Source organism: Kordiimonas laminariae (assembly GCF_023008165.1).
Taxonomy (GTDB): domain Bacteria; phylum Pseudomonadota; class Alphaproteobacteria; order Sphingomonadales; family Kordiimonadaceae; genus Kordiimonas; species Kordiimonas laminariae.
Genome location: NZ_JAKQZA010000001.1, coordinates 286813 through 344483, shown reverse-complemented (window position 1 = coordinate 344483; position 57671 = coordinate 286813). Strand labels below are relative to the sequence as shown.

Below are 57671 nucleotides of genomic sequence, written 5' to 3'. Positions count from 1 at the left end.
GGCTGGGTATTCACAGCTTCCTGCACACGGTTAAAATAATCATCTGTCCGGGCTGGCATTTTTACCGTTTGGTTCATGCCTTCTGCGCTCGCGATAATCACACGGTCAATATGTTCATCAAATTCCTTGATAGTAGCCATAGCCAGATGGCTGCCGTAAGAAATACCCCACAGTACCATTTTATCTGCGCCGAAGTGCTTTCTGAGATCATCCAGATCGCGGGAATTTTCTGTGGTGGTGTAACCTTCAACATCAATGCCTTCGGCCTTCCAGCGGGCAAGACATTCCATAAAGCCGCGGCGATAATAGCCGAGATATTCCTCATCGCTTGTTTTCTTTGCGGCAGGCACTATCTGGTTTGAGCGGCACTGATCATAAATTCTGGAGGCACCTGTACCACGCTGATCAACGGCGATAACATCACCGTATTCCCTAAGCGCCATAAACATGGCTGTGCGGCGGTGTTTTGCAGTTTGGATGCCTGAGCCACCAGGGCCTCCAGAAAGATAGAAGATAGGTGGGCCTTTTTTCTCACCCGTTGCCGGGAAGCGCACATAGCGCACCGGGATCATTTTACTGTTTTTGTTAGCCCTGTTTTCAGGAACTTTTATTTCACCTTCAAAGGCTGCGTAACTTTCGCCGCCACGGGTTTCGAAGGTGATTGCTTTTTCACTGTCATATTGTGCCAACGCGGTGCTCGTGAGGAGCATGGTGGATAGGCTTAGTATTATTGATTTATATGGACGCATGGTTTTCCTCGCTAGTTGTCGTGTCTCTATAGAGATTGCGTAATATGCTTGTTATTTCACGCTGTTATCTGCGAGCGGTTGGGTATCTTCTGCGAATGGTAATGGTTTTTTTTGGGGCTTGGTGCTAGCGTATTTCTTATGAATATTCGCGTATTTACATATATTATTCTGTTGCTTGCTTGTGCGTGTGTGCCGCTGAAGGCGCAGTCCTTTTACAGTATCGACAGATCATCGGTTATTGTTTGCCAGACCGCCGAACGGCCAGATTTCAGTAGCTCTGACTGTGAACGGATAGATGTCTGGGATGTTGACCCGCAAGGCACGCATTTCTGGATGCAGGCCGATATTGATATACCGCTTTCTCTTTTATCATCAGACCAGCCATTGGGGCTTTATTTTGCTGGTAAAGCCAGCGCTGTTTTTTATATGAACGGCGTGCGTGTGGGTGCAAGCGGAAAGCCCGGGCATTCACTTCGGGAAGAAGAAACAGGCCCAATGGATACGGTTTTTTACCTGCCGCGCAGTATCCTGAGAGAAGGTAAAAACACGCTGGTGATAGAGATGTCTGGCTATCACGGCTATATCAAGCTGGTACAGCCAATTCACCGTATCGGCGTGGCTGAATATGTGCAGCCAACGGATATTATTCTCCGTAGTTATTCGGGATCTATCATCCCGTTTGGAGTGTTGGTGATTGGTGTATTTTATTTTGGCCTCTTGGCGCTACGCTCTGAAACCCCGAAAACCCAGATATGGGTGCCTTTGATGGCATTTTTCGCACTTGGGCAGCTTTCCAGTGAGATCAGCAGGGGGCTTTTTCCGTACAGCTGGCCGTTTCATGATATTCGCCTGATGGCTATCCTGTTTTTTGGCATTGCGGCTTCCGCCAGCCTTCTTATGCATGTCGTGCAGCGGTTCTTGGTTAAGTGGCAAGCCCGGTCGATGCTGGTTTATTTGCTGGGGCTTTGTATTCCCGCATTTGTTGCTCCGGGGTTTGATGCAAAATCTGTTGCTGTATTCCTGACGGCGGCTATCATCGGTGCGGTGGTGAGCTTCAGCGCATACAGGCGTGGTGATCAGGCTGGGCTGAAATATGGTGTGGCTTTCCTGATTTTTACTATCAGCGTGCATTTGGTGCCATCAGGTTTTCTCGATCGTTATTACTATTATTTTGTTGCAGCTCTTCTCATATTTCTGTTTGCACAGCAGATTAAGCAGCTTGAAGCTGAACGTGCGCAGCAGGCTGAAGACCAAGCCCGTGCTAACCGCTTGCAGCAAATGCTGGATGAAGCAAATGAACGGGTTAATCCGCGCCGGATAAAGGTATCCCATGAAGGTAAAGTGGAACTGGTAAGTGCCAGCGATATTGCATACTGCAAAGGGGCTCGGGACTACGTAGAGCTTCAGTGCAATAACGGGAAAACCATTCTTTGCAGCCATACTCTTGCTGAACTTGAAAATGAATTATCTGGTAGCTTCTTGAAGGTACACCGATCTTATCTCGTGAACGGAGATTATGCCGAAACCCTTGAACGAGAAGCAAACGGGGCAGGGAAACTGCTTTTAAAAACCGGGGAATATATACCCGTCAGCAGGCGCATTATGCCGAAGGTGAGGAAAGCCTTGGCATAATGCTTACGGGCGCTGGTCGGGTGGGAAAATCAGGTCAGAATCTTCTGGCGGTTCTGAGGCGATAGTGCGGTTTCTGAATATTGGACGTCTTTCAGCGGAGGTAAGCTGGGTAGGCGGTTCAAGTAGATCTCCAACAATATCAGCGAACAGGAATTCTTCATCCTTGAAGGATGGGCGTACCATAAAGCTTACGAGTGACTTGGTAGGCGCGTTCCTAACCTTATTTCCATCCTTGTCTTTTGCTCCTACGAGAGAGGACGTGATCAGGTATTTATGGCTGTCTTCGCCTTCCCAGGATTTATCCAGTGAAACAGTTACCGTTTTCATTTCCCGCGGCAAAATAAGCAGCAAACGCTTATTCATTTTAATCGCAACAGGTTCGCGTGGGCTGTTTATTTTGCGTTGGGTTAGCTCCCTGATCCTGAGTTTAACAACAATAGGCGACGTGTGATTATTGCGGATATCAAAGGTGTAGCTTTTCTCTCCGTTCATCACTTTGGGTTCAAGGGGGGAAGAAACAGAATAATCGGCCTTCACGCCCGCAAGCACTGGCATTGCGAGGAGAGCCAGTGAAGCGGTTAATAACGTGAAGGCCTTGCGAGGGATCATTGTAATTCTCCAAAATCTCATGGAGAAGACATTGCATAAGGCTTGCCAAAGTTAATTTTTGTTAACCATATGATTTACAAGGATAAAAAAATACAGGTAGAAAAACACTCTTAGCGAAACGCTAAAATGTTGTTTTATTTTGCAAAAATAGATCGTTGCTTTATGCGATTCTGGTGCTCTAACGAGGGTAGGTTAAGGCACCGTGCCAAGTTTATTTCTTGTTTTGTAGGGTGAGAATAACCTCTGCCGCAAACCGGTAGACATTCCCCGTATATGTTGGCGTGTTTGAAAAGGCGGCTATTGTATAAGGTGTGCCAATCGCATGAATGAAAGCGATTTTTGTTGCCCCGTTAGAGCCATTTTGCGGCGAAAAACGTTCCGCAATTTTGGTGAAAAGCGGTTTTTCTGTCTGATACTGATTATCCATTTCACTTCCAGAATAAGCTCCGCCGCCATAGGCATAGTGCTTCTCAGGGCTATAGACGGTACTAAATTCTTTAAGCGTAGAGGGCGACAGAAGTTTACCGTTATAAAGTGCATCCATTAATTTGACGCTGTCTGCCGCAGCCATATAGCTACCGTGCCCCACAAAGGAAGGGAAAGGGTAATCCCCATCGTGCCGTTTGCCGCGAGGGTTATAACCAATAGCGATATCAACGGTTTTTGGTATCGCGCCGTTCAGATCAATTTCAAAGGTACCGCTATTTTCCATCCCAGCGGGGCCGTAAACATACTCTTGTAACACTTCACCGTAGCTTTTGCCGCTGACGGTGCGCAGGATATTCTGTAAGAGAATCCAGTTGGTGTTTGAATAATCGAAGCGTTCACCCGGTGTGAATTTTAAATCACCGCTGCCGTAGGCTTTTACACCTTCTTCCGGGCTCATATCCATGAAGCCGAGTGATTGCATCGTAGCGTCTGGGTTGGCCTTCAGGGCTGCTGGAATTTTCCCTACAGGCGGCATATAGTCATTGGGCAAACCAGAACGGTTTATAAGCATATGATGAAGAGTAACCTTATCGCCTGTGTCTGATCTGTAATCCGGCAAATAGCGAGTGATAGACGCATGAATATCAAGCAGGCCTTTATCCTGCATAGCGAGTATAGCTATAGCCGTAAGGTATTTGTCCACGGAACCAGTTTGAAAAACAGTGTCTTGTGTGAAAGGGCGTTTTGTCGAAAAATCTGCTACGCCTCGTGTAACAGTAATCGCTGGCTCTCCTTCAATGCCCACCACAAATACACCATTAAACTTTTGCTCTTCAGCCCAGTTGATGATTGTTGTTTTTAGCTGATCGTGTTTGACGCTTGAGTAAGAAGGCAGGGACATATTTGTCCCCACTAAAACGGTTAAGGCAACGAGCCAGAATTTTTTCATATTGTGATCCCTGTTTTATTGAGTTGCTGTCGTAACAGGGAAATTGAAACAAGGTTGAGGCGCACTCAAGCTCCCTTCTGCCAGCGGTAGTTTGCTGGCTGCGGATGGGGCGCCAAGAGGCTATATGTGTTTTTCAAGATCCTCAGCTGTCATAAGTTTGTAGGCAAGGGTCAGGAGAGTAAGGAAGAATACCGTTGGGGCGGTTATTTGGAGAAGTTCAGGAAAAGAACCATCCAGTATATATCCAGTTAATCGTGCAACAATAACGGCGATCAGACTAAAGAAACCAACATGGATATAGCGGCGATCGGCTTTGATGGCGCCTAATAACACGCTTGACCAGATAGCTATTGTCATGCCGCCGACAAAGGCTCTGGCACTTGAAATTTCACTTACTGATTTTAAAGAACCAAGCAGCATATGATCAAGTACGAGGCTTGGAACAAACATAACCATTAACCCGTTGCCAAGAAAGAAAAGAGCGATAAGCGTTAAAATACCGCGGCCAATATTTGTTTTCGTCATATCATATCCAATTAGATGAGTTTACATTAGGAGGCAGATGTTTATAGACTGTCAGTTCATCACAGCTTTTTGTATCTGTAGCCTCTCTGCTACATTGGTTTATGAACTATAGGTGCTGACAAAAAATGTCAGTAGTTATGATATGCGTTACAAAAGCTTGATGAAGATCAGGTTCGTAAATATTAGGCGAAGCGGGCACGGCGCAGAAGCTGGCTGTTTTTCTTCAAGAAATCGATGAATACACGTAATTTCTGGCTCTGCTGTGCACGGCGTGGAAAATAGATGCACGGGCCTTCTTCTGGTACTTTGAAGTCATTCATAACAGAAACAAGCTTGCCGCTTTCCAGATAGGGAGTGGCAAGAAAATCAAAATAGTAACAGAGCCCAAGCCCCTTACTGGCAGCATCTAGGGCGATGGCAGCATCTGCAACGATCAAGTTACCTGCGGTATCGATTTGAACTTCTTCACCTTCCACCGTCATATGCCAGCGGTATATCGGGCCATTTGGCCCGTGGCGAAACTGGATGCAATTGTGTTTTTGCAAATCCTCAATAGTTTTGGGCATGCCGCGTTTACGCAGATAATCTGGTGCGCCAAGAATAACAGAATTAATGGTGCCGTATAATGATACGGAAACCATATCTGGTTCAACGCTCTCCCCCAATCTGATGCCTGCATCATATCCTTCGGCAATAATATCTACGTTGCGGTTTTCCACACCGATATCCAATGCCACATCGGGATAGGTTTGAAGAAAGGGAACCACAACAGGTTCGATAATATTTCTAACCGCCATTGTTGGGATATTTAGCCTGAGCGTGCCTCTGGGAGCTTCTGAAAAAGCACGTACTTCATCAAAAGCCTGTTCTATCTCAGTGTTTGCGGGTGCAAGCCTTCTATGTAGAGCTTGCCCTGCTTCTGTAAGAGCTACGCTTCGTGTTGTACGGTAAAACAATGGCAGGCCTAATCTATCCTCCATTTGGCGGATTGCCTGACTGATGGCGGAAGTGCTCATTTCAAGCTCAATACCTGCTTTACTGAAGCTTTCATGCTTAGCGACTGCAAGAAAGATAGGTACGCTTGAAAGCCATTGTTTTTGCATAAGGCTGATTTCCGATTTATTATTAAGTACAGCTAAACAGTGTTTCTATATATTTAATATTAATAAAACAATGGTCAATACCCATACTCTAGTCCTCAGGTCCAACCCCTCGGCTAGGTGAATGTCATGGCATCAATAAAACTTAACGGGCAGCGCGTTTCAGTAGACGCTGCGCCGGATACCCCGCTTCTTTGGGTTATCCGTGATCATCTGAATTTAACAGGGACAAAATTTGGGTGCGGTGTTGCTTCCTGTGGAGCCTGTACAATCCTTGTGGACGGTGAGCCAATGCGGTCGTGCCAATTCCGTCTCGAGGATGCAGAAGGTGTTGAGATCAGCACCATTGAAGGGCAGGAAGATAGTGCCTTTAAAAATGTTCAGGCCGCATGGCGTGAACTTGATGTGGTTCAGTGCGGTTATTGCCAGTCCGGTCAGGTAATGGCGGCGGCGGCACTTATTCGTTCGAACCCCAAACCAACCGACGAAGATATTGATGAAGCGCTGAACGGCAATCTCTGTCGCTGCGGCACATACCAGCGTATTCGTGCGGCCGTTCATTTAGCAGCAGAAAAGATGGAGGCATAAATCATGAAAAATCTATTTGCTCCTAAAAATAGTGCGCAGCCGCAGCCAACCCGAAGGCAGTTTATACTTTCAGCCGCCGCAGGCGTATTAACGGTTAGCCTTGCACCAAGCATAGTATCAGGTGCGGCAAAAGCAGCGAGCCCTTATGCAGCAGATTTCCTTGAAGTGGCCGCCGACGGTACAATTACGGTTATCGCCAAACATTTTGAAATGGGGCAGGGCACGACCACCGGCCTTGCTACGATTGTTGCTGAAGAACTGGGCGCTGACTGGAATAATGTAATGGTGCGCTGGGCACCTGCTGATGTGAAACGTTACCAGAATATATTCTGGGGCGCGCAAGGCACAGGCGGCAGTTCCGCTATGGCAAACTCATACATGCAGTTGCGGCAAGCGGGTGCGGCAGCCCGCTATGCCTTCCTTGAAGCTGCTTCTAAACGGCTGGGTGCTTCGTCTGCTGAGCTTGTCGCGGAAGACAGTATGGTGAAGCATAAGCCTTCTGGAAAAAGTATCAGCTTTGGTGATCTCACGACAGACGCTGCGGGTGTAAAAGTTCCAGAGCAACTACCATTGAAAGACAGCAAAAGTTTCAAACTGTTCGGCAAGCATATCGCTCGCCAAGATAGTGATGCAAAAACTGATGGTTCTGCCATTTTTGCGCAAGATGTGAAGCTGCCGGGTATGCTGAAAGCAGTGATTGCCCGCAGCCCGTATTTTGGTGGTACGCTCAAGAGTTTTGATGCAACAGAAGCCCTGAAAGTGCAGGGTGTGGTGAAGGTGATTGAAACCTCTCGCGGTGTTGCGGTTCTCGCCAAGGATACATGGGCCGCCATGCAGGGCCGTGAGATGCTGGATATCCAGTGGAATACATCTGGCGCTGAATTGCGCTCGTCCCCTGAGATCATGGATGCATACTTGAAAGTTGCTGAAACAAAAGGCACGAAGGTAAGGCAGGAAGGTAATGCAGCCACAAAGCTTGCAGAAGCAAATGATCGTATCGAAGCAACATATCAGTTCCCGTTTCTTGCTCACGCACCGATGGAAGCACTGAATGCAGTTGCTCATATTCATGATGGCATGTGTGAAATTTGGGCAGGCTCCCAGTTCCCTACAATTGAGCAGGCAACTGCCGCCGCTATCACCGGTTTGCCGCTTGAGAAAGTGGAAATCCATACGGTTTATGCTGGGGGTAGTTTTGGTCGCCGCGCTACACCAAACGCTGATTATATCGCCGAAGCGGTAGAGATAGCACACCGCCTTGGAGATAGCACACCAGTACATCTGGTATGGTCTCGTGAAGACGATATTCGTGGTGGTCGTTACCGGCCTGTTGCTGTGCATAAAGTATCAGCATCTGTGGGTGCTGACGGTATGCCAGAAGCGTGGGAGCATACGATTGTTACCCAATCGATATTGAAGGGTACACCGTTTGAGCCAGTGCTTGTGAAAGATGGTATTGATTCCACATCAGTAGAAGGTGTGGGTGATACGCCGTATCCAATACCAAATCTTGATGTGAGCCTGCATTCGATTGAATCCAAAGTGCCAGGTCTGTGGTGGCGTTCTGTAGGGCATACGCATACAGGGTATGTGATGGAAACCATGATTGATGCCTGCGCAAAGAAGGCGGGTGTTGATGCGCTTGATTATCGTATCAAGCTGCTGAAAGGCCATAAGCGCCATAGTGATGTATTGGCGGAACTCAAGGCAAAATCTCGCTGGGGTAAACCGCTTGGGAAAAATAAAGCACGCGGTGTTGCTGTGCACGAAAGCTTCGGTACTGTCGTTGGTCATGTGGTTGAAATCAGCCGAGATAGTGATGGTTACATCAGTATTGATCATGTCACCAGTGCCGTGGATTGTGGCCTCGCCGTGAATCCGGATGTGATTGAAGCACAGGTGCAGAGCAGTGTTGTTTATGGTCTAAGTGCCGTAATGCAGTTGCAGATTACGCTTGATGAAGGGCTTGTGGAGCAGGACAACTTCCCAAGTTATGAACCAATGCGTATTTCCCAGATGCCAGAGGTTGAGGTGCATATTGTGAAAAGCAGTGTGCCAACACCGACGGGTATTGGTGAACCGGGTGTGCCGCCAATTGGCCCAGCATTTGTAAACGCACTTACTAATCTCACAGGGGAAACCTATACCAAGCTTCCGCTTGCGGAGCATGGTGTGGATTTCGCCTAAACTCTCTCATGTAAGTGGGATATCAAACGCGGCTTTCGGGCCGCGTTTTTTTATATGATGGGGTCATCCCAGCTTTTGGGGTTGCTGCTAAAGGACATTTCATGCACAGATTTTGTGCGAAGTGCTGTGAGGAATTCAACCTGAAATGCCGTTGACCAACCAAATACAAGGAAACCGTTGGCTGCGGTAAGGCCAGAAAGCAGGCGCCAGTTATCGGGCAGGATGATATCCCCGAAGCCGAGGGTGGTGTATGACACCAGTGCAAAATAAACGGCAGTTTCGAAGGTATCGAATATATCAAGTCCGATATAGACAAAACTCCAGAGAACCACTTCAATCAAATGCGCTGCCATTACCCAGATAACAGAAACGGCAAGTGCAATAGTCGTCGACCAGAAATGAGGGTTGTTTTGCGCCCAGTCTGTCAGCTTTTTATTGCGTTTAAGCGTGATGGATAGAACGCCGGCATGGATGAAGGCAGTTGCCACAATAACCGCAAGGCCGATTAATATCTGTATCAGCATATCTTTTCCCCTCAGGCCTGTTTAGCAGCTTTCCTCGCACGGATTTCAGCAAGAATACGCTCTGAGCGCTCTGTGGCACTGTCGATAATTTCCTGCTTTTCAGCATTACTTGCCCGTGACCAGCGGCCAATATCATCGCGTGTTCGGAAACATCCCATGCAGAATTCCCGGTTTTTGTCCAGCTGACATACGCCCATGCACGGACTTTTGATTTCTTCAACCGGGGTACTCAAGGCATACTTCCTCTGGGTAATTTTCTATTAATCGTTGTTTAGCAGGATTGGCACAGAAAATCAGCTAGTAACATGAGCGTCAATTTTTTGTGTGAGATTTTCATCAAATTTTAAGTTTAAGGATTTGATAATAAACGAGATATAGAACATGTGTTGGGGCCGGATTGCATCGTGTGGCTTGGCAGCAGTCACGATTGGCAATTTGTATGTTGAGGAAAAAAAGATGTCCGAATTTCTCGGCTTCTCTCTGGCGTTGGATCTGCTTTTCAATGGTCAGAATATGGATTATTGCGAAAGGCCGCTTAGCCTTTCCGCGATGGATAAATTCAATATCATTGATGATCTGCCCGAGGGTGGCCATGTTGCGGTGATTGCGCCTGGTGGTGGCCGTTTGGTACGGAACCTTGTTGAGCGCGGTTTTCGTGTGGATGCCTTTGAAGGGCGGGAGGAATGCCTTAGCCACCTGAAGGACCGTTTCGCAAACTTTCCTCGTATTGAATTAAGTAACATGACCCGGCTCGAAGATCCGTTTAAGCGGGAAAAGATGCATTATGATGCAATCTTCTGCATGGATGATCTGCGTTCTTTTCGGGAACGTGCTGGCTGGACAGAGCATGTGCACCGCATCATGAAGCCTGAAGGGCATTTCATTTATTCGCAGGTTTCAAACAAGCTTCCTGCAAAGAAAAATACCTTGGGTAAATATTTTAACCTGGTTGGTAGCCATAATGTAACGGAAGATACCTCTAAAGAGATCAGAGATAGTTACTTGAATCTGGATTACTGGCGACCTACGGAGAAAGATATCAAGATGGCGAAAAGCACACTTGATATGGTTAAATCTGCTTCAGGCCTGCGCAGAAATATCATGAGTGGTGTGGAAGTGCGTTATGTTGTGTGGCAGAAAAAAAGCCTGACTGAAAGTATTTCATGAACCTTTCCCTTTAATTGTTGCTTCATCAAGGGTTAAGTTAGCTGGTATATTATTGGGACCAACAATAGACAGCGGACGGAGTTGGTTAAATGATGAAAGCACTTGGAACAGCACTGGTTTCCTGCGCGTTGGTGGCCACTGCTGCAGCAGCTTCCGACAAAGGTAGAAATCCAGAAAAAGTAACCAAAGAACTCGCCAAATATGAGCGAACGGGCAAAACCAAGACATGTATTAATGTTTCAAGAATTAGAAACACAAAAGTTCTTGATGATTACACCATCATCTTTAATGGTCGGAACAAGACCTCTTATCTAGTTAATCTGGATAACAGGTGCCACGGTCTGGGTTTTGAAGAATCTATAGCTTATACGGTTCGGGCAGGTAGTTTGTGTAGAAGTGATATCTTTAGTGTCATCAACAGAGGTGGCGGTTTTATTCGTTCCACCTGTGGGCTCGCTTCTTTTGAAGAGATGAAGAAACTACCAAAAGATCAGCAGAAAAAGCAGCAGGCCCAATCAGAATAGATCTGAGCAGATACCCATAAAAAAAGCCGGAGCAGCGACATGCTTCCGGCTTTTTTAGTGAATACTTACAGAAACTTTAGAAAGCCAGACCGAAGTTGAAGCTCACTGAATGTGCGCGCTGTTGATCAAGCTTTTCGTAAGCATAGTGAATGCGTGCGGTCGAATCGATACCGAAGATATTGAAGGCACCGCCGATTTGTTCCACTGATTTTGCTGTCCGGTCTACTTCCGCTAGGAAGCTGGTGTCGCCGCCAACAAAAATTGCTTCGAGTGGCTCTGCATCAGCGCCTGACAGGTTTTGAGTGTAGGAATAGAAAATCTCAGGCCGTACAATGCGTGTTTCATTTCTTGTTTTCCAATTGAAGTCGTAGCCGAGAGCCGCGCCAACTGTACCGTCTACCCGTGTGAAAGATGTACTTTCCACTGTTAGATTTGCGCTATCACCGCCTTCTTCAGTATAGCCGCCTTCTGAATAGTTCTGCGCAGCGATACGGCCAAACGGCTTGATGTTTAATTTGCCAACAGAAAGATTGTATCCCGCTTCAGCAGTGGCAACAAAGTTCCATCCATTTGTACGGCTTGTTACAAGGCGATCAACGGTACCAAATTCGATATTCCGTTCACGGCGAATAGCAACATATTGCGCTGTTGCCTGACCACCAAGATAGAAACCACCGGCACGTGTAAGAGCGTAAATAGATGTAAATGGCGCGAAGGTTGATAGTTCGCTATCAATCGTATCATCTTTGCCGGACAGACCGTTCAGAGTGAAGCCTGCGTTTACACCAACCACCAGATTTTTATTCACTGGGGCATCATAACCAAAAGTCAGGCCAACTGTTAAAAGGTTGGCATCAAAAGCACTGATCTGGCTGGTGCGATCACCGATTGAAGTTACCTCACGTGCCCATCCGCCGCTTGCGAAGGATTTGCCTTCAACATAGTCCCCAAGACGGTTTGACAAGTGATTTGCCAACTGACGTCTTGAAGCTTGCGCAAGGTAGGTAGAACCGCCTGTGATATCAGGTAACAGAGCATTTAAAGCCGCTTCTGTTGTTTCCTGAGTTGTTAAGCTGGACAGGCTGGCTTCAAGAACATTATCCAGATCAAGACCACTGGTTACGATGTTGTCGTATAACCCTGTGGCTGCTGAATTGATGTTAAGTTCAGATGCATCTTTCGGGCGTACATTCAGCGTAATTGTGCTGCCATCCGCGCTATCATTTTGCGCAAGTGAAACATCAAATAAATATGGTGTGTTCGAAAGCGCAAGAGAAGACCCAGCATCTGCCAGCGTAATATTGCTCGCTGTAATCAGGTCAAAAGACTGCTGAGAGTTCGTAATACGGGTGATAACCGGTACAATATCCACACCAGATGATGCGGTGAGTGTATCGGTAATAACCAGTTGGCCGTTTTGACCTGCTTCTGGGTTCACAATAAAGCGTAGTTCCGCATCACCAGAGAAATCAGCATTTGTGAAGTTCAATTGGCTAATGGAAGCAATTTCAATGTCTGCATCGTTTACTGAAAGATCAAGCGTGCCTTCAAAGCTTGAAGAACCACTGAATACAGCTTCGTTTCTGATGTTCAGTGTGTTGTTACCAAGGCCAAAGGAAAGGTCACCTTCCAGGGTTCCTCCGTCTAGTGTAACAGTATCATCACCATCGCCCATCAGGACATCACCAACAAATGTACCTGAGTTAGTCAGGTTAAAGCCGCTGGTGTTTGCCCGCACATCAAGAGCAATTGCATCACCGCCGCCATTGCTGTCTGTAGCGATCAGGAAATTGCCAGTGTTCGTGAAACTTGTCAGTGAGCCTGATAGATCCCGAATACCGTAAGCATTCTGGTTTTCACCAAGTGAGTTGATCTGGAACGCGCTGCCATTTGTGAATGAAGAAAGAGAACCGCCTTCTTCAATCAGAATACCGGTTGCCACACCACCTACGCCCCGTGTTTGTGTGCCGTCACTATTGTTGGTGATAAGCGCATTGGTACCAATATTGATAATACCTTCGCTAAGGAAGTTTGGTACGGTTACATTATCGCCAATGATCAAACCAGTTGAATTATTATCCTGTGCGATAAGGGCGATGGAACCTGTATCAAACCAAATTCCCCCTTCAAGGGTAACAGGTGCGTCTGCAGTGCCTCTGAATTCAACACCAGTTGCTTCAAGGCCGTTGGAGCCACCCAGTGTTTCAATACGGCCCTTGTGAACCCAGCTGAAACCTGTGTCACCGACTTCACCAATAACGATATCGTTGCCGCTTTCTGTTGAATCCACAAGAAGCGCTGGTGCACCGCCAGTTGATGTAATCGTGGAATCTGTTGCAACATCCGGGTTGCCATCATCGTCTACATCATTGTTTTGGCCAACACCCTCAAACAAAACACCGCCTGTGATGCTGTCTTCAATTAAAATAACAGCTTTAGCTGGTTCGGCTTGATTGTCAGCTGTCTGTATATCACCAGCTGTTGTGTTACCTGCGATAACAAATGAACCGTCAATACGGTCACCGACACGAACTGCAACAGCACCTTCATCATCAGTGTTCACGCTGCCATCAATGGTTACATTGCCTGTTACCGGGCCATTAATATCAATACCAATGGTATTAACGCCGATAACGTTGATATCACCATCGTAATTAATGTTGCCTTCAAAAGCGGTATCAATCGCAAAACCTCGGCCACCGCTGCCGTGTACATCGAACACGGCAGTATCTTCTATAGTAATATCACCTGCGTACCCTTGGTCGCCGTCAATAAGCAGGCCTACAACAGTTGTATTGTTGGATTCGTTAAAATCACCAGCAGCCTGTACAGCTACAGAAACAGAACCAGCAAGAGTTAGGTCAGCCTGAATACGTTGATTGGAGGTATCAACAAGAAGGCCGCGCCCTGCCGCAATATCATTTGATGTAATGGTGCTGGAACTTTGGAGCGCAATATTATGGTTACCGTCCACGATAATCGCTGTCCCGTTTCCAACAGTCACCGATCCATCGGCGGTTACAGTAAGCGTGCCGTTATTGCCAATATTGAAACCACTTGTTCTTAGTGTTGTGGTGCGGGCTTCCCCCAATGTCGCATCCTGTGCGAAAGCTGGTGCTGATGCCAGAACGGCAAAAAGAGCAAGGGCTGAAACCTGTTGGCGGCGTGCAATACTACGAACCACGTGTGCGTCCTTTATAATTCTTTGTCTGCTGTCTGATACGTGCCAGACCGCAGTTTCCTCCGAGTGCTGTATAGTGCTTTTGCAAGCTGAATGTTTGCTGAACAACCCCACCAAATACAGCCAGCCTATAATTCAGTTGAAAAATAGGGCAGATATAAGGCGTTGGTAACAGAAAAACCGCTTAGGGCAAAGCGCTATTCAGTGCCAGCGCAGATGTTTTCTGCCACTAGCATAAATAAGCCACACCCATGCTTAAGTTTATTCCCTGATTAGAGAAAATTTTAGGCTTTGGTTCTACAGTTCCCGAACCAGTTTTACGGCGCGGGATGTGAACTCGCGGCGGGTCAGTACAAACACCACAGCAAGCGTTGCGCTCATGAAAACAAGGGGGCCAACAAACCATGTAAGCCCCGCAAGCGCGAAGAAATAGGCCCTGATGCCCCGGTTGAAATGGTGCCCGGATGCAGAAGAAAGTTTGGCAGCTACTGAGGCACGTTTCATACGCGCGGCTTTATCTTCATCATAGCGGCTATCGCTCATGCCGCCGATCACAATGGCACAGTAATTGGCAATGCGGAATGCCCATGCAAACTTGAAGAAAGCATAAATGAAAATCCCTACCAGCAGGCCAACCCGCACCACGAATCCATCTGCGGTTAAGGGTTTCGCGAGCGGGATGTGGGCAAAAGCCACCGCCAGTTGTTCGCTATACCCCATCGCCGCAATAAGCCCACCCAGCACAAGGATGGTGGAAGAAGCAAAAAAGCTGATACCGGTAACAAGAATTTTAAGAACGCCCGTATCAATCATCCGCATCTCGCGGTTCGCGGCTTCTGTTAACCACCGAAGTCGCTGCCCATCCATAAGGTGGGAAATTGCTCGGGTTTTATATTTGCTATGGTCTGCAAGGAATGTGTAAAGCGCCCAGAGAAGCAGGAAAAACAACAGCGCCATCATATCCATATCGCTGAAGTTCAGGCTTTCAGTGAATGTGGTGAATGTCATACTGATCTTCCCCTCTCGGCTTGGTTCCCTCTAGCTCAATACCCATAAAACATGCTGTTGGCCGTTTCTGCAACGTATTGTTTTTATGCGTGAAAACCACTGGTCTATTTTTGCACTGGGCCTTTGCAATAATCGTCACTTCCAGTCTGAAGATCCATCCCCATCTCTTGAACGTAGAGATATGAATTCTTCGGGAAATAAGCCCCCCAGCATTCCCAACCTGTGCCTCCCCCTACACAAAGCGCAGGTTTCCTCGCCTCAGCTATCATTCCCGTAAGCTGATGGTCTAAGCCCGCAACAGTCCCCTGATTTACTGTTGCGGGCTTTTTTTTATTAAGAGGTTCACTTTTGGGGTGTGTCTCCCATATAGTGAAATAAGAATGGTTCGCAAAAGGAAGATAGCTTGTGCGCTATATTTGGATGGCATGTGGGTGGATAGCGTTTGTGCTGGGGGTGATTGGCGCTTTCCTGCCACTTTTGCCAACGGTACCGTTTCTTTTGCTGGCAGCTTTTTGTTTCTCACGCGGTTCGGATAAACTTCATAACTGGCTGCTGAACCATGAAAAATTTGGCCCGCCTATCGCCGAGTGGCGCAAGCACGGCGCAATTGCCACCCGCGTGAAATTTATGGCTATGGGCTTTATTCTTTTCTCAATCGGATTGAGTTTTCTTTATGATGTACCCACACGCGGTTTCATCATCCAGATCGTGGTACTGTCCTGCGTTTCCCTCTTCATCCTAACCCGCCCTGCGCCGCCCAAAGAGGCCACTGAAGAGGGCGAGTGATGAACGAAATTGTTTTCGATTATTCTGATGTATATGATGAGATCGAACCGAATGATGATCTCACCAAGGTACTGGGCGGCTGAGTGCATGAATATGTGATGCAAGGCACGCTTGTGTGGAAGTTTGGTAATAGGGAATTACACCGCAAACACGAGCAGCTCTTAGGTTCTACTGAACGTGCTATTGATTGCTTGAATGAAGTTATTTACACGGGCAGCAGCGTCATTCGTACCTCTGTGATGACAGGTGGATGGAACATTAAATTCAGTCCTTGTGAGGATGGAAAACTCCAAATCGAAGCCAACGATTGGGCGCGGGATACTTATGCGAAAGTAGAGTTGATGGAATTCAGTAAAGTTCTTGGTGCTTTTCACCGAAAAGTACTCAAAGAAACTTTTGAGCGGCACCCAGAACTTTGTTTGAATAACTCATTCATCACCACAACACCATTCGGTTTTAAGTTGGCGCGTGAAGCAATGAATAATTCAATTGAATTCATGAGAGATAGAGTCTTCAACCAAACAGTGACAGATATTAATCCAATAGACGCAGAGCTTCAGTTGAAAGATTCAGCACAAATCATTCGTTTATCAAAATAGTGATTAATATTCGATTTCGTGGTGATCGAGATATTTGCGGTATGAGGAGAACTGAGGTTTGGTTTCCAGATACACAGCATAGGCGTTACATAGTGTTTGCCAATGTGTGATGATTGGCTCCCAGTAATCGAAGATACTGTAATTTTTCGCGGCTATTAACATATTCTCTAGTTTTGCAGATGTTTGAGATGTGTCGCTAAATAATCCCATAGGTACAGAGTGAAACTCATTTCTCATTCCAATATCGTAGTAATGTAATAGTAGCAGGTGCAGGTAACTGTTCTTAGGCTGTTGGTTGGTTGCTTTTTCTAAGATGCCTAAGGGGCTAAACCCATCTAATTCAAGATCGTTTGTATACTTTTGTAAAGACCCAGAAAGTCGTTCTGTCGTGTGGTGATGTTGAGAACAACGAGCTAACCAGCCAGCCGCATAGGGGTGGCTGTTTTTAAATAGCTTTACTAGAGTAGGGAGTAGTAAATCTTTGTAGAGAAGAAGATGCACTAAAGTATTTTGGGGAAGCGTAAATCTATCTTTGATAGGGTCACAGTCTGTACCGTATTCTCTGGTGCAGAGGTCTTCAACGAAGGCCTGTTGAACCGTTGCATCTTCCGCAATCGCATATTTAACAAATACAGAGACAGCGGCATTTACTTTTTTTTTAAGTCCAATGCGTACGAATTTACTATATGTCTCCCAAGCTTGTTGGCTTTCTTTAGACATTTTAGAAAGTGAAGGTAGGTCAAGGGTTTCCACTGTGAGTTATCCCAAAAACGTCTCAAGTCGTGTCGCGATATTTTCACGCAAGTTCATATAGAAGAGCGCCATATCAAGGTTATGGTAATTGCCGCCGAAAATGCCTGCATTGAGGGGTGCCTGCTCGGGTTTTGAGATTTTCAGGAAACCATGCTCATCAAGCTGGGCATCTGTGCCCGGCAGCATTGGGCCGATAAGGCCGTTGCATTTTAGGCCAAGCGGGGTATCTGCACCCGCCGCATACAGCTTTGGCAGCAAGCTCATATCGTTTGGCACTGGTGTGCAGATGCCTTTGTGAAGGCTTTTATCTGCGCGGGTACCGTCTGCTTTCCAGTTAAGAGGATTAATGGCTTTTACGGGCATCGCCGCACGGCGGAACCAGCCAGACTTAGCCCAGTGTTCAGCGGCATCGGGCTGATGAAGGGCATCTGTGCCTTCAAGGAATGTATCATACGCCACAAATACGCCTGTATCATCCGCCGCTGTTGCAGGCGCGGCGACATGGGCCATATCTTTCACGTTCTCACCGGTCACCTTAAAGCCGATCAGATAAGCGGCGATAAAGCGTTCCTTAAGCGCGGGATCATCAAATTCTTCTGCAAGCAGCCGCATCGCCATTGCGCATCCCTGGCTGTGGCCCGCAATGAAAAACGGCCTGCCGCCATTTTCAACGTCAATGAAATGTTTGAACGCGCGGCGCACATCGCGGAATGCGAGATCAAGGGCTGCGCGCCCACTTTCGCTTGGATTAAAGAAAACCGAAAGAGTTGCCTGCCTGTAGCGCGGCGCGAAAATGCGGCAACTGCCGTTAAAGATGCTGGCTTGCCCTGGCATGATTACATGGTCAACCACTTCATCAGCGCGGTTGCCGCCAATGGCTGCGTTCCATGTGCGGGTGCCTACATAGGTGGTGGGATGAATATAAAATACATCCGCCAGTGTATCTTCCGCATTAGTGCGCTCAATACCTTCTGGTGTTAAGGCGGCGTTGCCCAGCTTGCCGGGTTTTGCAGCCCACATATCATCATCGGTATAGTCTGGTTCAAGCGGCGGTGTTTTTTCATCAAACGTATGGTTCGGGTGGATGGCTTCCAGCCATAATTGCAAGCTGGATTTACCGGATGCCTGAGTAGAAGATTTATGAGTAGAAGATTTACCAGAGGAAGTAACAGAAAGATCGTCCACAAGAATACCCCAACCGAAAACGAATAAATGAATATTTGTCCATATAGGATGGAAAGCTTAAGATTCCACCCTCACAATGGTTTAAATTTTAATGGCCTGCATGATAATGCGCCGATCGGTCTCGCCTACGCTACGGAACGGGTAACAGCTGACCAGCAGGATTTGCTCCACGCTCTCTTGCGGCACCGAAAGCGCATCTTTATGTGCCACCCACGCGCGGGTGAGACGAAAGCTTTCCTCAGCACCATCAAGGGTTTTAAAGGTGAGGATATCGCCGTCCTCAATGTGCTCTAGGAACGCGAAATGGGTATCTCGGTGCCCAAACACGATGGGGGTGCCGCTCACTTCAGCCATTACGGGGCCAAACGCGAGCGCACGCATATTATCCCCCGCCAGCACATAGTGGGTGATGCCTTTATCCGGCAGGCTGAGTTTCGCCACCGGGTGTGTATCAGCCCATGACCACGGCTTTAGGGGCTTGCCCGTTTTCAGGCTTTCTTCCCACGCGGATTTTACCAGCACAGGGGCGAGGGCGGCCTTGGCAGCGATGATCGCACCGCCGCCAAGTTGCCACAGGCCAAGCGCCGTGAGGAGGGCAGCGCCAGCCATGATGGTTTTACGTTTACTACGCTTCACGGCGTGCCTCCCGGCGCAGCCACAAGATAAGCGCAGTGGCGAACAGCAGCAGGATAAAACCAGTGATTAGTTTCAGGTCTTTCATCGTGGCTGTTTGCGGGCCTGAGAAGTTTGACTGCGCCATCATTTGCGGTGCGCTAACACGGCGAAGTTTCATACCTTTCGGTAGGTTTTCAGGAACGATACTGTCTTGTGCCGGAGTGGTTTGTGGGCGGCTGCTTTTTTCCTCTACCGCTACAAAGCTTGTATATTTGCTGACAATCTGGTGGGTGAGCGCTGTTTTCAGGATTTGCACTTTTGCTTCTTCCTGCGGTAAGCCCCTGAGTGCGGCATCAGAAATGGCTTCCACTTTCTTGCGTGCCCACAGTTTGCTGATGCCTTTGCCGTTTTCCATGCGCTTTAGGCGCTCGCTGATCTTCCAGCGTTTGCCGTTCACGCTTTCGCCTTCAAGCCGGATTTTGCTGTCATCGGTTTTCACCACAAATACCGCTGGGCGGTTGCCGTATAAATCAGGAAGGCGTGTGGGATAAGCTTCAAACATACCGTTTCCTGAAAGCGCGAGTTTTTGAACGCTTGGGGCCGCCATGTTGCTGAATAGTTCTTCCAGTGTTTTCTCTGCTTCCAGTGGATTATCAATTTGCGTGTGGATACCGCGGCCAAATTCTGCTGCCTTGCGCATAAACCAACCGTTTGGCGCATTGCCGACACCAACAGTGAACAGGCGTGTGGTACCGAGCTTTTCTTCTACCAGCTTGAACATTGCTTCTTCGTAGCCAATAGCACCGTCTGTCAGGAACATGATCTGCGATAGGCTTTTTTTATCAGCGGGAGCTGATTGGTTCAAATCCAGTGCGTTCACAAGAGCGGGCATCATTTCGGTCCCACCATCTGCTTCCAAACCCAAAATATAATTTCTGGCTCGATTTACGTTTTCGGCGGTTGCTTGTTGTGTAGCACCAAATAAGCGACTGTAATCATTATTGAATTTGATGATATCGAACCTGTCTTCCGTGCGCAGGCGGTCCACTGCTTCAAGAAGGGCACGTTTGGCCTGAACAATAGAGTGCCCATGCATAGAGCCTGATACATCAATGATAAATTGAATATCTCTCGGTGGTGATTTCTCTAGGCTTTCTTCCTTCTTTGGTGGGATCACCATGCCGAGAACATAAGTGCCGCTTTCAGTTTCTTCCTTTATAAACAGCGGTTTGGGTTTGCCCGCAGGCTTATACTCCCAGCGCAGGATAAAATCCCGGTCAGCTGGTTCAGTATCAGCTCGGAGCGTAATGTGATAGCGGCTTTCTTGCTCGGCAATCCGAATATCATGGCTGGGGCTGGTGAGTTTCTGGATAGTTGCACCCGGCGTCAGAGCAATATCAAAAACCGCCAAATTCCCAGCGTTTTGAGGGTGGCGGTAAATGCCGTGCTTTTGGTGATGCGTAGTGAGCGCGCTTTTGGGTTCAGGTGTGGGTACCATATCTTCAAGTCGGTGGTACCGAGGTGTAATCGCTTGCGGTAACTTCCAACTAAAAGTAAGGCCATTTTGTTCCGTATGTGTAATGAAGGAAATCTCTACCGTAATCACGGCGCCTGGTGCCACATTCCCTACCTTTGAGCTGAACATGTTTGGCCTGATCTGGCTGAGGAGGGCAGCTTTCTTGCCTTCTTTCACAGCCTGGTCGTAAATGCGTTTTGCTTCCTGCTTCTCTTTGATTTTTCCTTTGATACGTTTTTCACCTACCAGCATTTCAAATGCATCAATGGCCGCAGTATCCGGAAGCGGAAAACGGTATGTGCCGTTAATCCACTGATCTGTCGTGTTTCTGAAGGATTGTTTGACGGTGGTGTAGGCAATGAAGCCGTTGATCTCTGTTTTCACCTCGCTTGAAAGCTGAAGGGCATCAAGCCATAACTGCGGCATGCCTTCATGCGGGATAGATTTTATTTCAAACCCACCTTCCTGCCAGCTTCTAAGCTGTTTCTGGTCAGAGCTTGCAGTTGGCGGTGATGTCTCATCCGCAAGTGCAGGCTGGGTGTTTAGAACAAGGCCGAAGGCGAGTGCGGCGGCTGTATAGGCATAGAGGAGTGGCTGTGAAAAGCGTAGCATGATGATATCCCGTTCTGATCTGTTGGGATAACTCTGCCTATAGAATGGGGTGGTTGCCTGCCGAGATAGTGGCAGGCTTAAGAAACATTAAGGCGAACTCATGCCGAAGAAGCGCAGGTCGCCCTGTTTGCCTTATTTATGAATACGGCGATTTGCTTTCACACGAACAAGCGCAGGGCGCTGTTGGCGGAAGTATGCAAGACCAAACATAAGCGGAAGTAGAAGCAGGATTGCTGATGGCTCAGGCACCGCGGTTGGATTTACTGTAAGAGTAGTGGAGCCCACGCCCGCATCCCTGATGCCGTTTACCTGAGGCTGGTTTACCGCAAACGGGTCGCACCCCGGAAGGGAGTATGTAACGCCTTCATGTACAATGCCGCAATCGCCGCCACCAAGGCCTACCGCCCCGGAAGGTAGGGTTACAAAAGCAGAGCTATCCAAGATCAGAACCAGATTAATCAAATAATTGCCTGGTGCAGTAAATAGGGAACCAACGCCTGTTGAAAATGTCGGGTTCAAACCAGCTGCAGCGTTAGCGCCTTCAAAAGTACCTAGTGTTTCTGTAACACCGTTCTGAGAAACCTGCCATGTAAGTGTAAAAGCACTTACGTCTGCGAGTGTACAAAGCCCAAAGCTTGGGCCTCCTGTGGTGTTACGGTGCACGGTTGAGCCGCAAGCATCCAGTGTGAGATCCTCACCCAGCGTAATAGGGTCGTATGTTCCGGCATCGGAAAATACATCAATATGGTAATTGAATGTTGCGTGAGCTTCTGGTGTGAACATAAGAGCAGCTGCAGAAATAATAGCTGCTTTAACGCTTGAGTTAAACATACAGTCCTCAATACCAATACAATACGCCCCCAAGCGAATCTGAATAATATTATATATATTAGTAGAAATAGGGAGTCGAAAAATGCACCCTAGCGTAAACGTGAGGTTATAGAGGGTATTACTAAACGGGTTTAAGCTATAGTTATGAAAGAGGTTTCCCTGCGATTTTCAGTTTGCCGCACTTTGAAAACATTTTACCGCAATTTCCACCTTTCACCGGAAAAGTATGGCATCAGCATCTCAGGGAAAGTGCAATAGTATAACCTGAACGGCATTATGCTTAAGTTTACAGAAGGGGTGAACTTAGGTTTTGTCCAAAGATAATATACAGGCCATCGCAAATCCGCTGTTTGAGTAAGGGCAAACAGCAAACTGTAATGATGCGAGAGCGAGGAAATAATGAACCTACTTTTAGGTGGGGAGCGTAAGAACGCTTTAACTGTGCTGAAATCGGCGACAGCGATTTTGGCGATAACGACATGCACCACTATGTCGTATGCGGTGGATAACGCCGCAGTTGATGATGATGGAGATGTGCCTGTAGCCAATGCGGCAAACACATACCCAGCATCTTTCTTTGATCAATATAACCCGCAAAATGCGTTTGAAATGATCCAGCGTTTGCCTGGCTTTTCATTTGATGGCGGTTCAAATGCACGTGGTTTTGGTGGTAACGCTGGTAACGTGTTGATTGATGGTGCACGACCTTCTTCAAAATCAGCAAGCTTGCGTGAGGTTCTTATTCGTATTCCTGTAGCGCAGGTTGAACGGATTGAGATCGTGCGCGGTGGTACAAGTGCAGGTGATACCGCAGGCCAATCCGTTGTTGCGAACGTTATTAAAAAAGCAGGCGGCACCAGTGGTACCTGGGTTGCTAAATTGCGCCGTCCACCTGATGGGCGTGTGCTACCAAATGTTGAAGGCTCGCTTGCAACGAAAATTGGTGGGTGGGATACCACAAGCCGGTTTGATGTTGGTTGGAATGGTGGCAATCGGGATGCGCTTCTTCGCGATGTAGATGCCGAAGGAAACTTGATCGAAAGTGAGGATGAAACTTTCGAAAACCAGTTTAACTTCCAGGTGTTCTCTGTTGAGGCAATCCGCGATGCGTTTGGTGGTAAGCTAACGGTAAACGGCCAATTTTTCCGCGATAGATTTAAAGGCGACTTCTTCCGTGAAGGCTTTAATAGCCGCTTGCCTGATGGCGGTACGCCAGATTTTACATGGCAGAATAATGAACGTGGCGGCGGTGAAGAATACGAACTGAGCGTTGACTGGAAAAAAACGTTCAGCAATCAGTGGAAACTTCATTCCATTATACTTGGTTCGGTTGATAACTTTGGTTTTGAAAGCCGTACTATTGAAAGCGAACCTTTTGATGTGGTGAATGATATTACGGATTTTGAACAAAACCGTAAGCAGAAAGAATTCATTCTTCGCTCAACATACGGGGATGCAAGTGCAAATAAATTCAAGCCGGAGTTCGGTTTTGAAGTAGCGCGTAACAGCCTGGATTCTGATCTGTCGATTGTATCAAACGGTGAAGCAATTGATCTAAGTTCAGCCAATGCGAGCGTTCGGGAAATCCGCGGCGAAGCATTTGCTAACTTTAACTGGGCAGCTACGAAAAAGCTTTCCGTGGATGGTGGCCTGACCGGCGAAATTTCAGAGATTGAAGTATCAGGTGATGCTGGTAACAAGCAGACATTCAAGTTTCTGAAACCACGTCTTACTGCGACATATAATTTCAGTGATAACGTTCAGTGGCAGTGGCAGATTGAACGGACGGTTGGGCAGCTTAACTTCCGTGATTTTGCCGCAAGTGCACAGATTAATGATGACCGTACAACGGCTGGTAACCCTGATCTGGCACCAAACAGTGCGTGGGAACTTTCTACAACATTTGATTGGAAGTTCAGCGAGCGTGGCTCATTGAGTGTTAACGCTTTCCACGAATGGCGCAGTGATATCCTTGAACAAATTATTCTGGCAAGCGGTGACCCGGGCCGTGGTAACGCGGGTAACGCGCGTTTTTACGGTGTGGAAGCAGAACTAAATATCCCGCTTGATTTCATTCTGCCGGGTGGTCTTCTTGAAATTGAAGCAAACCTAAGGGATGCAAGTTTTGATGATCCGGTAACAGGGCAGAACCGCCGCATCAGTGGATTTAATCCATCTTTCCTTGGTTTTGATTTCCGTCAGGACCTTGTTAAAGCGAAGGTTTCATGGGGTATTAGATATAATGGCATCTTCAGAGAGGAAGTATTCCTCACTGACCAGATTATCAGCTTCCGTGGTAACCGACGGGTTAATGCCTTCATTGAAACAACACGTTGGTTTGGTGTGAAAACCCGTTTTGCTGTGGATCTGATTAACACTGGTAAGTTCCGTAGACAGCGTGATTTCTTCGATCCCGCCCGTGGAGGTGCTTTCACTGGTTCTGAGATTTCAGACCGTACCAGAAAGCCGGAATTCCGTATTGAAGTGTTTGGTCAGTTCTAAGCAATTTGAACACACTTCCGTTAGGTAACTTGAAAGACCCTGTCAGCTTTGGCAGGGTCTTTTCTCGTTTTAGGGAGAGGGCAATGAAACAGATATTGGGCATTTTTGCACTGGCGGCGTTGAGCACAGCTGCCACCGCGCAAGACAGAGAAACATCCACAACAATGAAAGCCTATGCTGCGGGCTATAAGGCAGCATTTACTTGCAGTGCCACATTCAACGGCGGCAAAACGCCTGAAATGATCGCCGCACAGGAACTTACTGGTATTTATCAAGGCTTCAGAGCGCCAATGGCGGAACTGCCTGACGCAGTGATAGACCATAAAAACAAGCGTGTGAGTGTGAAGTTTAATGATGGTCTGCCGCCGCGTATCAGCCAGTGGCGCGAGGGGCTTGGCTGTACGCAACTTCCTGTTGGCGCTGATTTTGCCGATGCACAGTATCTGCCAGCCGTTGATATAACCCGGCCAAATACCAGCGATAGCCAGCCTTGGAAGAAACTTGATACAGGCAGTAGCGCGCTGAAAGCCAAGCTCAAGAGCATGATGGCTGATCCGTATTACGGTAAAGATGCGCTCACCACGGCGCTTCTCGTGGCAACGCCTGAAGAATTACTCGCTGAAGAATATATCGAGGGTTACACGCCAAAAACCAGCCAGCGGACATGGTCAGTAGCGAAATCAATTGCTGCATCTGTAATTGGTGCGGCAGTAGAGGACGGCATGATTGATGTTTCAAAGCCCGCAAACATCACCGAGTGGCAAAGCCCGATTGACCCGCGCAAAAACATCACGCTTGAAAACCTGCTGCATATGGCATCAGGCATTGATAGCAACCGGGCAGGGAACCGTACTGACCGCTTATACGCGGGTGGTGGCCGGATGAGTGATAGCGCGACAGAGCATTCGCTTGATGTAAAGCCGGGCACACGTTTTAAGTATGCGAACAATGATACCTTGCTGGCTGTACGTGCCTTAAAGAACAGCTTTGAAAGCACAAAGGCTTACAACGAATATCCGTTTACAGCGCTTCTCAATAAGCTCGGTATGAATGATACGGTCCTGGAAACAGACTGGGAAGGCAACTTCGTACTTTCAAGCCAGGTGTGGACCACAAGCCGCGATATGGCGCGCCTTGGTATTCTTCATTTGCAGGATGGTGTTTGGAAGGGCGAACGCATTTTGCCTGAAGGTTGGGTAGATTATATCGCAACCGCTAAAGGGCCGCAGCCCGGACCGCGCCGTGATGGCACACCAACAATGGGCTACGGTGCACAGTGGTGGCTCTATGATAAAGATTTTGATGGCATTCCAAATGATGCATATGCAGCGCGTGGTAACCGTGGGCAATATCTGGTTGTGGTGCCGTCTCGGAACCTAGTCCTTATCCGCCGAGGGCATGATCCTGCGGGTGGTGAAGGTTTCAAGCTTGATCTGTTCGTGCGCGATGTGTTGAAGCTGGTGAAATAGCTTACAGATGATCAAACACTGAGCCCACTCTCGGGCTCAGTAATCTTTCATACATTTGCATCAGATAATTATCTGTCATGCCAGCCACATGGTCACAAATCTCACGCAGGCTTTCGCCGTGTTCCACATATTTCCCGTATGCTTCAGAAGGCAGGAAACGTCGTGGTTCATGGGCGATAATCTCAAACACATCTACCACCATCTGTTGGCCTTTAAATTCAAGGTGTTGCACGCTCGGTTTCTGAATGAGCTTGTCATAAACAAAGGCTTTGAAATCCAACATCAATTGCCGTGCGGCAGGCGATAGATCGAGATTATATTTCAGCATAGGGTTACTGAAACCCTCCACCTCGTGCATCACCAGATGATCAAGGAAATAGGTAACCAGCATGCTGATGTTCATTTTACGGCGAGATGCATCACGCGCAAACATGCCGCTGATAAAGTTATCATAGGCATTATTGCTGCCGAAATATTTAGGCCGTTCACGTTGCTGGTATTCAATATAATTACGGCAACGATCTACGGTGAAAAAGGCGCGGAAATCTTCACTGTCTACGAACTTGAGCGAGATTGCATCCTCGAGATCATGCACAGCGTTTGAAATATCATCCGCCAGTTCCATGATTGAGCAATCAAGTGATTTATAGCGTGGCTTGCCGTGTTTACCTTCTTTGCCGGGCGCAACGCTTGTGAAGCGCGCCAATTCTTCATCGCTAAACACGCTTAGTACCCAATCTACCACCTGTTTTTCTGTATCCAGATAACATTTGGGCGGCTTGCAGTTGTTGCGGTCCAGAAGGTGAAGGCTGCCTGAGCTGTCACCTTTGGAGGGCATAATATCCTTGTTTGCCACGCGGCTATACGGCGCTGGATATTTAAGAATACCAAGCAAGCTGCGGCGGGTTAGGTTCGCGCCCGCATCTTTTGAGAAGTGCTCAAGTTTCGAAAGAATTCGCAGTGATTGACCGTTGCCTTCAAAGCCCCCGCTGTTTCGCATGCAATAATTAAGGGCAACCTCGCCGCCGTGCCCGTATGGTGGATGGCCGAGATCATGAACAGAACAGATGGTTTGCATCAGTGTGGTGGTGGGGAAATGTATTTCCAGATCAGGAAACTCGGTTCTCGCACGCTTCATCAGCCCTACACCAAGCTGGGATACCTCAAGCGAATGGGTAAGCCTAGTGCGGTAGAAATCACTATCCCCTAAATTCAAAATCTGGGTTTTTCCCTGCAGACGGCGGAAAGCAGCAGAGTGAATAATACGGCCATAATCTACATCATAAGCGGTACGTGCTTCTGATGCACCGCTTGCGCTCGTTTCAAACCGTTCTTCCCAAATGTTCATGATGGCTCCCCAGTTGGATTAGTATCACGGTGATACCACAAATTCCTGCCGGGAAAACCAGTTAGTAAGAGATAGTTGATGAAAAACTAGTAAGACAGGATCATATTTGCGCGGGATTCCAGGTCTGCTTCAATACGGGCTGATGGCAGGTCTGCTCTGGCTCTGAGGACATGGCCCTGACGAAGATCAAACATAAGGCGCGCGCGTTCTTCTGATGGGAAGTCTGCGGGTAGGCTACCACGGGATTTTTCCTCTTCAAACCTTGCAGCGAAAAGGCTGTCTGCCCCTTTAATAATATGCTGGAGTTTCTCTGTTGCACCTTCCACATGGCCAGCGCTGGTGGGCACACAGCTGCTGATAAAGCACCCTTTCGGATGTTCGGGTGTGCTGTCATCTTCTGTGATGCCGGTTTCAAGGAAAGCAATGATTGCTTTTTTGATATCAGTTTCATCATTAAAGGCGCTGATCGGGCTTTTACCAAAGTTTTGGGAATAGTGGTCAATGGCAGCCATAAAAAGCTGCTGCTTATCCCCAAAGACAGAATAAAGGCTGGGACTGTTGATACCCATGGCATCTGTCAGGTCACGCATAGAAGTGCCGTCATAGCCTTTTTCCCAGAACACTGTCACCGCAGCGTTTAGGGCTTGTTCTCTATCAAAGCCTCTTGGGCGTCCAACCTTCTTCTCTGGCATTTCTCAAAACCTCAAACACACATCAGATATTATATTAATAACGTTTGTTACAAATCTCAAGAAGGCTTGAAATTTTATAGGGTGTATTCCCGGTAAATATTTGGTTTTACTCTGGGAATAGAGAGATAACTTTTATTTGATAACGATCGTTACATAATTGGTTGAAAATTATTCATAGGCTAATTAAATAACAATCGTTACAAAATTAAAGGAGTGTTCGATGTATAGTAAGAAATTAGCTGCTGGAACCGAGTTTCCAGTGTTTTCTCTGAAGTCTACCAGCGGTGAAGACCTAACCCTTGGTAAGGCGTCTGAAGGGTTTGATTGGCAAATGATTGTGGTTTACCGCGGCAAGCATTGTCCCTTGTGTACACAGTATCTGCAGCAATTGAATGAAAAGCTGGATGATCTTCATGGTCTCGGTATTGAGATAATTGCTGTTTCTTCTGATCCGCTTGAGAAAGCGACAGTGCAGATGGAGCAGGTGAACCCGAATTTCCCTGTTGGTTACGGCTTGACCATTGAGCAGATGCAGTCACTTGGGCTTTATATTTCCAGCCCGCGTTCCCCAGAGGAAACAGATGCGCCGTTTGCCGAGCCGGGCATGTTTATTGTGAACGAAGAAGGCTTGTTGCAGGTTGTTGATTATGCAAATGGTCCGATTATTCGTCCGGAATTAGGTCTTCTTGTTGGTGGCCTTGCGTTTATTAAGAACCCGGAAAACAACTATCCTATCCGCGGTACTTTTGAATAAACTAATATCATGATTGAAGTGAATCCCGTGACCTATATGAGGCACGGGATTTTCTCGATTAATCAGAAGTTTAAAACCTGCTTGCCAAGTGTCGGCTTACTTACACGTACCTTGAAGAGTTTAATGTTTTTTAACTCTTTACGCCCACACTTGTAACGTTGGTTTGGGAGGAACCAGCCTAGAATTTGTGTTTTCAGTATCGTTTGAAGTGCGCAAAAAAAAGGCAGGGCATTGTTCACCAAAAATATATTCTTCCGCCAAACTTCATCTGTATCCACCCGTTTAAACCTTCTTAATCTTTTGGTGCTGCTTTCGGGTTTGTTAAGCATCGTTGGTGTTTATGAAATTCAGCTGGGAGCGCAGCTTCATAAATTAAACTACCAGCACCAAAAATATATTGATCAGGTTTATAAAGCCGTTGATCAGTTTGAACAAACGTCTGGCAATATTGAATCCGTCAAAGATTATGTAATTCTTGTAAGAGAACAGCCAATCGAATGCCTGAATATGGTGAGTGCGTTCGAGACGTTCATGATGAAAATCATAGGAACCGGTGAAGCGATTGCCTTGTGCGAGCAGGATAAACTTCTTGCGGATGATATTCTTGATGAACTGGACCAGTATTCCCGCGGCGAAATAACCAAAGAGGTTGTTGTTTCAAAGCTTAAAGTTGGCCTGGAGGGGCTATCCTCACACGGTGCTAAATTTCAGCCTTTTGTCGCGAAAACGGTATCTACAATGTATATCATTGTAATTTCCATGGTTATTACGAAAGCAATCATTGTCCCGTTTTTAGGGGTGATTTTATCATCCAGTGTTTCGCGAGACTACAGGACCCTCAACAACACGAAAAAGCAGCTTATTAATGAGCAGGAACGGAATGAGCTTATACAAAATGAGCGCATGAATGCACTGTCTACAATGGTGGCAGGTGTTGCTCATGAAATAAATACACCTGTTGGCGTTAGTGTTACCGCGGCATCCCATGCCCGCGAACGGCTTATGCAAACCGAAGAAGCTTACCAAAATGAAATACTCTCGGAAGAAGATCTTCAAAGCTATTTCGCTGATTCAAAAGAAGCCTTCAGAATTATTCAAAATAATTTAAGACGTACGTCCGAGTTGGTGAAAAGTTTTAAACAGGTGTCTGTGGATCAGACCGAAGATATTGTTCGAACCTTTAGTGCCAAAGAGTATCTGAAGGATATCATCATCAGTTTAAAGCCGATTGTGAAAAAGCCTTCTGTGGAAGTGGTTCTGGATGATGTTGAAGATATTTACATCGAAACATACCCAGGGGTTTTAAGTCAGATAATTACCAATTTAATCACTAACTCTCTTTCTCATGCTTTTGCAGCGAACGACGGTGGTGTCATCAATATTGCTTTGTCGTCTTTATCGAACAAAAAAGTTCAGATTGTTTTTTCTGATAATGGTTGCGGTATCAGCAAAGAGAACCTCAGGCATATTTTTGATCCATTTTTCACAACAAAACGCGGTCAGGGTGGTACGGGCCTTGGTTTGCATATCCTTCATAACTTAGTGGTCGATAAACTGGACGGTGAAATCAACTGCTTTAGTGCGGAAGGTGAAGGTACACGATTTGTCATTAATTTCCCGTGCGCGAACCACAGTGCAGAAGAACAATTTATCTAGTAGGGGATAGATAGAATGGCGTTAGTAGGAACAAAATTAAAGTTAAGCCCAAGTAAGCCGCAGCAGGTTTCAAATGAGGTAGTTAAAACCAACTGGAAAATCCTGATCGTTGACGACGAGGATGAAATCCACAGTGTTACCAAGATGGCTTTAAAAGGCTATGAGTTTGGTGGCAGGCAGCTTGAATATCTGGATGCATACTCCGCAGCGGATGCAAGACAGATCCTGAAAGAGCATTCTGATGTCGCCCTTATCCTGTTGGATGTTGTTATGGAAAGTGATAATGCAGGGCTGGATTTAGTTCATTATATCCGAGGTGATCTGGGGAATAAGTTAACGCGGATTGTGCTGCGAACGGGCCAGCCGGGGCAAGCGCCAGAGAAAAAGGTAATCATGGATTATGATATCAATGATTATAAAGAAAAAACCGAACTTACATCTCAGAAACTTTATACATTGATGAGCGCTTCCCTTAGGTCTTACCGCGATATGGTTGCACTTGAGGACAGCAGGAAGGGTTTAAGAAAAATCATTGAAGCTACGGCTGATATTTTCTCGATCAATTCTATGCAAACCTTGGCCGAGGGGGCGCTGGATCAGCTCATGTCGCTCTTGAGAGTAAAAGAAGGGGATTCCTTTTATGGCAGGCGAGTGGATTCTCTAGCCGCGTTAAAGAAAGATAATTCTTCTTTTGAAGTCCTTGCGGGTACAGGGCGGTACCGTATTGGGAATGATAACAGCGTGGACCCTAACTCGCTGAATTTGGAAGAGCTAATTGCAGAAGCCTCCCAAAAGGGGCAGGTGGTAAAAGGTAATCAGATTGTTAGTCATCATGTGGGGAAAAGCGGCCATGAAAATGTGCTCTATGTATCCGGTGAATTAGCGCTTGATCATATGGATCGTGATCTGATCGAATTATATGCCCGCAATGTCGGTATTGTGTTTGAAAATCTGGATTTGAACCGTCAGGTAGAAGAAACCCAGCGGGAAATTGTTTACCGGCTCGGTGAAGCGGTGGAAACCCGTTCTATGGAAACAGGCAACCACTTAAAACGGGTTGCTGAGATATCAAAGCTATTGGCGCTGAAATTTGGGTTATCTGAAGAAGAAGCTGAAATTATTAAATATGCTTCGCCTCTTCATGATGTTGGTAAAATAGGTATTCCAGATTCAATTTTGAACAAACCCGGTAAACTGAATGCTGAAGAATGGGCGGTGATGCAAACCCATGCGCGGCTCGGGTATGAAATGCTTCAATCATCAGATAAGCCTATTTTAAAAGCGGGAGCTATGATTGCGTTGCATCACCACGAAAAGTGGGATGGATCTGGGTATCCGCACGGTAAATCCGGTGAAGATATCCATATTTATGGTCGCATTACCGGGTTAGCAGATGTTTATGACGCTTTAGGAAGTAGGCGCTGTTATAAAGAGCCTTGGGCCCTTGGGGATATATATCGGTTTATTAAAGAACAGCGGGGGAAACACTTCCAGCCAGAACTGGTTGATATCCTTATTCAGAATATTGATCATGTGGAGCATATTCTTACGGTTTTTGCTGATAGTCAGGCGACGCACTAATTTTTTCCTAAGGAGCTTCTACAAGGAATGCAGCCTGCAAAGGTTGCAAAATAGGGTGTGTGTGATAGCAAAGGCTCCAAGCATATTTCTATGGGGCATTCTGAGACGTATCTATGACCAATATTATTCTTGATACAGATAGCTATAAACACAGCCATTATCTGCAGTACCCCCCTGAAACAACCATTGTGAACAGTTATGTGGAAAGTCGTGGCGGTAAGCATGAAAGCGTGCTGTTTTTTGGCCTTCAGGCATGGCTGAAGAAGCTGCTGGCGAACCCTATTACACAAGCGGATATCGATGATGCCGCCTGGGTGTGCCATGAACACGGCATTAGTTTTAACCTGGCTGGTTGGCAGCATATTCTCGATAAACATGATGGCTACCTGCCGCTTGAAATCGAGGCAGTACCAGAAGGCACGATTGTACCAATCAGCAATGTGTTAGTGCAGGTGCGAAACACTGATCCGGCATGCTATTGGCTCAGCAGTTTTGTGGAAACATCACTTCTAAGAGGCGTGTGGTACCCAACAACAGTGGCAACCATCAGCTATCACGCCAAACAAAGCATTCTGGAAGCGCTGGAAGAAAGCAGTGACGAGCTGGCTGAGCCCGTTGCGCAGTTTATGCTGCATGATTTCGGCGCACGCGGTGTATCTTCTGAAGAAAGCGCAGCGCTTGGTGGGCTTGCCCATTTGGTGAACTTCCGCGGTACAGATACCATGAATGCGCTTCTTGCGGCCCGCACATATTATCAGGAACCGATGGCGGCTTTTTCTGTCCCTGCGAGTGAGCACAGCACCATGACAAGCTGGGGTGAAGACCGGGAAGCCGATGCTTACAGCAATATGCTCAAGCAGTTTAAAGGCTCGAACATCATTAGTATCGTAGCCGACAGCTATGATATTTTCCGTGCAGTGAATGATATCTTCGGCGGTGAGCTGAAGGATCAGGTGCTGGAAAATGCGGAAGCAGGCTCACGCCTTGTGGTGAGGCCGGATAGTGGTGATCCTATTGAAAACCCGATCGCTGTTATCAAAGCTTTGATGGAACAGTTTGGTAGCCGTACGAACAGTAAGGGCTATAAAATTCTGCCTGATCATGTACGTGTGCTGCAGGGGGATGGTATTACCCCGGATACCATTAAGAAAATCCTTAGCCGGATGCTTGAAGAAGGCTTAAGTGCTGAGAATATTGTGTTTGGTATGGGCTCCGGGCTGTTGCAGCAAGTAACCCGTGATACACAGCATTTTGCCATGAAATGTTCGGCGGTAAAGGTGAACGGGAACTGGCAGGACGTGTTTAAGAACCCTATCACCGATAAAGGAAAAGCCAGCAAGCGCGGTGTGCTCGCGCTTGTAAAAAACGAAAATGGTTATGAAACTCGCCAAACAGAAGGCACAGAAGAAAGTGCGATGCGCACCGTGTACAGGAACGGTGAAATGCTGGTGGAGGATACGCTAGAGCAAATCCGCCACCGCAGCATGACATTTAAAGCTTAGTTAGCTTTCACAGGCACTGCCTGATGCGCAGTGCCTCCCTGCTTTGATATTTATAATATGTGCGGTAATGAGCGCCAAACCACCGGCGACACTGGCAATCAATTCGCCCGTTTCACTTTCGAGCACAAGCTGTGCCAGTAAAAGGAGTGCAACACCGCCAGCCGCGTTTACTGTAGGCTGCATGCTGCAGTGGCACTTGTATCCTCTGAATAGAGCAAAAGCGCTGAGCGGCAGCATGACCCCGATAAGCAGTAGTTCAATATCGTGGTTGATCTCCGCATAGGCTGCGATAGCAGGCAGTGCGGCGATAAGAATAGGGGTAAGGATACAGTGCACCACACACAGGCCAGATGCAGCCACGGCAATCCGGTCCATTACACTTGAATAAGCAGCAGGCTTTTCCATCACTATAATCCCGGATTTGTGCTGGGGCAGGTTTCTTCGCGGCAGAGGGTCATGATTTCCACCACTTTATCTCTGGGTGTAAAACCGGCGCTGCTGGCATTATCTTCAAGAGCATGCTGAAGAGCGGGATTTTCAATAGTGTCCACATGACCGCAAGCTTCGCAGATCATTAAGATACTGTGCTTGGTGAACGGTTTTGAAATAGGCCGGGCCGTAAAAGTGCGTGTGGAATGCACGGGCCGCACCAAATTTTTCCGTGTGAGATCAGTGAGCGCACGGTAAATGGTGGGGGCTGTGTTCACACCTTGAGGGCGCAGTATTTCAAGCAGTTCATATGCTTTTGCTGACCTGCCCAAAGATAGCAGTGCATCATAAACCATCGCCTGATTGTTTGTAAGCCTTGGAGGTCTTAGTGGCTGGTAGCCATTGTTTGTATTACCCGGTGCGGGTGCCATGCTACGCGCACTGGCACCATCATATAATTCCATATGTTTCATTGTTAACTCTCTCGCGTGCAGACGAGCTACACGACAAATATCAGCTGGCATTTGCTGCCAACTGGATCAGATATTCAGGTTGCAATAGGGAGAGTTAAGCTTTTGGCGGAGCACGGGCGCTTGCGGCTGAAATGCTGACGCTATGCGGGATCTGGCTATGAAGTGGATCATAATTATTGCCCGCGAAAGGGGGGAGGGCAATAATCTGGACATTGTCTTCAATATCCATAGCTGCATGCGCTACGAGACAGTATCCGCATTCCAGCCGCGCGTCAGTATCATCAAACTGATTTTCCATTCCATGGTGGTGGAATGAGAAAAGAATACGAGTAAAAATAAACAGCCCAAGCACAGTGAGAAGCAATAGATACTTCTTCAAGCAGACTGCGGGAAGAACAGGCTGTTTATGTTCTACTAACGTATTCATAAGGTAGGTTATATAATAACCATATCATGAAGGGAACCCTGATTTCGCTAAACCGAAGCTTATTTACGGTGTAATGCTTGTTGCATTGGCTGAGAGAATAGTCCGAGACTGTTGCCGTTTCAGGTACCAGATCACTATAAAAGCTACGACAAATTCGAACAATACTGCGATAATCGTGTCAAACCACGAGAACTGGATTTCCCCCAAGCTCAGAAGTGTTGTTGTAGGTTCACCGGGGATATCATGTCCGACCACTGTAAAAACAACTAAGTTATTGAAAATATGCATCCCAATCGCTGCTTCCAGGCCTCCCGTATAATGAGTAACAATACAGGCGATGAAGCCAGCAACAAATATCAGCAATGCATATTGATAGAAATATCCGGAATCTGCTTCAGGATTTGCGAAATGCAGGCTGGCGAATATCATGCTGGTGATCACATAAACCACCCAAGGGTTTTTCAAGTAGCGGATAAGAAACTGATTGCCGTACCCGCGTAATAAAATTTCTTCAGATGCAGCCTGAAACGGTACAAGAAGCAATGTAACCATAAAGAAAGACCAGTAAGTGGTTCCATCGTAAACCCATGTTACTTCACCTGTTAGCCAATCAAATGCTGTAAAAGCCACTAGAGCTAAGCCGTAGATATAGCCAGCCTGAATAAGTTGTTTCCATCTGAATGTTGGGGCACTTGTCAGCAGGTCTCGCCATTCACGTTTGTGTAACCGGGTCTGCATCACCCAAAGCGCAGGATAGAAGGCTAAAAAACTGAGGAGTAAGTTGACGTGATTTTCAAAGCCTCCGGGGCTATTCTCAAAAGAAAACATCTCGGTAATGCCAAATAACATCAGCATCGCGGCAATTAACACAGAAAAACCACAGATGATGGCTAAGATAAATCTCAGGAAATCATTATATCCGTAATTGGCTTGGTAGATGAAACCAGATTTTGCCTTTGGATCATCGTGCGATGTTTCCATCATGTCGCGCATAAATGCTTACCCCTAAAGTGCAGATGATTGATCTACCCTGAGTGGTGGATGTAAGCAATATTTCGCCAATGACAAGTGCGAGAGATGGCAAAGGCCGGAATAAACCCGACCTTCTAATTGGTTAGTATTACTTCAGTGGTTTGATAGGCAGGTTCAGGTAACTGCTGTTCTGCCATTCAAGCTTGAGCGGTTCGCCAGCGTCTTTGATGCTTTCAAGGCTTACATCTTTCCCTGTGCCGTAATTTACCTGTGCGATCACGTTTTTATTTACATTCACGATGGCGGCGATGCGACTGCCTTCGGCTATGCGCTTACTCACCATACGCGTGCGGTTAAATTCAATGCTTTCAATTTCACCGGGGGTAAGCAAGTGCCGCTTGGTTTCATCAGCCGCATAACTGGCGCGGCCCATATAGGATGCCAGGTGAATAAACTTACCGTCCGGTAGGATTTCATAAAGCGTTACAGCCAGATCTACATCCTTTTTGTTCATGCGAATATCAAGCTTGCCGGAGAACTGGCCCGATAGCTCCATATCTTCCGCGAAGGTATCGGTGAGGAATACTTTGCCGCCGAAAGTCTCTAACTGGTCGCGGATAATTGGCCACGGGTATGAAGCATTATTCTGTGTTTTGCGGTCAGTATAATTAACGGTTTGCAGCACATTACCTGTTTTTGTTTCCCGGTGAGTACTGAGGGTGTGGTGTTCGCCAGAACTTTCTGTATTCAGATAATAACGTACTGTATCAGAGTTCATTTCTGCCAGCGACGGCACGTGCTTCCATGTATCTGCTCCCATCACTTGATAGTTTACTTTGTTTTTCACAAGGGCAGGCTTTGGTGCTCCTTTAAGGATGTGATCCATCCATTCAAAAGTAATTTCCGGCACATTAATAAAGGCGCTTTGATCAAGCTCAATACCGCGCAGGTTTTTACGCTGTGTGCCTTGAGCGCTCCAATGATCATAAGGACCGATGACCAGATAGTGATCCGCGTTTTTGTTATAGGTGTGGTGATCATTCAGATACCTGAGAGCAGAAATTTGTCCGTCATCATAATAACCCGTAATGGAAAGCACCGGGATGTTGATGTTCTTATAATCATTTTTATAAGGCACCATTGCTTGCCAGTATTCATCATAGGCAGGGTGGTCCAGCCATTTCTGGAACCAGGGGTTTGTAAGGCCATCAACCGCATCATATTCGCGGTAAGGGCGGCCACTTTCAAACCATTTAGTGTTAAGGCTTCCCCATCGGGCATTATCGAAATACAGGTCGAAATCAAGGCCGCGGTTGTTGGCTACATAAAAGGGCCACGCATAATTGGCGCTGATAGAAATATTGTTTTCCATCGGCAAGCCATAACCAGGTATAGCTGCCACATAAGGAACGATGGTTTTAAGCGCTGGGTGTGCATGCTTTGCCGCCGCCCATGCCGCGAAACCGTTGTAGCTGCCACCATACATCGCCACTTCGCCGTTATTCCAGCTTTGCTTGCTGATCCAGTCAACCACCGCGTTAGCGTCTTTGTGTTCGGTTTCGTATGGGCGGATTTCATCCGTGCTGAGGCGTTTGCCGCGGGCATCAGCTATCACACCCGCATAACCGTGAGCTGCTGCGTTCAAGGCTTCACGAAGATTGCTGTCCGGTACGTTGTAAATTGTGAAATTAAGCGCTGCTGGCATTGGCTCGGCCACTCCGCGAGGGCGTACTACAACTGCTGAAAGGGTGATGCCTTCAGGTGTTTTTATAAGAACGTTACGATCAGTAATATAACGGCGGTCAATATCTTCTTCTTGCAGGGGTTTGCTGGCAGGAATAACGGCGTTGTAAACATAGTAATCCTGATAATTATAAAGAAGGCTGGCTGCATCTTTGCTGGAAAGTTCATCACTGCCAGCTACGCGCCCAAACACAAATTTCATGTAAGGGATACCTTGTTCCAGACTATAGCCCATATAATAACTGGCTTTATGTGCCTCCTTGTTATTCAGCGGGCGGAATATGGCTTCATATACATGCCTGAAAGCAGTTTCGAAACTTTCATTTGTCCGCTGTTCGCGAATTTTGGTTTTAAAGAATAGCTCCTGCTGAAGGGTAAGAAACGGATTTGCGGGATAAGCGCTTGTATCCTGATTAGCCCTGATTTCTGCCAGTACCTTCAGTGCTTCGTCAAATTGGCCCGTTAGTGCGAGCAGGCGCATTTTGGTATCCAGGTTATGGCCTTCACTCTTCAGCAGTTTTTCTGCAAGCGCCTGCATATCTCTGTGGAGCTGGCTTCCTGAGTTTAACCGTTCAGCAAAGCCCTCAAAATCGGCTTTCACGGAAGCAGGCGTTTTGAAATTGTCCTGCGCTATGGAAGTTGTGGAAAGAAGGGCTGTTAATAGAAGTGCTTTTGTAATTTTCATCGTCGTGCCTCGGTTCATCATGTTATTGCCTGCACCACATCGGTGCGGCTTGAGATACCAATTCCACGAGGCGAAAAATAAGTAATGATCACGAGGTGATTTTTAGGTGATTTTTTGTGACCAAGCCTAAAAACCATGATAAGTTCACCGCCAAACTCGGGGTGATTAAGCGGTAATGCGTTGGAAAATAAGACAATTTATCTTTGATGAGAAAGAGCAAGCTCTGCATGAAAAAAATGCAGACGGCATAGAAAAAACTGTGCAGCTGGAACCTCTCCTTGCTGAAGTGCTCACCTATTTTTGCCTGAACCCGGATAAAACCATCAGCCGGGACGAGCTTGTTGATGCAGTTTGGGAAGCCCGTGCCATTACAGATAATGCCGTAAACCGGGTTATTGCAAAACTCAGAAAACAGCTGGGGGATGAGCCTAAATCCCCCCAATTTATTGCCACCTATCCTAAAAAGGGATACCGTTTTATTGCACCAGTTTCTGAACTGGTGGTAGAATCGGTTGTGGAAACTGCTGCCACAGGTGGGGAAGTGCAGGCCAAGCCACATAGCAGTAAATCCATGATGGTGTTTGCGCTGTTTATTATTGCGGCTTTTGCTGTGATGTATTTGCAGCAAACCACAAAGCCGGAACCAACTGTGAAAGGTACCGAATTTCTAACCCGCGGTGGGGGCCAGGAATTTCAGCCTTCTGTTTCACCTGATGGGAACCAACTGCTTTACACCACCTTTGAAGATAATTTTCTTCAGCTTTATTTGAAGAATCTTACAACGCAGGAAACCGTTAAATTAAGTGAAGCGGGCGCGCACCACGGCCCTGCGGATTGGTCAGACAGTGGTAAATATATCGCGTATCTTTACACGGATCAGGAAAGCTGTGAGCTGCGGCGCTTAACCCTTGATGGTATGAAAGTAACGGTGCAAGAAACCATTCATTACTGCCCTAAGAACAGCTACGGCAAAGTGATATTCACCCATGATGATAATAAGCTTTTGTATGCAGAAGCTAGCGAGGTTGGCCCGCCATATTCCATTTATGAGCTTACGCTGCCCGCGGGCACCAGCCGCCGCGTGAGCCAGCCAGAACTTATTCTGGGCGGCAATACACAGTTTGATCTGCACCCGACAGAAGATAAGCTTCTTATTTCCTCGCCTGACGCAGAGCAGTGGCTCGCGTTTTTCACGCTTGATCTGCAGCGGGATAAACTCACCCAGATGTTCCGCCTTAATGAATATATGTGCTGCGCAATCTGGAACCTTCGGGGCGACCGTGTGATCGTAATTGGTGAACATCCTGCGTATGATCTTATCAGTTTTGATCTGGAAGGTGGAGACAGGCAGATTATCCACAGTGCCAGCCACCGGATTAGCACCCCAATTCGGGATGATCATACGGGTGGTTACGTATATGTGGGCGGCATTTATAACCGTGATATTATCTCCTTGGACCGAACAGATGGCTCGCAGGAGCTGGTAGCGGCCTCTTCAGTAGATGATCGGTTGGTAACGCTTGCGCCAAACGGCAAGATGATCGCTTATATGTCAGATAAATCAGGGCAAGATGAAGTATGGCTTCAGTCGCTTGAAGATCATCAGGAACGAAAACTTACATCAGGCAGCAGTCATACCCATTATTATGATTTGAAATGGTCAACTGATAGAAAGCGTCTGGTTGGTGTTACTATCAATGAACTTCATGTGGTTGATGCAGAAACTGGTGAGCGCCAGAAACTTGATATCCCGCAAACAGAAATCCGTGGTGTTTCGTGGTTTGATGCAAACACACTTTCTTACAGTATTGCTGTAAAAGGCGGATGGCAGGTGCATTACTATGACCTACCTACCAATACAGTAAGTATAGAAAACAGGTCTTGGGCCTATATTCGTTACGCCTCTGATATGAAAAATACCTTGTGGTTTTCAGAAACTGGTGCGCTTTTTTCTGGTGAGGGTAGAGAACCAACTGGCTTAACTCTGTCAAATCCGATTGTTGGTCGTAAATTTGCTGTGGAAAAACAGGGTGATAAGCTTTTTTACTGGCAGTTTGAAAACGGTAAATGGGCTTTCTATGAACATGCTGTTGGCGGGGAGAAAGAATTACTGCTTCAGGCAGACGGTATGCCTGCTTTCGCAGTTGCTGGTGATAAGATTTATCTCTCCACGCTGAAAAGTCATTCAGCGGATATTTACCGTACGGTAAAATAAAGCGCCGCACCCACCGCAAGGACGAAGGTATAGTTCACCAAGCGGTGGATGGGATTCTATGTGCAGGCTTCCAGCGAATAAGCGCTAAACCAACCCCTGACAGGATGAGGTTTATCGGGAAGTTTCAAATCCGGTTCTGGCAATGTTTTCTTCCGAAAAAGGGGCATTGCCAGAGATGCGTATCCGAATTTTATTGCTCCCTTGATGCAGGGATATGCGATCATTCAACCAAACAAGCATGCACAGCCAGAATAGGGGTTAAGCAGCCAAATCTTCCGCCGGGCCGAAGAATTCATAGTGAATCTGACCTTCTGGAATATTCAGTTCTTTTGCAATTTTCAGCGCTGATTGCATGAAAGGCTTTGGCCCAAGGAAATAAAATTCAACATCCCGATCGGATGGGATTTGTGCTTCAAGCATTTCTTTGGTGATAAAGCCTTTGGCATGTGGTGCACATGTTGCTGTTGGTTCGTTATATACAAAGATAGGCTTTACGTTGGTGTGCTCTGCCGCTGTGTTTTGTACATGTTCACGGAAAGCGTGGGTGTTTCTGTTCAGTGCCGCGTGAATAAAGTGAATTTCACGGCCTGTCGCTGCTTCGGTATTCAGCATGCTGATCGCAGGTGTAATACCAACGCCGCCTGTCACCAGTACAAGGGGTTTGTCATTCTTACGCAGGGTAAACTCGCCAAACGGAGGCATAAGAGCAATGCTGTCGCCTTGGTTCAGATTGTTATGTAGATGGTTTGAAACTAAGCCATGTTCTTCCCGTTTTACACTGATGCGAAGATAGTTTTTACCCGGTGCATCAGACAGGCTGTAATTGCGGCGAACATGTTGACCATCAATGTTGAAAAGTGCTGCAATAAACTGGCCCGGTTCAAATGCTGGTACAGCACCGCCATCCTTCGGTGTGAGGTAGAAAGATGTAATGATATCGCTTTCGCGCACTTTATCCTTGATGATAAATTCGCGTAGTCCGCGCCAACCGCCTTCTTTGCTGGCGCCTGCAGCATAAAGACCTTCTTCCGCATCAATAAGAATACCCGCGAGCTGGCCGTATGCTTTGCCCCATGCTTCGATGATGTCATCAGAAGCTACATCACCAAGCACTGCTTTGATGGCTGCAAGCAAACATTCGCCAACAATATTATAATGATCAGGCTGGATGCCTAGGGAGCAGTGCTTCTGGATAATTTGCTTCACGGCACCATCAAGAGCACCAAGGTTTTCAATATGGAGTGCATATGCCACCACTGCATTCGCCAGCGCTTTAGGCTGGGAACCTTTGGACTGGTGAGTTTGGTTGAAATACGGAATTACCTCAGGATAGCGCTCAAACATCAGGGGATAAAAGCAGGATGTAATTTCATCAGCTTTAGGAGCCACTACAGGGGCAGTTGCTTTGATAATATCGATAGTGTTTTGATCTAACATAATTTCACTCTCACAGCATTAAACTGACATTTACATAACAACAAACGTGCCAGTTTCAGGATTGGCGGTATCTCTGGGGTTTAAATGATCGGAACATGCTGGTGAGGTTAAATTAACTTACTTAATGGGATGTTAAAATAACTCAGGGTGTGTTAAATGAACCCGTATGAGTATGTTGCCGTTTATCAGTATTGTTGAAGATCTGAGTAAGGCGCTCAAGCCAGCGGAGCGGTATGAGCGCCTGATTGATGCTATCGCCCAAGCCATTGAATGCGATGCAGTTGTTCTCCTTGAGTTAAAGCAGAATATGCTGGTGCCATTGGCTGCCAAAGGATTGAGCGAAGAGGTGATGGGGCGCCGTTTTGATGTGGAAAAACATCCGCGCCTGAAAAATATCCTTGAAAGTGATCAGCCAGTTCGCTTTGAAGCGGCATGCAAGCTGCCAGACCCGTATGATGGTTTGGTCGCGGATAGCGAACAGCTTCATGTGCATGATTGTATGGGATCAAGCATCTATGTGGACGGTGATATTTGGGGCGCACTTACCCTTGATGCGATGAAGGCAGGTACTTTTGATGCCCTTAATCCCACAGAAACGAGGGCCTATGTAGCGGCTGTAGCTGCTGCGATTAAAACCAGCCTGCATATTGAAGCACTGGAAGCAAAAGCCAGTCAGCAACATGAAATCGCCCAGTCTCTGATGCATTCGGAAGCGCAGGATCACATGATCGGTGAAAGTGATGCCATGCAGGCGTTGGTGGGAGATATTGACACCGTTGCTCCGTCTCTGCTTTCTGTATTGATCACTGGTGAAACCGGCGTTGGTAAGGAACTGGTGGCGCGTCAAATCCATGATCAGTCGGGCCGGGCAAGTGAGGTATTGGTGCAGATTAACTGCGCGGCACTCCCTGAAAATATTGTGGAAAGTGAGCTGTTCGGCCATGTGAAAGGTGCCTTTTCCGGCGCGGTTACTGACAGAAGTGGTCGGTTTGAACTGGCTGATGGTGGAACGCTGTTTCTTGATGAAGTGGGTGAATTACCGCTTGGGGTACAGGCCAAGCTTCTACGGACGCTACAGAGTGGTGAAATCCAGCGGGTAGGGAGCGATAGGATTATCTCCGTTGATGTGCGTATCATCGCAGCCACTAACCGGAACCTGCAGGAAGAAGTGAAGGCGGGGCGTTTTCGGGCAGACCTGTATCACCGCCTGAGCGTTTACCCGCTTCCTGTACCTGCGCTCAAGGAACGCGGCAAAGATGTTTTGTTACTTGCAGGCTATTTCCTGGAAAAGAACCAGCACCGATTGGGGCTTGGTAAGGTTCGGCTTTCTGCCAGTGCGGTCGAAAGCCTGCTTTCTTATAGTTGGCCCGGTAATGTGCGAGAGCTTGAGCATATTCTTAGTCGGGCAACGCTGAAAGCAAGCCGGGACCACACGGGTGCTGATATGGTAACCGTTGGAAATCATCACCTGGCACTTGAGGATGGGGTGCATCAGACATTAGAGACTGACGTGCCTATCCAAGTTAAGGATCACAGCAAAGATATGCGAGAGTTGGTGGATGGTTACCAGCGGCAACTTATTGCAGACCGGCTTGAATATTATGGCGATAATCTGTCTGCGGTAGCGCGTTCCTTTGGGGTGGACCGCAGCAACCTTTTGCGCACCATGAAGCGTTTAGGGTTGCGCTAACTCTTCCCTGAAGCTGCGCAGGGAGAGTATCAATCCCGCAATGGATGCCAGAAGTAAAATGAACAGTGGCAGAATGCGTTCTGCCTCGCCAGCTGCAGGATCAATGCGAATAAAAAACATGGTGTAGAGCTTACCGCACATATAAGCCCAAACCCCGAACTGAAGCAGTTTGCCTTTCATTGCATTCAGCGACCGCAGCGCATAGAGAAGTAAGGCGATTGCCACATAATCATCCAGTGAAAGGGGCCAGAATTTATCGGAAGTGAGCACAACAATCGTCTCTCCTATGAACAGCAGAGCCGAATAAATGATACTGTAAATACGCAGAGCTTTCATCAGTTCTTCTCCGCAAGTGGTGGTTCAGTAAGGGCGAGTTCTTCATAATATTCGGGGCGATCACTGTAATCAGCTGGCTTGTCGATGTCTCCATTAAAGGGCGCAGCTAGCTGGCCTAAGTAATCCTTGGGGTACTCGGGGTTGTGGAGCCCGATAGAACCCACTTCCTTTTCTTTCGGCCAGAAGAAGGTGCCGAAAATAATATCCCAAATGATCAGGTTGTTGCCGTAATTGGTGTTGCTCTGCTCTATGGCTTTTGAGTGGTGCCAGCGATGAAGCTCTGTCATGGAGAAGATGTAATTCATCACGCCCAGTTTCAGGTAAATATTCGAATGCTGAAACAGGCCGTGGATACCGTTGAATACGAAATAAAGAGCGGTGGTTTCCGTGTTCACACCAAGCACAAGAAAAGGTACGACTTCAGGGATCAGGAAATAGATTTTCTCAATAGGGTGAAAGCGCCCAGCGTTCAGAAGATATAGTCGGTTAGGACTGTGGTGCACGGCGTGAAACTTCCACATCCAGTGAATTTCGTGGGCCCAGCGGTGAACCCAGTAACGGCCGAATTCAGCAACCAGCAGCATGAGAAACAGTTGCGCTATAAGCGGCCATTCATGCGGCCAAAGTGAGGATGCTCTCTCTCCGATTAGATAGGTCAAGCCTGATACTAGAGTGGCAAGATATAGGGGTTTTAAAAGCCGCGGCATGATGATTTGGGCAACCACCATATGAATAAAATCTGTGCCTACATCGTCATCATTCCGGTTCCAGCTTTTACGGAAGGGAAGAGCATGTTCTAGAAGCCAGATGCCAAGTGCACCAGGGAATAACACATAAAAAACCGCCAAACCTTCATGCACACCCATTTGCAAAAGTGCATAAACAGCAAGAAGGCAGCTTGTCATGAAGGCCGGGAAAATCAGCCGTGCAGCAAGTTCACGAACAAAGGTGGTGTTTTCCGCTTTTGTATTTTCGTTGGCCGTATCCATTTCTTTGCCCTCCCAAGTAAATAAATGGAAACATTGTTTCCGATAATAAGCAAAAGATGATAGATAGCAAGAAAATCCTGTTTTCTGCGGCTTGTGCTGATAAAGAAAGAGGGTGAAACAGGAGCTGTTTTTGGAACAAACACTGAAATCAGATAAGCGTAAAATTAAACCGGAGGCTCTGGAGAGCTTGCGGGCAACTATTCTTGCGCTGTTCAGTGAGGATGAGTTCCACCGCGTGGGGATCAGGGATATCTGCAAACGTGCGAAGGTAAGCCCTCAAACGGTTTATAAATATTACGGCAACAAGGAAGAGCTGCTGCTTGCCTGTATCGAGCCGGATATGGTGGAACTTACAGCACTTGCGAAGGAGCGATCAAGAACAGCGGTGGGGCTGAAGGCCAAGCTTTCCGCACTGGCTTCAACCCAGTTTGAATTTTACGCAGAACGCCCGGTGATAGCGAAGCTTGTGTTTATGAACCTGCCGCCCATTTTCTGGGTGAACCGTGCGTCTGTCGCACAGGCTGAATTTCAGGATTTGTACGAAGATGTGCTTAAGGAAGCCCGAGCGGCTGGTGAACTGCCTGACACGCTTGATCTGACATTATTACAGGATATCAGTTCAGGTGCGGCTTCCCGCGTAATCTTGCGGTGGTTATCAGCAGGTGCGAAGGATGACCTGCGCACTAGCGGTAAAGCATATTTCGAACTTTTATGGCGCTTGGCGAATGGCAATTAAGCTTCGGCTTGTGCTTTTTTTCGGGCACGGTAAGCAGCGGCTTTGGCGCGGTTACCGCAAATTTCCATAACACACCAACGGCGCTGGTGGTTTTTAGTGCGGTCGTAGAACCAAAGTGGGCAGGCCGGGCCTTCACAGTTCCTGATAAGTTCCAGGTGTTCATCAATGAGTAGGTCTGCAACGGCTTCTGCGATCGGTACCAGAAGGCTGTCTGCTGTTTCGATCTGGCGGTTGCGAGCAAGGGAAAGTGCACCCTGTTCCCCTGAACTGGTTAATTGGTGTTGATATTTAACGGGTAGTGCCAAAATATCGTTCAGAGGCTCAAGTTGAGTATCAGTATCCGTAAAATGAACACCATTTTCTTTATAACGTCCCAGATAGTCGCGCAGCCATTCACGCAGGTTGCGCGCAGTTTTTGCGGCTTTATCAAGAACGGCTTTTGAGAAGGCCTTCTTCACATATGCGTATTCTTCATCGGTCAGCAGGCCAGCCTGCATAAGCCAGTTCATAATGTCTTCCCCACTGGATAGCCAGTCAAACTCAGTGCCGGAAGGGGCGCAGCGGGTGTTGAGAAAATCAAGCGCTGTGTGTTCCGCCACAAAAAATGCATCTGGTCTTTCGTCTGTCGCCAAGGGGTTCTCCTGTTGGTCACTTACCTGTGATGAGTAACCTCTTAAGTGGTTCTTGACAAGTTACTATTCAATTAATAACTGTCAAAAAGTATTTTTAAAGGTTACTTGTGTAAACCATGTATGAAAGTGATAGAACCATGACCAAACTTCTTTATGTGAATGCCTCCCCGCGCAGGGAAACATCGCACAGCGCTAAAATTGCTGAAGCATATGTAAACCAGCGCTTGGCGGATGATCCGTCAATTGAGCTGGTAAGGCTTGATCTGTGGCAAGCGAACTTGCCGGAATTTGATGGTGATAAAGCCGCTGCGAAAATGACCTTTTTCGGTGTCGGTGAACTGGATAGCGGACTTGAGAACGCCTGGGATGAAATCGTGAAAATCACTAACCAGTTTATTGAGGCTGATGAATATGTATTCGCGGTGCCAATGTGGAATGGCGGTGTGCCTTATAAGCTGAAACAGTATCTGGATATTATTACCCAGCCGGGTCTGTTGTTTGGTTTCACACCAGAAGATGGTTACTTCGGCCTTTTAGAAAATAAGCGCGCAGCCGCTTTCTACACAGCTGGCGTTTTTGGGCCGGGTGTTCCTTCCCAGTATGGGCAGGATTTCCACTCAACTTACCTAAGCTGGTGGTTTGATTTGGTAGGTATCACGAACATCCGCGTGAACCGTTTCCAGCCATCTCTCCTGACAGCTGACCCTAAGGGGGATGAGCAAGAAGCGGTAGAGCGTTCAATCAAGCTTGCGAAAAATATCACCTAAAGGGAAGGTGATATGAAGGCGCGGGAACCTGCGGCCTGCGCCTTCACTTTTATTTATGCTGCTGCCGTGGCGGCACGTTTTGGTTTGCGGTTCAGCTTGCGTTTTTTCAGCCACATCCACACACCTGTTACATATAAAAACGGTGGAAGCAGGCCTGCGATGGCAAACAGTATTTGGTGGATAAGGCCAAAAGCCTGTGCTTCATGCAGCGGGCGCATCCAGTTAAAGAAACTATCAGCCGCCGTCATTTGTGAAGGTGACCAGTTGATAAGCTCTGCCCCGGTATATTGATCAAGCAACAAAATAGTATCACCGTCTTCGTGAATATCCCCGTCGTGTTTCAGTTCAAGGCGGTAGGTTGCTGTTCTCTCTTTTGGTAGACGAATATCTGTAATGGTGCCGCCGCTGTAGCGTTCATTCACCAACATTACCAGTGCCGAGAGAGAAAGTGGTTCGCCGCCACTGTCTTTGGATTCGAATGGTCCTTGAAATTGTGTGCGCTCAGAAAAAGCCGAGATTGGTGCTTCGAATACTTCAGGGAAAGCCATGGTAAAGCCGGTGAAAGCGCTTACGATCATTACAAGCCCAAGTGCAGAGCCAAAAGCTTTGTGGCTGTCAAAAAGCACACGCATGGTATTGGCGTTCCATTTGATTTTAAAGGCCTGCTTGAAGCGGCGTTTTTTAGGCCACCACAGAATATAGCCAGATAGTAGAATGAAAAAGGCGGTCCCTGCCGTGATGCCTGTGATGGTTTTTCCAGTGCCGCCCGCGAGGAATTTTTCGTGGAACTGCATCACGGTGAACATAAAGGTATCTGTAAAACGGAATTCACCCAGAATTTCACCTGAATAAGCATCCATTTTATAGGCACCAACATTCCGTCGGCCTTCGCGGTAATTGAAGCTATAAACACCGTCACTGCCAGTAGGAGGCTGAATGTCGGCTAGCTCACCCTTGGTATCGTGAGTTTCTGCCCAGTTCTGCATAAGAAGGGTTGCTTCCTCAAGGCTTAGCATATGGTCTTGTTCAACCGATGTAAGTTTATCTGAATTCATCAGGCGCACGATTTCATCATCGAAAGCCAGCATAGAGCCGGTTAGTCCGAGAAGAGCAAATAAAAGGCCTAGAGTTAAACCCAGATAAAGATGCAGCTTCACCAGAAAATCTTTAAAGGTGAAACCGCGTTTAGTGGAAGCGCGCGCCATGGTATCCTCGCTTGTCGTGTTCTGCTTTCTACGTTTCCCATAGATGGAACTGGTGCAGTATCCCTTCAGTTTCCTCTTGTCCCCACAAGCGATGTCTGCGAGCCCCATTGAGGGAACGGGTTAAAGCATGCAAATCATCACATTTCAGATCGGTATCCTTTTGAACAAAAACAGAAACGGCAAAGTGCAAACGCCATCTGGTAACTTAACTCGCTACTGGTTCACCACTGACAGGAGTTGCAGATCGTGTTTGGGCACGTTTACTTCCCACCAGTGATTGCTACACAGAATATTTCTATCTTTGTTCAGATATCCTCTCCGATGCTGATTGGTTACTGCACCAGCAACAGTGAAGAAGCACGCTTGGGCTGTGAAGAGAAGGTATGCTTTGATCACCGACAGTATCTAAGGGACAAACGGAGGCTTTCACTGGATGAAAAGTTGTTGGTCATTTCTTTACTGTTGTTTATCCACAATGGAGTGCGGATATCATTCTTTGCCTGTTAAATAATCTTTCGTTCAAATAGTTTGTCAGGGAATTAGAAAAGGAACTTGGTTTGCTGCGGCTTATCCCTAAAAACTGGAAAACAGATACATATATTATCGGGCTGGTTTGGCTTTCTACCCTGCTGCTTATTGTCTTCTCTCATGAGCAACCACATCTGCATGTGGGTGAGGCTGTTTATATGGTTTTCCGTGGCCTTTTAGCTGTGCTGTTGCTTTACGTGTTGTTGCCCCGGTTCTTTTATAAGGGCGAATATGCGCTCTTTACCTTGTCTGCGGTGTTGGCCTTTGCGGTGTTTGGAAGTTTTGAAGAAGGGGTGATTGAACCGTTTTTCTTTCCCTATACCCGAGGGGCAGATCCGTGGTCTGTCACTGGGGTGATTTATATGGCCATTGAAACCATGCCAATGATTGCGGTGATGACCTTTATCAAGCTGGCGTGGGATTCAAAGGAAGCACAGGAAAACTTGGTGGCGGCGCATAGCGAAAAGATGGAAAGTGAGCTGAAATTTCTTAGGTCTCAGATTAATCCGCATATTCTTTTTAACGCGTTGAATAACATTTATTCCCATTCACTGACAGATACGGGCAAAGCCCCGGATATGCTTTTGAAGCTTTCGGATTTGCTGCGCTACACGCTTTATGAATGCAGCGAGGATTTAGTGCCGCTTGAACGGGAATTGGTCTCTATCAATAACTACATCGCTATTCAGGAAATGGGTCTTGAAGGCAGAGGGTTTATTGATCTGCATATTGAAGGCGACACACAGGGGAAATTTATCCTGCCGTTCGTGCTTATCACCCTTGTGGAAAACTGTTTCAAGCACAGTTTTGATACTCAGGACAAAGGGATCGAAATTCGTATTTCTATTAAGGCGGGAGCAGATAAGCTTTGCTTGAAAACAGAGAATAGCTTTGATGAAGACCACCGTACGGAAAATGAAGGGGTAAAGGAAAAAGGTGTGGGTATTGCGAATGTGCGCCGCAGGCTTGAGCTTTTAAGTGGTGGAGAGTTTTCTCTTACCCACGGTAGGAATGGCGATGTTTATGTGCTTGAGCTGGAAATGCCGTTGAAGACAAAAGGGGCAGGTCGTGACTAAGCTTCGTTGTCTTGTCCTTGAAGATCAGTTGCCAGCACAGCGCGTGCTTAAAAACTATATCACCCGTCTTGATGGGCTTAAGTTGATCGCTACCTGTTCCAGTGCTGCTGAAGCTTCCGTGGTGCTAAGTACAGATAAGATAGATGTACTGTTTCTGGATATTCACTTGCCCAAAATGGATGGTTTTTCTTTTCTTAAATCGCTGGATAACCCACCACATGTTATCGTAACCACCGCATATTCTGAGCATGCTGTGGAGGGCTTTGAACTTGCGGTGGTTGATTATCTTTTAAAACCTTTTTCCTTCGACCGGTTTGAAGAAGCGCTTAACCGCCTGCCGGATGAGAAGGATGTTCAGGCGCCGCCACAGGAAGAAATAAAATCCCTGTTTATCAAGGTGGATGGTGATTATCTGCGACTTGATCTGGATAAGCTTGTTCACATAGCGTCGGACGGGAACTTCCTGCATATCAATACTGCTGATGCTAGGCACTATATTCTCGGAACACTTCAAAGTTGGGCTGATCGCCTGCCGCAGGAAAAATTTGTGCGGGTTCATAAATCACATATCGTGAATATGGATTATGTGGAGCGTATTTCCGGTAACCAGTTGTTTACTGCCAGTGGCTCTATCCCAATTGGACGGGCCTTTAAAGACGGTTTGCTTGCCAAGGTGATGAATTAATCATCTGGGTTTTCGCCATTTTTCACAAAACGTGTACGTCAGTGTGAGCGCAATTTTTGCGTGATCTGATTTGTGCTGTGTTGCTACTGCCGATTTCTCCGGCAGAACCGCGTAGCGCGGCATTAATTCAAAAATAGCTTCGTCAATAAATAGATAAATAACAATTGGTTATGATTTTTATGTTTTTTTTCTTGAAATTAGAATTTAAATTCTATTTTATACAAATACAAGATCTCACAGCGCTTCTTGGAATTGGCTAATGCTCAATTAAAGGGTGTTTTGGTGAGAGATGGTGTGGTCGCTGCATGGTGTGTGGTTTTGCTATTTACACAGCGCCCCCACCAACATGTTATCTGCTGTGTTTTGGCATGAAGTCGATCGTGTGGTGATATTAAATTCTTCTGCACGAGAGATGTTTTGAGTGAGTTTAGAGTAGGCAGTGGTCGTTTGCAGGTTGGGTACACAGTATCCTGCAAGTATGGTCATTGGGAGCTTAGCGACCACTGCTGCTACCGTTTGGGGCAACTTAATTTGGGAATTAAGAAATGGGTGCACACTCTGCGGCTTTTGAACGCAATGGGGATGGTGCTTGGCTATATGGTGAGTGGGTTAACGAGCCAGCACAAAACAGATCTGAAAAAACATTTTTCCGTTTTCTGGATGCAGCCGAGCAACTGCTTGATGATGGCCACTGGCATGAAGTTTCTGTACAAAGTATTGTAAAAGAAGCCGATGCGTCTGTTGGTTCATTCTACAACCGATTTCAGGATAAAGAAGCACTTCTGCACTGCCTTGACGGCAGGTTAGGGCAAGAATGTGAGTTGACGGTTGATAGCTTGCTTCATGAACTTGAGTTATGCCGTGGTTTGCTGCCGAACGCCGCCCAGATAATGGTAAGTTTGTTAATGCGCCTTTGTACTGAGCGTGGAGGTGTTATCCGGGCGCTTGATATCGCTGCAAAAACTTCTCCGGCGGGTATATACACGGGCTTTAATCAGCGGTTAGAAGAGGCGCTAGGCAGGTATGCAGAGCATCTTAAAAAGCATGATGATGTTCTCGCTAAATATGATGTAAACTGCATTGTGGGGGCGTTTCTTGAAACGTTCGCAATTGCCCGAGAAGCCATACTCTACCGTAAATATGCCAGCAGTGGCGAAACACTACATGTTAATCTGATGCGGCATTTCCATGTGAGTTTGATGAGCTGGAATTAAGCTATAAATAATTGCCCAATAAAAAAGCTGAGCACCGATGCTCAGCTTTTTTTGTATTCGGTTGGAATCTATTTATTCTGCAGTTTTCATTTCCGGTGAAGAAGTATCCCTCTTCGTTACAAAATGCTCACGAGGCAATGTGCCTGTGAGGGCCTGAAAATACATTTTGAAATCGCCCATCAAACTCCAGAATGGATATGTGAAGGTAGCAGGGCGGTTCTTTTCAATCACGAAATGCCCGAACCAGGCAAACGCATACCCAGCCACAGGTGTTGCGGCAATCAGCCAGTATTTCCCGGTGATGATAGCACTAACTACAAGGCCAATCACAATTGTGGTGCCGATATAATGCATAAAGCGATCAGCAGCTAAACTGTGCTCTGAGAGGTAAAAGGGATAAAACTCTTCAAAAGTTTTATATTTTCGTTCATCAGCCATGGTGCCCTCCATCTTTCCCAAGGTGCCGCAATGGTGGCGTTTATTGATAATTTTGTCAAATAACTTCGCTGGTATATTCGTTTGGAAAAGCTCGTAGATTTGACAGTTCTACTTAAAAATGAGACTATTCAGCCATGTACAAAAAAGCGAAGCCGTGAAAAATGGCGGGATAGCGACAGGTTTATTGGTTGGGAAATTTTCCTGTAGCCGCCTCTTATTTCCAGTTTTTGAATGAATTCATGGTTACGTCTCTTGAGGGGATAACGATGCCGTCTGAGCTGCACCGTGAGGCCATAATACGCAAAATCGAAGATCCCAGTGTGCTGCCTGAAAGCTCGCTGCATTTCGAATTTGCCGATTATTTGGCCAGCATAGCAGAACAGGGCATGATACAGCGCAGCAGCTTTGACCCTTCTGCTATTCCTCCAGAAATCCTACCAAACCTTATGATATGGGATGTATTTCCGCCGGAAGTCCGAACTGGTTTATCTGATATAGATTTCCGGTTCAGGCTTATGGGCAGTGGGCTTGTTTCAATGCTCGGGTTCGAGATGACGGGTAAACTGCTCACTGAATTCCCATTGTTGGTTTGTAAAGAATATCTGCGAGATAATGCGCTATTGGCGGAAAAGCATTCCAAGCCTGTGTTTTCTCACACAGCGCTTGAGTATCCTGATGGAACTTTCCTAACCACGGATAAAGCTTACTATCCTCTAAGACATAAAGACGGCTTACACGGTATGCTGGTTATGTTCACGGCTACAACCCTGCAAGAGCTATACAAACCTGTGATAGATTTAGGGGAGCCTTGCGCAGTTGAGGACCGTTTTCGCGTGCTGCCTGGTATTGCTTTGTGGAGTTAACTTATTGAAAATATTAAGCTATGTTAATATTTCTTTGTTGATTTCTAAGTTCTGTAGGTTAGCTGTATTATTTTAATAAGTTATAAAGCTTTTCCCGACACACTCAACTCAAGGTGATTCTTGTGTAGGGGCGTTAGGGGGACGAGCGTGTCGGTTTTTGATGCGATGGCAAACTTTTATGGAGCAGATCCAGCCGAAGATGAAATTCATCTCTGGCCAGATCATCATGCTCCGGATACCAGTAATCATTTAAAAGACGTTGCCGCTTATTTCAATTCCAAGAAGCTTGGTCGGTCTTTTAATCAGCGTCGGGATTTGAATCCTGCTGAACTGCGTAGTTATCTTACATATTTCATGTTGCTTGAATGTGAATTCACAGAGGGCTCAGCAGGGCAGGTCATTAGTGAAGCGCATGTCAGGCTTATGGGAACGGATGTTTCTGCCGTTTACGGCGATGGTACCGGGCAAAAGTTGAGTGACTTTCACGGTGTTGCGGCACTTGAACGTTTCAAGCGCGTTACAGAATATTGCATTCAGGAACGCACGATAACAGTTGCACGTTCGGCAGCTTTTAACCGCGGACGGCCAAATTGGGATGTAACAGCCCTTTATGTACCTTTTTCTGATGCAGAAGATAAAAATGTTACCCAGATTCTGGTTTTTACCGATGTGCTAAGGTGTGAGCCAGGGGCTGTTAATTAATCATGTCAGAATAGCCCTCTGGCAGAAGTGTAAAGCAGCGTTAAACAGGGCCTTTAAAGACTAACATCCGTTTATCGCGAACAAAGGGCATTTTACCGCAAGGGTCACGACAAAGAGTTTCTAGCCTGCTAGCTAGATATTCAGAGGAAAGAACCTGAGTTTCGACAGCTAAAAATCCCCACAGAGGGAAAAAGTGATAAACACGGTGCCAAAGGGTTCCGTGTTTTTGCTTTTTATAGGTCTTTTGGTTTCAGGAATATTGCCATTTCACTGGCCACAGACATCAGCGGTTCACTGCTTCTGGATGCGCGAGCTGCTACCAGCGCTCCTTCAAAAGCTGAAAGGATAAGCCGAGAAGTAGCCCTACGCCGTTCTTCGGGCCAGCCTTCGCGCGCGAGCATTTCGCAAACATGTTCGATCCAGATTTCATGTGTACGGTGGGCAACTGGGGTAATCATTTCAGATTGAGGTACGGTCTCTAATACAATCGTGGAAATGGGGTTCCCGTTTCTGTAGCCAGACCGTTCCATCCATTCAGAGAGAAGGGTGGCATACTCCACAACAAAATCGGCGGCTGTTGGTAGCTCTTCGCCAATTTTTTTGATGGCGTTGGTAAGTGTTTTACCTGCGGCTTCCACCGCAGCCGCGCCGATCTCTTCTTTGCCTTCGGGAAAGTAGTGATAAAGGCTGCCTCTCGGGGCTCCAGATTTTTCCAGAATGGCATTGGTGCCTGTCGCAGCGAAACCTTGCCGGCAGAATAATTCAGCCGCAGCTTCGACGAGTGCATCCCGATGTTTTTGTGGTTTAGCCAAAATTGTTTCCTAAAGCGCTTGGGGTTTTCCTATTATCTGAAGGCAAATGCCTAAAAGTCAAACCTCGAATAGCTAAGTCAGGTGAAATGCGCTTTTAAGTGTTGTTTATATGAGTGAAGGTACCGTAGTTGCCAAAAAAGCCTGTAACTGGCTGAAATGCTGAATCTTGGGCAGTTGTTGACGTAAGTTATTATAAATATTTGATATTTTTATAATTTTTTTACTTAAGGAGGTTTGACAGCGCTTTCTTAGCATGGTTAATTTTTGTTAACCTTAAATAGAAATGCGCTATGAATTCAGATGACTTTCAAAATCGGCCTCCTCGTATAACGGGTGATGTAGGTGGTTTTTCCGTAAGCCTGGCATCAGGAGAGGATGACCCACGCGCCAGCTTGGCTGGGCAGGAAATCATGAAATTTTTTCAAGCGAAGACTGAGGGGCAACGTCTCGCGACGAGAACCGATTTTACGCCGAGAGATTTTCAAAAGTATTTACCGAAGATAGCGCTGATTGATTTGCTATATGATGCATCAGGTAAAGTAGAAGATGGCGTCTTAAGGGTATCCGGTAGTGATCTTGATGCTATTTTTGGCCCAAGCACTGGCATGAAGGTTATGGATCATCCCAGTGGTGTGGGGTACCGCTGTATTGAGACCGCGAAGCTTGCTGTCCGAGAGCGAGCCAATGTTTTGGCCGATGCACAGGAAGTGCACCCATCAAAGCCTTTTTGGACCAGTCGTTCGGTGAATATACCTCTTGCTGATGAGGCGGGTAAAATTACTCAATTGCTTATTTATGTCAGCGTGGAAAGCAAAACGGGTACACCGAAAGAATGATTTCTTTGGGTAGGTTAGCTGCTCGTGGCGAAACGCCCTCGAACAGCTTGTACTGCTAACCAATATGCGCCGTAAGCTACCAGAAGCCAGCCAAGTGGAAATTCCATATCAAATACATCCGGCCAATAGTTAAACCAGATGAAAGCATTGACGAGATTAAGGATGGCATCAACAAATTCTTCCACGGCAAGCTTGATGAGATATTCAATGCTAAAGCCATTACTCAATAGCTTTCCAACCACTTCATAAAGCTGGCCAAGTTCGATGAACAGGTATGTAAAAAAGGCCATGGTGCCATAAAAACCACCACCAAATGTAACCCAGTTTTCCATAAGCCAGCCAGGTTTACTGTCGCCATTTTCTTCCAGTTCTTGTTCTACTTCGCTGTGATGGTTGAAAGGTGTAATGTGACCTTTTTTCAAGGCCCACCAGTGTATGGCATAGGTGAAGGCAAATAATGGCACACCTATAAGAAGCGCTGCTTTAAATATATCAACGATATTAATCATAACTATTTTTCTTGCGGCTCACTGGGGGCAGATTCAGTCTTTTGTTTAGCTTTTTGGGCATTTTGCAGCTTCTGCCATTCGCCTTTGGCTTTTTCTGTGGTGCTATCGCGCCAGCGTGCAAGAGCAGGCCATACATGATGGCTATATTGGGAAACCTGCTTGGAGCCGATATAATAGCCAAGATAAGCCATCGCGAGCCAGATAACGATATGATCTTCAATAACGCGGCCCCAGGTAATGAACCATATAATCGCTGCGATGAAATTATAGAGAGAATTGAGAAGAAACTGGATCAGTAGATCAAGCCCAAGATTGCTGAATATATAGGCGATCTTACTAAGGTCTGTGATGAATTCCCAAATTTCCTGAAGCTCTATCACCACGTATGTGAAGAAGGCCATGATACCATAAAAACCGCCACCGAATGTCATCCATTTGTTGATGAAGAAGTCGCCGTGATCGGTTTTTTCACCTTTTTCTTTTTTCAGTTTTTTTTCTTCCTTCATCTGCTCCATTTGGGCTTTTAGTTCTTCACGCGTTTCAAAATGCTTGAGCGTGCCCTGTTTAAGAGCCCAGCCAAGCAGGAAAAAACTGAAGATTCCCACAGGGATAGTAGCCAAGAAGAAGGCTTCGAATATTGCTGATATCATGCGCGCCCCGTTACGCTTTTTTTGTTTCCTCGCTATAAACTAATGTAGGAGCGGTAAGCCGGGGCTTCAATCCCTAAAAAAATAGGGAGCCCGGAGGCTCCCTTTCTGGAGGTGGGGTTTCCTCTATTTGAGGAATGGGTAATCCGTATATCCTTTTGCATCACCGCCATAGAAGGTATCGAAATCAGGTGTGTTTAGATCGGCGCCTTTTTTGAAACGTTCCACCAGATCTGGGTTGGCGATATAAGGTTGGCCAAACGCAACCATATCTGTGTTGCCTAGTGCAATCTCTGCCGCTGCAGTTTCTGCTTTAAAACCGCCTGCTGTTAAGATTGGGCCTTTAAAATATTGGCGTACAAAAGCGTTGATGCTTTCTGGCAGGTCAGGTTTATCTTTCGGACGGTTCAGATCGTCGTTCGCTAGCTCAACAACAGAAAGGTAAGCGATGCCTTTTTCGTTCAGTTTGGTGATGACATATTCATAAAGCGCACCGTTATCTGAAAGAGTTGCCTCAAGGAATGTATTCCAAGGCGAAACACGAACACCAATTTTATCAAGCGGCCAAATTTCTGATACTGCATCCAGTACTTCAAATAGCAGGCGAGCACGGTTTTCAATGCTGCCGCCATAACTATCTGTACGCTTATTCACATCGTCAGACAGGAACTGGTTCAGGAGGTAACCATTCGCTGAGTGGATTTCTATACCATCAAAACCAGCAGCTTTTGCATTGGCGGCCGCTTGGCGGAAATCCGAGATTAAAGCTTTGATATCATCCTCGGTAAGCGCGCGAGGCTCTACAAACGGTTGCCAACCAGCTTCGGTGAAAGCCTGGCCTGATGCTTCGCCGGGGATGCTGGCCGATGGCGCAACAGGTGTTTCCCCGTTTGGCTGTAGGTCAGGGTGAGAAATGCGGCCACAGTGCCATAACTGCGAGATCATCTTCGCACCGTTTGCCTGCACGGCACCGGTGATGTTTTTCCAACCGTCAATTTGCGCCTGGTTGTAAATACCCGGTGTGAAGGCATACCCCGCCCCTGTTGGGGAGA

General features: G+C 46.9%; 55 protein-coding genes (2 of these 55 only partly in view). 24 read left to right on the top strand and 31 right to left on the bottom strand.

Annotated elements, in window-relative coordinates; translation table 11 throughout:
* Positions 1 to 689: the beginning of an alpha/beta hydrolase gene (locus tag MF542_RS01630; protein WP_247015266.1), read on the bottom strand. The gene continues 697 nt to the left of window position 1, outside the view; 689 of the gene's 1386 nt are visible here — the first part of the coding sequence; its start codon is at positions 687 to 689; its stop codon lies off the left edge, out of view.
* 198 nt (positions 690 to 887) lie between these two features.
* Here MF542_RS01630 and MF542_RS01625 point away from each other — a divergent pair, with 198 nt between their 5' ends.
* Positions 888 to 2381: a LytTR family transcriptional regulator DNA-binding domain-containing protein gene (locus MF542_RS01625; protein WP_247015264.1), complete on the top strand. Its 1494-nt coding sequence runs from the start codon at positions 888 to 890 to the stop codon at positions 2379 to 2381.
* 3 nt (positions 2382 to 2384) lie between these two features.
* On the opposite strand, the gene MF542_RS01620 is transcribed toward MF542_RS01625, so the two are convergent.
* The 4 genes from MF542_RS01620 to MF542_RS01605 form a co-directional block, all read right to left on the bottom strand.
* Positions 2385 to 2990, bottom strand: a complete 606-nt coding sequence (locus MF542_RS01620; protein WP_247015262.1) for a hypothetical protein — start codon at positions 2988 to 2990, stop codon at positions 2385 to 2387.
* A gap of 211 nt (positions 2991 to 3201) precedes the next feature.
* Positions 3202 to 4368 (bottom strand): serine hydrolase domain-containing protein, encoded by a 1167-nt coding sequence (locus MF542_RS01615; RefSeq protein ID WP_247015260.1) that lies wholly within the window; start codon positions 4366 to 4368, stop codon positions 3202 to 3204.
* Positions 4369 to 4488: 120 nt separating this feature from the next.
* Positions 4489 to 4893 (bottom strand): DUF4345 family protein, encoded by a 405-nt coding sequence (locus tag MF542_RS01610; protein ID WP_247015259.1) that lies wholly within the window; start codon positions 4891 to 4893, stop codon positions 4489 to 4491.
* Between the two features lie 182 nt (positions 4894 to 5075).
* Positions 5076 to 5996, bottom strand: a complete 921-nt coding sequence (locus tag MF542_RS01605; protein WP_247015257.1) for a LysR family transcriptional regulator — start codon at positions 5994 to 5996, stop codon at positions 5076 to 5078.
* A gap of 126 nt (positions 5997 to 6122) precedes the next feature.
* On the opposite strand from MF542_RS01605, the gene MF542_RS01600 reads away from it, so the two are divergent.
* Together MF542_RS01600 and MF542_RS01595 are read left to right on the top strand one after the other, a co-directional pair.
* The gene (locus MF542_RS01600; protein WP_247015255.1) at positions 6123 to 6581 is read left to right on the top strand and encodes a (2Fe-2S)-binding protein; all 459 of its coding nucleotides are present in this window, start codon (positions 6123 to 6125) and stop codon (positions 6579 to 6581) included.
* A 3-nt stretch (positions 6582 to 6584) separates the two neighbouring features.
* Complete coding sequence (locus MF542_RS01595) at positions 6585 to 8768, top strand: xanthine dehydrogenase family protein molybdopterin-binding subunit (RefSeq protein ID WP_247015253.1); 2184 nt, start codon at positions 6585 to 6587, stop codon at positions 8766 to 8768.
* 50 nt (positions 8769 to 8818) lie between these two features.
* Here the strand turns inward: MF542_RS01595 and MF542_RS01590 are convergent, their stop codons facing one another.
* Positions 8819 to 9292: a potassium channel family protein gene (locus MF542_RS01590; RefSeq protein WP_247015251.1), complete on the bottom strand. Its 474-nt coding sequence runs from the start codon at positions 9290 to 9292 to the stop codon at positions 8819 to 8821.
* Positions 9293 to 9303: 11 nt separating this feature from the next.
* Positions 9304 to 9525 (bottom strand): DUF1289 domain-containing protein, encoded by a 222-nt coding sequence (locus MF542_RS01585; protein WP_247015249.1) that lies wholly within the window; start codon positions 9523 to 9525, stop codon positions 9304 to 9306.
* Positions 9526 to 9748: 223 nt separating this feature from the next.
* On the opposite strand from MF542_RS01585, the gene MF542_RS01580 reads away from it, so the two are divergent.
* The gene (locus MF542_RS01580; protein WP_247015247.1) at positions 9749 to 10459 is read left to right on the top strand and encodes a class I SAM-dependent methyltransferase; all 711 of its coding nucleotides are present in this window, start codon (positions 9749 to 9751) and stop codon (positions 10457 to 10459) included.
* Positions 10460 to 10548: 89 nt separating this feature from the next.
* Positions 10549 to 10983: a DUF6491 family protein gene (locus MF542_RS01575; RefSeq protein ID WP_247015245.1), complete on the top strand. Its 435-nt coding sequence runs from the start codon at positions 10549 to 10551 to the stop codon at positions 10981 to 10983.
* Positions 10984 to 11059: 76 nt separating this feature from the next.
* On the opposite strand, the gene MF542_RS17750 is transcribed toward MF542_RS01575, so the two are convergent.
* The gene (locus MF542_RS17750) at positions 11060 to 14167 is read right to left on the bottom strand and encodes an autotransporter domain-containing protein (RefSeq protein ID WP_247015243.1); all 3108 of its coding nucleotides are present in this window, start codon (positions 14165 to 14167) and stop codon (positions 11060 to 11062) included.
* Between the two features lie 294 nt (positions 14168 to 14461).
* Complete coding sequence (locus tag MF542_RS01565; protein ID WP_247015241.1) at positions 14462 to 15172, bottom strand: DUF599 domain-containing protein; 711 nt, start codon at positions 15170 to 15172, stop codon at positions 14462 to 14464.
* 405 nt (positions 15173 to 15577) lie between these two features.
* Between MF542_RS01565 and MF542_RS01560 the strand changes: the two genes are divergently transcribed.
* Both MF542_RS01560 and MF542_RS01555 read left to right on the top strand, forming a co-directional pair.
* Entirely contained in the window at positions 15578 to 15958 is a 381-nt protein-coding gene (locus MF542_RS01560) for a YbaN family protein (protein ID WP_247015239.1), read from the top strand.
* 83 nt (positions 15959 to 16041) lie between these two features.
* Positions 16042 to 16557, top strand: a complete 516-nt coding sequence (locus MF542_RS01555) for a hypothetical protein (RefSeq protein ID WP_247015237.1) — start codon at positions 16042 to 16044, stop codon at positions 16555 to 16557.
* 3 nt (positions 16558 to 16560) lie between these two features.
* Here MF542_RS01555 and MF542_RS01550 read toward each other — a convergent pair whose 3' ends face one another.
* From MF542_RS01550 to MF542_RS01530, 5 genes are all read right to left on the bottom strand, one after another.
* A complete protein-coding gene (locus MF542_RS01550; protein WP_247015235.1) occupies positions 16561 to 17310 on the bottom strand; it encodes a hypothetical protein in 750 nt (249 codons plus the stop codon).
* A 6-nt stretch (positions 17311 to 17316) separates the two neighbouring features.
* Positions 17317 to 18495, bottom strand: a complete 1179-nt coding sequence (locus tag MF542_RS01545; RefSeq protein WP_247015234.1) for a DUF3089 domain-containing protein — start codon at positions 18493 to 18495, stop codon at positions 17317 to 17319.
* Positions 18496 to 18576: 81 nt separating this feature from the next.
* Positions 18577 to 19131 carry a sortase domain-containing protein gene (locus MF542_RS01540; RefSeq protein WP_247015231.1) on the bottom strand — a complete coding sequence of 185 codons (555 nt, stop codon included), beginning with the start codon at positions 19129 to 19131 and terminating at the stop codon, positions 18577 to 18579.
* Positions 19121 to 21238, bottom strand: a complete 2118-nt coding sequence (locus tag MF542_RS01535; protein WP_247015229.1) for a marine proteobacterial sortase target protein — start codon at positions 21236 to 21238, stop codon at positions 19121 to 19123. The genes MF542_RS01540 and MF542_RS01535 overlap by 11 nt, the downstream gene beginning before the upstream one ends.
* A gap of 132 nt (positions 21239 to 21370) precedes the next feature.
* Positions 21371 to 22069 (bottom strand): hypothetical protein, encoded by a 699-nt coding sequence (locus tag MF542_RS01530; protein WP_247015227.1) that lies wholly within the window; start codon positions 22067 to 22069, stop codon positions 21371 to 21373.
* Positions 22070 to 22468: 399 nt separating this feature from the next.
* Between MF542_RS01530 and MF542_RS01525 the strand changes: the two genes are divergently transcribed.
* Both MF542_RS01525 and MF542_RS01520 read left to right on the top strand, forming a co-directional pair.
* Entirely contained in the window at positions 22469 to 24571 is a 2103-nt protein-coding gene (locus MF542_RS01525) for a TonB-dependent receptor plug domain-containing protein (protein WP_247015225.1), read from the top strand.
* 83 nt (positions 24572 to 24654) lie between these two features.
* Positions 24655 to 26040, top strand: a complete 1386-nt coding sequence (locus tag MF542_RS01520) for a serine hydrolase domain-containing protein (protein WP_247015223.1) — start codon at positions 24655 to 24657, stop codon at positions 26038 to 26040.
* A 1-nt stretch (position 26041) separates the two neighbouring features.
* Here the strand turns inward: MF542_RS01520 and MF542_RS01515 are convergent, their stop codons facing one another.
* Both MF542_RS01515 and MF542_RS01510 read right to left on the bottom strand, forming a co-directional pair.
* On the bottom strand, positions 26042 to 27388 hold the full coding sequence (locus MF542_RS01515; protein ID WP_247015221.1) for an anti-phage deoxyguanosine triphosphatase: 1347 nt from the start codon (positions 27386 to 27388) through the stop codon (positions 26042 to 26044).
* Positions 27389 to 27474: 86 nt separating this feature from the next.
* Complete coding sequence (locus MF542_RS01510; protein WP_247015219.1) at positions 27475 to 28080, bottom strand: TetR/AcrR family transcriptional regulator; 606 nt, start codon at positions 28078 to 28080, stop codon at positions 27475 to 27477.
* Positions 28081 to 28300: 220 nt separating this feature from the next.
* Here MF542_RS01510 and MF542_RS01505 point away from each other — a divergent pair, with 220 nt between their 5' ends.
* The 4 genes from MF542_RS01505 (at position 28301) to MF542_RS01490 (ending at position 33573) form a co-directional block, all read left to right on the top strand.
* A complete protein-coding gene (locus MF542_RS01505) occupies positions 28301 to 28834 on the top strand; it encodes a peroxiredoxin-like family protein (RefSeq protein WP_247015217.1) in 534 nt (177 codons plus the stop codon).
* A gap of 231 nt (positions 28835 to 29065) precedes the next feature.
* Positions 29066 to 30490 (top strand): sensor histidine kinase, encoded by a 1425-nt coding sequence (locus tag MF542_RS01500; protein ID WP_247015214.1) that lies wholly within the window; start codon positions 29066 to 29068, stop codon positions 30488 to 30490.
* Positions 30491 to 30505: 15 nt separating this feature from the next.
* On the top strand, positions 30506 to 32071 hold the full coding sequence (locus tag MF542_RS01495) for a DUF3369 domain-containing protein (protein ID WP_247015212.1): 1566 nt from the start codon (positions 30506 to 30508) through the stop codon (positions 32069 to 32071).
* A 113-nt stretch (positions 32072 to 32184) separates the two neighbouring features.
* On the top strand, positions 32185 to 33573 hold the full coding sequence (locus tag MF542_RS01490; protein WP_247015210.1) for a nicotinate phosphoribosyltransferase: 1389 nt from the start codon (positions 32185 to 32187) through the stop codon (positions 33571 to 33573).
* On the opposite strand, the gene MF542_RS01485 is transcribed toward MF542_RS01490, so the two are convergent.
* From MF542_RS01485 to MF542_RS01465, 5 genes are all read right to left on the bottom strand, one after another.
* Positions 33574 to 33978 (bottom strand): MerC domain-containing protein, encoded by a 405-nt coding sequence (locus MF542_RS01485; RefSeq protein ID WP_247015208.1) that lies wholly within the window; start codon positions 33976 to 33978, stop codon positions 33574 to 33576.
* Between the two features lie 2 nt (positions 33979 to 33980).
* Entirely contained in the window at positions 33981 to 34475 is a 495-nt protein-coding gene (locus MF542_RS01480) for a Fur family transcriptional regulator (protein ID WP_247015206.1), read from the bottom strand.
* A gap of 94 nt (positions 34476 to 34569) precedes the next feature.
* Entirely contained in the window at positions 34570 to 34902 is a 333-nt protein-coding gene (locus MF542_RS01475) for a hypothetical protein (RefSeq protein ID WP_247015204.1), read from the bottom strand.
* A gap of 63 nt (positions 34903 to 34965) precedes the next feature.
* Positions 34966 to 35895 (bottom strand): CPBP family intramembrane glutamic endopeptidase, encoded by a 930-nt coding sequence (locus MF542_RS01470; RefSeq protein ID WP_247015202.1) that lies wholly within the window; start codon positions 35893 to 35895, stop codon positions 34966 to 34968.
* A gap of 127 nt (positions 35896 to 36022) precedes the next feature.
* Positions 36023 to 38302, bottom strand: a complete 2280-nt coding sequence (locus tag MF542_RS01465; protein WP_247015200.1) for a CocE/NonD family hydrolase — start codon at positions 38300 to 38302, stop codon at positions 36023 to 36025.
* 175 nt (positions 38303 to 38477) lie between these two features.
* Between MF542_RS01465 and MF542_RS01460 the strand changes: the two genes are divergently transcribed.
* A complete protein-coding gene (locus tag MF542_RS01460) occupies positions 38478 to 40517 on the top strand; it encodes a winged helix-turn-helix domain-containing protein (RefSeq protein ID WP_247015198.1) in 2040 nt (679 codons plus the stop codon).
* Positions 40518 to 40775: 258 nt separating this feature from the next.
* Here the strand turns inward: MF542_RS01460 and hmpA are convergent, their stop codons facing one another.
* The gene (gene hmpA / locus MF542_RS01455; protein WP_247015196.1) at positions 40776 to 41954 is read right to left on the bottom strand and encodes an NO-inducible flavohemoprotein; all 1179 of its coding nucleotides are present in this window, start codon (positions 41952 to 41954) and stop codon (positions 40776 to 40778) included.
* Between the two features lie 166 nt (positions 41955 to 42120).
* Here hmpA and norR point away from each other — a divergent pair, with 166 nt between their 5' ends.
* Positions 42121 to 43644, top strand: a complete 1524-nt coding sequence (gene norR / locus MF542_RS01450; RefSeq protein WP_247015194.1) for a nitric oxide reductase transcriptional regulator NorR — start codon at positions 42121 to 42123, stop codon at positions 43642 to 43644.
* On the opposite strand, the gene MF542_RS01445 is transcribed toward norR, so the two are convergent.
* Positions 43630 to 43980, bottom strand: a complete 351-nt coding sequence (locus tag MF542_RS01445) for a hypothetical protein (RefSeq protein ID WP_247015192.1) — start codon at positions 43978 to 43980, stop codon at positions 43630 to 43632. The two genes, norR and MF542_RS01445, sit on opposite strands and share 15 nt — an antisense overlap.
* Complete coding sequence (locus tag MF542_RS01440; RefSeq protein ID WP_247015190.1) at positions 43980 to 44969, bottom strand: sterol desaturase family protein; 990 nt, start codon at positions 44967 to 44969, stop codon at positions 43980 to 43982. Before MF542_RS01440 ends, MF542_RS01445 begins: the two co-directional genes overlap by 1 nt.
* Positions 44970 to 45099: 130 nt before the next feature.
* Here MF542_RS01440 and MF542_RS01435 point away from each other — a divergent pair, with 130 nt between their 5' ends.
* Positions 45100 to 45705 carry a TetR/AcrR family transcriptional regulator gene (locus MF542_RS01435; RefSeq protein WP_247015187.1) on the top strand — a complete coding sequence of 202 codons (606 nt, stop codon included), beginning with the start codon at positions 45100 to 45102 and terminating at the stop codon, positions 45703 to 45705.
* Here the strand turns inward: MF542_RS01435 and MF542_RS01430 are convergent.
* On the bottom strand, positions 45702 to 46337 hold the full coding sequence (locus MF542_RS01430) for a CGNR zinc finger domain-containing protein (RefSeq protein ID WP_247015185.1): 636 nt from the start codon (positions 46335 to 46337) through the stop codon (positions 45702 to 45704). The genes MF542_RS01435 and MF542_RS01430 overlap by 4 nt on opposite strands.
* A gap of 137 nt (positions 46338 to 46474) precedes the next feature.
* On the opposite strand from MF542_RS01430, the gene MF542_RS01425 reads away from it, so the two are divergent.
* Positions 46475 to 47104 carry an FMN-dependent NADH-azoreductase gene (locus tag MF542_RS01425; protein ID WP_247015183.1) on the top strand — a complete coding sequence of 210 codons (630 nt, stop codon included), beginning with the start codon at positions 46475 to 46477 and terminating at the stop codon, positions 47102 to 47104.
* A 53-nt stretch (positions 47105 to 47157) separates the two neighbouring features.
* On the opposite strand, the gene MF542_RS01420 is transcribed toward MF542_RS01425, so the two are convergent.
* Complete coding sequence (locus MF542_RS01420; RefSeq protein ID WP_247015181.1) at positions 47158 to 48309, bottom strand: PepSY-associated TM helix domain-containing protein; 1152 nt, start codon at positions 48307 to 48309, stop codon at positions 47158 to 47160.
* Between the two features lie 246 nt (positions 48310 to 48555).
* Here MF542_RS01420 and MF542_RS01415 point away from each other — a divergent pair, with 246 nt between their 5' ends.
* From MF542_RS01415 to MF542_RS01400, 4 genes are all read left to right on the top strand, one after another.
* Positions 48556 to 48816: a hypothetical protein gene (locus MF542_RS01415; protein ID WP_247015179.1), complete on the top strand. Its 261-nt coding sequence runs from the start codon at positions 48556 to 48558 to the stop codon at positions 48814 to 48816.
* Positions 48817 to 48866: 50 nt separating this feature from the next.
* Entirely contained in the window at positions 48867 to 49913 is a 1047-nt protein-coding gene (locus tag MF542_RS01410) for a sensor histidine kinase (RefSeq protein ID WP_247015177.1), read from the top strand.
* Complete coding sequence (locus MF542_RS17745) at positions 49906 to 50598, top strand: LytR/AlgR family response regulator transcription factor (RefSeq protein WP_247015175.1); 693 nt, start codon at positions 49906 to 49908, stop codon at positions 50596 to 50598. Before MF542_RS01410 ends, MF542_RS17745 begins: the two co-directional genes overlap by 8 nt.
* A gap of 545 nt (positions 50599 to 51143) precedes the next feature.
* The gene (locus tag MF542_RS01400) at positions 51144 to 51812 is read left to right on the top strand and encodes a TetR/AcrR family transcriptional regulator (RefSeq protein ID WP_247015174.1); all 669 of its coding nucleotides are present in this window, start codon (positions 51144 to 51146) and stop codon (positions 51810 to 51812) included.
* Positions 51813 to 51884: 72 nt separating this feature from the next.
* Here the strand turns inward: MF542_RS01400 and MF542_RS01395 are convergent, their stop codons facing one another.
* The gene (locus MF542_RS01395; RefSeq protein WP_247015172.1) at positions 51885 to 52250 is read right to left on the bottom strand and encodes an Mpo1-like protein; all 366 of its coding nucleotides are present in this window, start codon (positions 52248 to 52250) and stop codon (positions 51885 to 51887) included.
* A gap of 266 nt (positions 52251 to 52516) precedes the next feature.
* On the opposite strand from MF542_RS01395, the gene MF542_RS01390 reads away from it, so the two are divergent.
* Positions 52517 to 53113: a PAS domain-containing protein gene (locus tag MF542_RS01390; protein WP_247015170.1), complete on the top strand. Its 597-nt coding sequence runs from the start codon at positions 52517 to 52519 to the stop codon at positions 53111 to 53113.
* 147 nt (positions 53114 to 53260) lie between these two features.
* Entirely contained in the window at positions 53261 to 53815 is a 555-nt protein-coding gene (locus tag MF542_RS01385; protein WP_247015168.1) for a PAS domain-containing protein, read from the top strand.
* Between the two features lie 233 nt (positions 53816 to 54048).
* Here the strand turns inward: MF542_RS01385 and MF542_RS01380 are convergent, their stop codons facing one another.
* Entirely contained in the window at positions 54049 to 54627 is a 579-nt protein-coding gene (locus tag MF542_RS01380; protein ID WP_247015166.1) for a TetR/AcrR family transcriptional regulator, read from the bottom strand.
* Between the two features lie 290 nt (positions 54628 to 54917).
* Here MF542_RS01380 and MF542_RS01375 point away from each other — a divergent pair, with 290 nt between their 5' ends.
* Positions 54918 to 55463: a hypothetical protein gene (locus MF542_RS01375; protein WP_247015163.1), complete on the top strand. Its 546-nt coding sequence runs from the start codon at positions 54918 to 54920 to the stop codon at positions 55461 to 55463.
* Positions 55464 to 55477: 14 nt separating this feature from the next.
* On the opposite strand, the gene MF542_RS01370 is transcribed toward MF542_RS01375, so the two are convergent.
* From MF542_RS01370 to MF542_RS01360, 3 genes are all read right to left on the bottom strand, one after another.
* Positions 55478 to 55972 carry a hypothetical protein gene (locus MF542_RS01370; RefSeq protein WP_247015161.1) on the bottom strand — a complete coding sequence of 165 codons (495 nt, stop codon included), beginning with the start codon at positions 55970 to 55972 and terminating at the stop codon, positions 55478 to 55480.
* 2 nt (positions 55973 to 55974) lie between these two features.
* Positions 55975 to 56622 carry a hypothetical protein gene (locus tag MF542_RS01365; RefSeq protein ID WP_247015159.1) on the bottom strand — a complete coding sequence of 216 codons (648 nt, stop codon included), beginning with the start codon at positions 56620 to 56622 and terminating at the stop codon, positions 55975 to 55977.
* Positions 56623 to 56745: 123 nt separating this feature from the next.
* Positions 56746 to 57671, bottom strand: the 3' portion of a protein-coding gene (locus tag MF542_RS01360; protein WP_247015156.1) for an alkene reductase. 205 nt of this gene lie beyond the right edge of the window; the window shows 926 of its 1131 coding nt (coding positions 206–1131); its start codon lies beyond the right edge, outside the window; it ends in the stop codon at positions 56746 to 56748.

Coding starts and splice junctions, on each gene's coding strand:
- MF542_RS01625 (WP_247015264.1), top strand. CDS start 888: ATGAATATTCGCGTATTTACATATATTATTCTGTTGCTTGCTTGTGCG.
- MF542_RS01620 (WP_247015262.1), bottom strand. CDS start 2,990: ATGATCCCTCGCAAGGCCTTCACGTTATTAACCGCTTCACTGGCTCTC.
- MF542_RS01615 (WP_247015260.1), bottom strand. CDS start 4,368: ATGAAAAAATTCTGGCTCGTTGCCTTAACCGTTTTAGTGGGGACAAAT.
- MF542_RS01610 (WP_247015259.1), bottom strand. CDS start 4,893: ATGACGAAAACAAATATTGGCCGCGGTATTTTAACGCTTATCGCTCTT.
- MF542_RS01605 (WP_247015257.1), bottom strand. CDS start 5,996: ATGCAAAAACAATGGCTTTCAAGCGTACCTATCTTTCTTGCAGTCGCT.
- MF542_RS01600 (WP_247015255.1), top strand. CDS start 6,123: ATGGCATCAATAAAACTTAACGGGCAGCGCGTTTCAGTAGACGCTGCG.
- MF542_RS01595 (WP_247015253.1), top strand. CDS start 6,585: ATGAAAAATCTATTTGCTCCTAAAAATAGTGCGCAGCCGCAGCCAACC.
- MF542_RS01590 (WP_247015251.1), bottom strand. CDS start 9,292: ATGCTGATACAGATATTAATCGGCCTTGCGGTTATTGTGGCAACTGCC.
- MF542_RS01580 (WP_247015247.1), top strand. CDS start 9,749: ATGTCCGAATTTCTCGGCTTCTCTCTGGCGTTGGATCTGCTTTTCAAT.
- MF542_RS01575 (WP_247015245.1), top strand. CDS start 10,549: ATGATGAAAGCACTTGGAACAGCACTGGTTTCCTGCGCGTTGGTGGCC.
- MF542_RS01565 (WP_247015241.1), bottom strand. CDS start 15,172: ATGACATTCACCACATTCACTGAAAGCCTGAACTTCAGCGATATGGAT.
- MF542_RS01535 (WP_247015229.1), bottom strand. CDS start 21,238: ATGCTACGCTTTTCACAGCCACTCCTCTATGCCTATACAGCCGCCGCA.
- MF542_RS01530 (WP_247015227.1), bottom strand. CDS start 22,069: ATGTTTAACTCAAGCGTTAAAGCAGCTATTATTTCTGCAGCTGCTCTT.
- MF542_RS01525 (WP_247015225.1), top strand. CDS start 22,469: ATGAACCTACTTTTAGGTGGGGAGCGTAAGAACGCTTTAACTGTGCTG.
- MF542_RS01520 (WP_247015223.1), top strand. CDS start 24,655: ATGAAACAGATATTGGGCATTTTTGCACTGGCGGCGTTGAGCACAGCT.
- MF542_RS01515 (WP_247015221.1), bottom strand. CDS start 27,388: ATGAACATTTGGGAAGAACGGTTTGAAACGAGCGCAAGCGGTGCATCA.
- MF542_RS01510 (WP_247015219.1), bottom strand. CDS start 28,080: ATGCCAGAGAAGAAGGTTGGACGCCCAAGAGGCTTTGATAGAGAACAA.
- MF542_RS01505 (WP_247015217.1), top strand. CDS start 28,301: ATGTATAGTAAGAAATTAGCTGCTGGAACCGAGTTTCCAGTGTTTTCT.
- MF542_RS01495 (WP_247015212.1), top strand. CDS start 30,506: ATGGCGTTAGTAGGAACAAAATTAAAGTTAAGCCCAAGTAAGCCGCAG.
- MF542_RS01490 (WP_247015210.1), top strand. CDS start 32,185: ATGACCAATATTATTCTTGATACAGATAGCTATAAACACAGCCATTAT.
- MF542_RS01485 (WP_247015208.1), bottom strand. CDS start 33,978: ATGGAAAAGCCTGCTGCTTATTCAAGTGTAATGGACCGGATTGCCGTG.
- MF542_RS01480 (WP_247015206.1), bottom strand. CDS start 34,475: ATGAAACATATGGAATTATATGATGGTGCCAGTGCGCGTAGCATGGCA.
- MF542_RS01475 (WP_247015204.1), bottom strand. CDS start 34,902: ATGAATACGTTAGTAGAACATAAACAGCCTGTTCTTCCCGCAGTCTGC.
- MF542_RS01470 (WP_247015202.1), bottom strand. CDS start 35,895: ATGCGCGACATGATGGAAACATCGCACGATGATCCAAAGGCAAAATCT.
- MF542_RS01465 (WP_247015200.1), bottom strand. CDS start 38,302: ATGAAAATTACAAAAGCACTTCTATTAACAGCCCTTCTTTCCACAACT.
- MF542_RS01460 (WP_247015198.1), top strand. CDS start 38,478: ATGCGTTGGAAAATAAGACAATTTATCTTTGATGAGAAAGAGCAAGCT.
- hmpA (WP_247015196.1), bottom strand. CDS start 41,954: ATGTTAGATCAAAACACTATCGATATTATCAAAGCAACTGCCCCTGTA.
- norR (WP_247015194.1), top strand. CDS start 42,121: ATGAGTATGTTGCCGTTTATCAGTATTGTTGAAGATCTGAGTAAGGCG.
- MF542_RS01445 (WP_247015192.1), bottom strand. CDS start 43,980: ATGAAAGCTCTGCGTATTTACAGTATCATTTATTCGGCTCTGCTGTTC.
- MF542_RS01440 (WP_247015190.1), bottom strand. CDS start 44,969: ATGGATACGGCCAACGAAAATACAAAAGCGGAAAACACCACCTTTGTT.
- MF542_RS01425 (WP_247015183.1), top strand. CDS start 46,475: ATGACCAAACTTCTTTATGTGAATGCCTCCCCGCGCAGGGAAACATCG.
- MF542_RS01420 (WP_247015181.1), bottom strand. CDS start 48,309: ATGGCGCGCGCTTCCACTAAACGCGGTTTCACCTTTAAAGATTTTCTG.
- MF542_RS01400 (WP_247015174.1), top strand. CDS start 51,144: ATGGGTGCACACTCTGCGGCTTTTGAACGCAATGGGGATGGTGCTTGG.
- MF542_RS01395 (WP_247015172.1), bottom strand. CDS start 52,250: ATGGCTGATGAACGAAAATATAAAACTTTTGAAGAGTTTTATCCCTTT.
- MF542_RS01390 (WP_247015170.1), top strand. CDS start 52,517: ATGCCGTCTGAGCTGCACCGTGAGGCCATAATACGCAAAATCGAAGAT.
- MF542_RS01375 (WP_247015163.1), top strand. CDS start 54,918: ATGAATTCAGATGACTTTCAAAATCGGCCTCCTCGTATAACGGGTGAT.
- MF542_RS01370 (WP_247015161.1), bottom strand. CDS start 55,972: ATGATTAATATCGTTGATATATTTAAAGCAGCGCTTCTTATAGGTGTG.
- MF542_RS01365 (WP_247015159.1), bottom strand. CDS start 56,622: ATGATATCAGCAATATTCGAAGCCTTCTTCTTGGCTACTATCCCTGTG.